This window comes from Acinetobacter rudis, assembly GCF_000829675.1.
Lineage (GTDB): Bacteria > Pseudomonadota > Gammaproteobacteria > Pseudomonadales > Moraxellaceae > Acinetobacter > Acinetobacter rudis.
Map to the genome: position 1 here is coordinate 1 of NZ_BBRX01000038.1, position 41,287 is coordinate 41,287.

Consider the following 41,287-nt stretch of genomic DNA (forward strand, 5'->3'; position numbering starts at 1 on the left):
CCCCCATACGCCATTAGGCACATCATCTTTAGCTTTGGCATAGTCAACGCCATATTCAAACAATTTACTCGGTTCAAAGACATCCAATTGATAGCGCTTACATAGCTCGATCATAATATTGGCAGGAATAATCGGATACAGCATAGATAATTGTTCTCTATTAATAATCAGTCGCTGGTATTGACTATCTGTAGCAAATAACCCAAATTTCTTAATAGGTTTTTCAGTATGTTCAATCCAAATTTGAGAAGAGTTATCGAATGTTTCTTTAAAAAAACCTTTATTGACCAAATTGGATTTTAATTGTTCAAAGTCCACCCGCTCCATCTGTGCCAAGGCACTGTCTTTGCTACCAAATACTGTTGGTTTTTTTTGATTATATTCATCGTAACTCAATATATCTTCATTTTTAAAATCATATTTGGTCTTATGCGTGTTTTGACGATATTTATTGTCATCCTGAGTATAGTCGGCATCTTTGGGGTCAGTACTCGAATAAGCAACTTTTTTCTGTGCAATAGTTACCTTAGCTTCATCACGTGCCGAAACATACCATGTCTTTTTACTTGGATCAGGCTTTCCATCTACGCCCTTAGGAATATCCACCTTCCCCTTCGTCCCGAGGCCATCACCCAAATCGGTATGACAACCTGGAATGCGAATTTCGACACCAAAACCTCGCTCTACAGCTGAGCGAATGTCATACAAGGAAAATTTATCTCGATATTCATTGAGTGCAGACAAATGAACAATACGACACACCTCATGCTGCTTTAGATTAAATCCCATAGCACTTGGTGGCATATCATCTTCATTCCCCCGATAAAGATGATCTGCAAAGTCCAGCCCCTCATCATCTCCATGTGTAAATCCAATCGAAGAAACACAATCAAAGATCCCCATAAATTTTAACTGTATTTGCATTGGATTATCGGAAGGCATCACAATTTTTCGTTGAAATTCAGAAACATCTATTAGTTCTTGTTTCTTTAAAATGTGGTTAGCAAATATACGTGCTGTGGCAGAACCTCGACTAAAACCAAAGAGATTGATCACTAAAACCTGATAGGTTTGTGTCTTGGTTTTATCACGGATCATTTTATTGAGTTGTTTAAAGGCTTTTTTAATCTTAGCCTTCACCCCAGTTGATCCCCAGCCCAAGCCAGCACCAATTGGATTATCAGCAAAATAAAGTTTCCTGTCCTCCCCTAATTCTGCCGCCTCTCCAGTACCACAACCATCAATATATAAGCTGTAGTGATGTGGTAATCCATCTTTGTACGCACGATGCATGCGATCTACCGTAGTTGGCAAACGTGCATAACTGATATTGTCGCTCACGAGTAGATCTGGGTTATATTTGTAATCATTCATGTTATCCATTGGACGGGGTAAAGATGAAGGATCACCATCATAACGTTTCGCACCATTGTAGAGGTTCGAATTGGTTCTGTTATTCCATGTACCATCAAAAAATACACTAATTTCTAAGCGATTAATTTTTTGCTCTGACTGCGAGTTTTCAGTGGGATTCGTTTTATCCGCGCTACTATTAATCGGCTTAACTGGGGAGTTCTGTGTGCTTTGCATTTTACTAGCATCACTGTGTTGATTTGTATTTGAACTCGTTGTTACATCTTTATCTTGCATCATTTTCTATCTCTATTTTGGAGTCCAATTACTCATCATCAACCATGCCTCGATCATCTGGATATATCTTTAATGCAGTATTTTTTGCTCCACTAAAGATCCGATCCGTTTGCCCCTTCGCATCTGTCACGCCATAAAACACCTGCCCAAGATCATCGACGACTTTATAACGAAAGCCTGTTACTGGATCACCATTAGGATCTTTAAGCACAAACATTTCATCATTAAATAATGGACTTTCATGATTAAGTGGATTGCTTTTAGGACCATCAAGATGATGGTCACTTGCATGTGCCTTCCACTGACCATTGGTTCCATGTTCAATACCATCTGCAGTGATTTTGATATAACTACCACCTGAGTTAATCATAATCCCTTCTTTGGCCGTGATTTCTACCCAATCACCATGTGAATGCACCTGGATTTTTTCTTGCGCCAAGATATCAATACCCGCTGTTTGTGCGTTTAACTCAATCTTTTCTTTCGCTGCAAATAAACGTATGCCTTTTAATTGTGAAAACATGCGAATCGCACCACGGACACTGGCTAACAAGCTTTTACCCGCACTCATACTGACATGTTGCCCCGCAGTCAGTGCTAGATGCTCACCATTAGATAAATGTGTGCTTTTCTCTGTTGCAATCTCAACACCTGTTGGACTGTGCAATAATAATTGCGGGTCTGTCAGTTGAGCCTGTTTTTTTGGATTTGCTGTACCACCTGTGACTGCATCATTTTGTAGTCTAATCTCATCAACTGAGAGCAGCTGATCTTCAGCGTCTTGGTTTTTATGTTCTACAGCCGAGTTCGCTAAGTTCTTGTGCTGTTGATAAGCAGTATCCAATACCTGAGCAGCTTCTTCTAACTCCTTAATATGTCCACTGGCTTCACTTCGCCCTTGGCTGGTTAGAAACAAACCTTTTTGCGCACGAATAACCCCATGCCCATCAGTACGAAGCTCAAAACCTTCACCACGTGCATCTGTACGCCCCTTTGAATCTGGGATACGCGTGATATACCCCAAATTGAGTTCACTGGCTTGATGATCACTCTTGAGATGTACTTGCACCTGACCTTGGGTATCATCCATCACCAATTGGTTGGCTTGGCTCCCCCCTAGTTCTTTCGACTTAATCCCAGAAAGTGCTTTTTGCTCAGGTAGATCCCACACTGGCATTTGCTCAGGATTGGTTAATCGGCCAGCAACGAATGGCATATCGGGATCAGCATTAAAGAAATCAACGATTACCTCTTGACCAATACGAGGTAAATGAATCGTACCAAAGTTATGCCCCGCCCAAGCCGTCGATACTCGGAGCCAACAGGTACTATTTTCATCTTTAACACCAAATTTATCCCAATGAAACTGCACCTTCACACGACCATAACGATCTGTATAAACTTCTTCTCCCGCAGGCCCTACTACAGTTGCTGTTTGTGGACGCCCTTGCGGTTTAGTTCGCGTCAAATCAGGTCTAAGAATTTGTTCATCAGGTTGAGCTAGAAACTTGATATTTGAATCATAAAATTGATTATCTGCGCGCTCTTCACTAATGTCTTGGATCACAGTCTGTGTACCCAATACCAACCAACCACGGTTTGATTCACTATTTGGGTGATTTTCTAAGTTAAATCGATAGCCTGTTTGCAAGCCTTTTAAACGTGCTTGCCCTTCTGCACGATAGCCATGTTGATATAATCCCTCAACACGATTCTTCGCTCTAATTTGACCACCATCTTCAGCAGTTAAAAAGTCACCTTGCTGCCATTCATAGATTTCTTGTTCAGCATGACCATGTTCCCAAAGAAACTGTTCTTGGGCAGTCTGTACTAAACTAGGTTGTTTAAATAAATAATCACTGAGTTGAACTTTACCACTCACCAACTGCTGAACAGGTTCAAATTGCTCGATATATTCAGAGCGATCTGGAAAACGTTGATTTGGAGGATAGATACTTAAGTTGCGATAACCAGATGCCTCCATCTCTTTATATGCAGCATTATGGTCTGAAAGTACCAATGTTAAATGATTTTGACTATGTTCAAAGTGGAAGTTAATGCCGTGTTCCTGTATGAGCCTACAGATAAAATCATAGTCTGACTCCCCGTACTGTGCTTGAAAATCAAGTACGGGATAATCTGCACTACAACGATAATCCACTGGGTAAGGATAAGCTGTTAGGATCTCTTCAATGATTTGCAAAACAGTAAGTTGTTGAAATATTTTATAATTAGAATTTTTAGTCAGTAACCAAAGCCAAGGTACCAACGTAATCTTATACATTGCATGACGGTTACGTACACTTAAAGCTTCAACTCGACTGACCATACCTCGATAAAAACGAGCACCATTAAAACTACTTTGATAATTTTCCTCAGCGGTAATGTTATTGATACCATCTAAATTACCATACTCAACTTTAATACCATCTAAACGTAATCGGACTGCTATTTCAGTTCCAATCAAACTTTGTAAATTTAAATCTGAGGCGGGGCTACCACCGGACTGTGCAAGTTGTTTGGGCACATAACCTTCAAGTCCTTGATAACCATGTGCTGGTTGATGATATTCATCACGAACTTTTACCACCAAATGATATTCAAATAACTCATTAATTTTTTCAGAGCCTGACAAAGAGTCAAACCAAAAATAAGCAGTTCCATATTCACTTTCTGGCAGCGCTTTGCCGAATAACTTTATTTGATGATTCATTTCTACTTTATGTTAATTAATTTACTTAGACCAAGATTGTAGTAATAAAGAGGGTGTGTTTTATTAATTTTTTGTAAAAAATTATACTAGGTCACTATTTTTAACACATTACACTATTGGATAAAACAAGCTATCCGGGTCATCTATGAATCGTGGTGCCCTTTTAGCTTTTTTTCAATGGACTGCTTTCACAGAGTGACCTTCATCTAAATCATCTTTAAAATGCAGAATCTCTCGACTATATTTTAAGAGAAAATTCTGCTTTTAATTCCTTTTACTATTGGGCGGTATTTACCGCACTAAGATTTGGTAGATCGACTTAAAACTAAATCGAATTTAAAAATCAATTACCATGTCTTTAAACTCAATATAGCCAAAAGGGTTAAAAACCCAAATAACAACGTAAAGCTAATTATTCCAGCGCCTGCAATGAATATAATTTGCATCGTTGTGAATTTTAGTGGTGCCAAATAACGTTGTTTTCCTGTCGAATCATAGGGGTCATTTTTTTCAATTTGGCATTCCTGCTCAATATCAGCTGGCCATTGTGGAATTTTTGAAAAGATTAATGCAAAACGCTTGGTGACAAACTGTGACATCCAAAGCAACGAACCCAAAGCAACAAAAATAATCTTAGGACGTTCTGGGCGCTCCGAACTGGTCAACTCTTGAATATCGTATTGCATATATAAGCGCTCAAAGCTTTCCTTCATACTTTCTTTGCGATTATAGATATCATGAAACGCTGTGATTGATTGATCTACTCTCTCGAGGTCATCAGATTCCATATATGCTTTAAAAAAAGCAAGATGTTGTTCAACTAATTCAGGTTTAGACTTGAGAATTTGATACGGCAATATAATTTCATCTTCAACCAGATTGTCCTGATTTAATTTACTTGCACGTAGTTCAATCTCAGATTTTTTGCTGACAACTGAAAAACGCAAGTCGGCCCAGTTTAATTTTATAATTTTATTTTGCTGCGGCGAAAATGCATAAACTTTTTGTGTTTTACGATTAAATCGTATTGGATAATGGGTATAACCAAATAGATCATACTTAGAAATACGATAATAAATATAAATCATATAACTAAACCCAATACTAAGCGCGAAAAAAAATAAAGTAAGTAAAAAATTTTCCTTAAGCAACACTAAACCAGAAGCATAAAGACAAAATATTGAGCCAGCCAAACACACTGCCCACATTGGTATAGCTAAGCCTGTCGCTCGACCACGAATCGACTCCCAACTATCCATGGTTTCAACATACGTAGAATTAAAACGAATGACCAACCGATGTGGAAATATCTGTTCTGTTTTTAAGGTCTTGAGATTAATTTCATATAAACGAGTCAACGAATGTTTATTTGGGCAATCTGTTACGAATGGTTGATTTAAAGTGGTGAACTTTGTTTCATAGTCTTCTCTTAACATACGACTGATTATGCTCCCTCATAAACATCTTTAAACTTTTGCTGTTCAACCTCTTGAGTCCAACCCAAGGGTTTAACCCCCCATGCTGAATTTTCTAAGAAAGCGCGGAGAGCACTGCGCTCAGCCGAAGATATGCCATAACTAATCACCATCATCCCGATCACCAAGATAATTCCCCAATAACTCGCACGTAAACCCAATGCCCAGATGGCTGTTCCTTCTATAAATGCATGTGTACTTAATACAATTAAAAAGGCATTACCCGCATATAACCCAGCTAAAACATAATGATCTTTACCTAATGCACCATAGGCTTTTTTCAATTCGACACCAGCTAAAATCAATGCACCAGCATAGAGTGCATATCGTGCGGTGTATTTCGTGATTTTTTGAGCAATTTCAATCTCGACAGAGCTACTTAACAATCCCATCCGCATTTTTAATTGTCGATCCAATACATCTGCGACACCACCAAGTGCACTGACAATCATGCCAATAAAAACCACACCCGTTTGGCTATTGAATCCAGAAGTCATCACACCACGCCCAGCATCCATTAACGCGATGGACTGTAAAGCAAATGAAAATACACCGAAGTTCTTTCCTGTATTTGCACGTTGTAACAAGTTGATTTTCTGCCGATTAAAAGGACCCAATTTGGCACTTTCTTCTATAGCTCCGACTTGGCTTGGAAACCCATCTGCTGTATGAATTAAACCTTGATTAAATTTTTGATTAATTTCAGCGGGAGACATGTTGCCATTTATTTTAGACATCCCCTCAAAATCAACTAAAGTGACCAGATTGACTTTGGTACGTAGACCCTGAACTTTTTTTAACTCCACATCTGAATTGAAGTTTTCCATCAGTCCTTTATACAAATTAACTTTAACTGCATTTTTAGCATTTTTAGCTTGTTGACGTGAACCCGCAGCATCGAAATCGATGTTGGATCGTTTAATAATCCCATCAATCACATCGGTCAATTTCCCTGAAACTTCAACTCTTGAGATTACTTTCCCTGAGAAAGTTTCAAAACTTTTCATTGAAATAGTTTTGACTGAACTAGGAGATTGGTTGATGCGACCATGGAACACCCTCGCCATACTGCCACCAATTTGCTCAGACAATATTTCAACTTGAGCTTGGATAGTTTTAACGATATTTGCGGATCGATCGTTTAATATCTGGGTCTTATTTAAGGTGTTTTCATCAAAAACCTGTGTAAACGCAAAACCAAATGTAGGGGCTTGGGAACTTTGTACAAAACTACTGCTTAATCCAAGTAAATCTTGTTGAACTTGATGAGAGTCAAAAGTCATTGAACGTAGTAAATAGTTTTTACGGTTACTATAATTCTCTTCATTAAATAGCTGGATAAAATACTGAGAACATTTTTCCATCGTATCAGCATTAGAAATTAACCGAGTACTGATACTCAAAAAACTTGCCGCGGAATGCGCTGTTTTATGATCAAAAAAGTGATCCATATAACTTAGCAATGCATCTGACTTAAGCCATAACAAATAACCATCAAGTATTGGATTAATTACATTCGCTGTATATTGTTCTATTTTCTGCTTCTGTTGCTGTAACCACTGCAACATATTATGTTCTTTAACACTTTCCGCTAAACTTGCACTGGTACGAAAAAAACCTGTAGCACTTTTCCATTCTGAGTTGAATTCTTTTTCAATCGTTTGAGTCAGTCGTTGCACATCTTCCAATTTAAAATCATGAAAATTTTCTAGCTCCTCTCTTGTCAGACTATCCATTTTCTGTGTCGCAGCTTCATAATCTTTTTCATATTTATTGGCATCGAGATTTGATAAATCTGAAGCATGCTGCATAATATTTTTAAATTCATCTGACTGAGCCATTCTCTGCACTGATTTAGTTAATGCATAACTAGATCTCAATTTAGAATACTCTTCAGCATGAATTTTTGCTTTCACCCAGCTCTGCAGCTTCACGATATTCATTGCACTTTGATATAAACGCTCTTCTTCACCAGTACGAATGTTAGCGGCCAAATAGTTGGCTATTTCAAGCAAATCGATCGTGATCCCAACGGGATCTTGCAAAACAATAATCCGTTTATCTTCTGATACCTTATAAGGCATGTCTTTACCATGCCATTGGATACTTTTCTCACCTTTCTCATTCTTTACAATATCAAAAGTATCAAAAACCGGATCATCTTCTGCAGTAAAATATGCTGGAGGCTGAAATGGAGCCATTTGCATATTTTTAGCAAGATCATCTTGCCACGGAATAGTTACTACTGCAGGTGTAACATCAGTATAATTTTCTAAAACTGCGGTATATTTATTTTTTGAGATAACAAAATCTGCACCATTTTTAACATCGAAACTCGGCATGACTTGTGTTCTTTTACTGACATCTTTCGCCATGATATTACAGGTGTCGATGCTCCATTGATGACGAGAATAGGCAATGTGAACACGACTACTTTCTTCTTGTCTAACGACGCAGTCAAGTAAAAATGCATTACTGATACTTTGACCTTTGGACGTTTTCTGCGCTTGAAAACAAGTATAATTTTTCTCTTTAAAACCCACTTGCATTTGATCTTTATCAATTGCGGTCAAATAACCTAACTCATTGACTTGATAAGCCCGAATACCTTGATCATTAAAATGTGTTGTTTTCCAAGCAGGAGAATAGCAATAAAGATATCCCGTATCTAAACGACGTAATATATAGATCAAACTGTCTGGTAAAGTAGGTAGACCTGCAGTTAATTCAGCTGGGGCTGCAAAACCTTGACCACCATTTGCAAAACCCACTGCTATTCTTACTGGCAAAAACTGTCCTAAGCGCTCGCACGTGGCGCATCTCACCTCGTCTAGAGCATTTTTAGCATAATCATCAGCAACACTATTATCTTCTTGCATATTAATGTTAGACATAAGCAACCTCTTGCTGTTGATTCAATTTTTGCATATTTTTTATAATATCTGATACCGTTTCAATTTCTTTACTCAATATCATTTCTTTGATTTTTTTATTGCATTGATCAAAATGTTGAATAGCAATCGTACTTTTTAACTTTGGATGATTAAACTTTGAAAAATTATCTTGTGTTAGTGAGTAACGGTTATTCCAAATATAAATATCCCAAACTTTAAATGTAGACTGATGCTGAGTCATCCATTGTTTCAGCGTGGTATTATTTAAGTCATATTGATTATAGTTCAATAAAAAAACATGAATCATGATTCGAGGATCAAAAAACCTGAATATATATTTATCCTCAATCAGCATCAATTTGCTCATTTTGTTTGAAAATTCATCCAAGGATAAATCACTTTGAATTAAGTTTTGAACCAACAACATATTGTCAAAAAAATTAATATAATGACTCATTTCTTGTAAATAAATATGCTCATAGAAATCTTGTTTCATCTCCTCATTCATTGACTTTAAATCAACAACAATAGGAGCATCTTGTGCTTTACCAAACACATCAATGAGCAGTATTTTATATTTTACTTTTTGCTCACCATAGATAGACAGTAAGTTTCTAAAAAGATACTGATCATACAAAGCATAATTGTATTCATCAAATTGTTGGTAGCTGAGTAATGGACTATTCACGAGATACTCACCAGTGCCTTACCTGATACAGATGCATCTTTCATTTTATACTCGCAGTCCTTAACTTGAGGTAACTCAGTAATCGTTTCATTGACTTTATGCCCAGGTTTAAACTCATGCGTTTTTGCTCTTACTTCAAACACTTTATCTGTTCTAATGATTACCCCTGCACTACCAATTTCCAATTGTGAACCGTCCGCCGTAATCAATATCTTTTTCTTGGCTGTAAGCTCAATATTTTCTTCAGTCGAAATCATTTGAATATTTTGATGAGCAATGAGGTCCATCACAGCACTTTGTGCGATCAACTCAACCTTCTCTTTAGCGGAAATTAGGCTAATACCTTGCTGTACTGCAAGTAAACTGATTTTATCTAAGACCTGAGCAATCAGATTTTTCTGTGTACTGATATTAATACTATCGCCAGCTGTCTGATTAATCTGGCCTTCCGCAGAAAGATGAATATCTTCATTGCTACTCAGTGCAATAGATTGTGGTGCAGCTAATAGCATTACCGCTGTTTTAAACGTAGCAGCTCTGGCTGGATCTTCCTGACTGAGTTGATCAATAAATGCTTTTAAATTCTCCAAAGCTTCCAATGGATCAGTTTGCTGTTTTTTAGCAACGTCACTTAGTGCTTGGGCCTGATTTAGATTTGACTCAAGTTGTTGCTTTGCAGCAATTGCATCTAAATGCATACCCTTGGCTTGATCTTGAGCATGTGTTGAAACCAATAAGCCTTTTCCTGCTCTAACCGCACCCCATTGATCTGTCCTTAACTCAAAACCCTCTCCACGAAACTCCTGACGACCTTTTGCATCAGGGATTCGCTTGACATACCCCAAATTCAGTTCACTGGCTTGATGGTCACTTCTCAAATGTACCTGCATCTGCCCTTGAGTATCATCCATGACCAACTGGTTGGCCTGACTGCCTCCTAATTCTTTGGACTTAATCCCAGAGAGCGCTTTCTGACTCGGTAACTCCCATATCGGCATCTGCTCGGGATTGGTTAAACGTCCTGCCACAAAGGGCATATCTGGATCAGCATTAAAGAAGTCCACGATGACTTCCTGACCAATCCTTGGCAAATGAATAGTACCGAAGTTATGACCTGCCCAAGCAGTTGATACCCGCAACCAACAGCAGTTGGTGCCATCTGTTTCCATAAAGTCATCATCTTGACCTTGGGAACCGATACGATCCCAATGAAATTTGACTTTTACTCGTCCGTATTGATCGGTATAGATTTCCTCACCAGCCGGTCCCACCACTGTTGCAGTTTGCGGTCGACCTTGTGGTTTAGACAATGTGCGATCTGGGCGTAGGATTTGTTCATCGGGCTGTACCAAGAATTTAACTTGCGAATCATAAAACTGATTATCTGCCCGCTCACCACTGATATCTTGAATCAAAGTTTGTGTGCCCAGTACTAACCAACCCCGGTTAGAGTCACTGTTGGGATGATTTTCCAGTTCAAAACGATGGCCTGTTTGAAGTCCTTTTAAACGCGCCTGACCTTCAGCCCGATAACCATGTTGATATAAGCCTTCAACACGTTGTTGAGCACGACTTTGACCACCCTCTTCTGCACTTATGAAATCACCTTGTTGCCATTCATAAACTTCCTGTTCAGCATGTTGATTGTCCCATAGGAACTGATCCTGAGCTGTTTGTACTAAAGTGGGTTGTTTAAACTGATAGTCACTGAGCTGGATCTTACCACTGACCAACTGTTGGACTGGCTCAAAATGCTCAATATACTCTGCACCCTCTGGGAAACGTTGATTGGGAGGATAGATGCTTAAGCTTCGATAGCCTTCGGCTTCCATACTTTTAAATGCAGCGTTATGGTCTGACAGCACCCAAGTTAAATTATTCTGGCTATGCTCAAAATGAAAGTTGATGCCGTGTTCTTGTAATAAACGGCAGATAAAATCGTAGTCAGTTTCACCATACTGTGCCTGAAAGTCCAGTATTGGATAGTCATCACTACAACGGTAATCGACTGGATAGGCATATGGTTCAAGTACTTGTTCGACAATTTGTAATACTGTTTTTTGTTGAAAAATACGATAATTAGAGCTTTTAGTTAATAGCCAAAGCCAAGGAACTAGCGTGATTTTATACATAGCATGGCGGTTACGCACGCCGAGCACTTCCACTCGACTCACAAGCCCACGATAAAAACGTGCCCCATTTAAACTACTCTGATAATTCTCTTCTGAGGTAATATTGTTGATGCCATCAAAATTACCATAAGCCACTTTAGTGCCATCAAGACGTAGTCTTATCGCTAGTTCTGTACCAATTAGCGTTTGTAAGTTTAAATCTGAAGCTGGACTGCCACCACTTTGTGCAACCTGTTTAGATACATAACCTTCGAGTCCTTGATAGCCATGCGCAGGTTGATAAAACTCATCCCGAACTTTAACTACAAGTTGGTATTCAAACAGCTCATTGATTTTTTCATGACCTGACAAAGAATCAAACCAAAAAAAACTCGTACCGTATTCACTTTGTGGCAAGGCTGCGCCAAATAACTTTACTTGGTGATTCATTTGTTAAGATTAGGTTGTAATGACTGAACAATATACGATTTATACCATTTTGTGGACCTACGCTACTTATAAATTTTCAATATAATATGTAGTGTATTGTAAATGAAATAAAATATTCAAAATCGTCTTTTACAACAGCGCATGACAACTAAAATTTATTTCACCTAATCCAGGTTCAGGAGATCGACATTTTGATACCATCAAAATTTTATTTAATGGGTTAACGATGATATCCCTAAAGAATTTAGGCAGCATCAGATCACTCTAGAAAGTCACTACAACAACTTGGGAATTGTATAATGAACTATTTTAAATACTTAAAAAATAAAACTTGCAACACATCAGCTCAATTTTTTTAGAAACCATAGAGGCTACTCACTATAAAGTAGAGTTTAAAATCATTATTCGTTCTTTATGCTAAAAAACTAACTAATTTTACTCATAGCAACTTAAACTTTTGTGTCATAAAACATTCTCAATGCTCACTGAGATAAATACCTAGCACATATCATATCCTATGAAGTTCTCTTGGAAAACTAATGTTTGATCACCCTCAAAGACCCGAGGTAACAAAAGGATATTCTAATGAAAGTACATAAAAGAACGTTTATTAAAAAAATTCCGCAATTTTTTCTTCTCATATTTTGTTTAATGATGAGATCTACAATGGCAAATGAATACCAAGTTGATATTGGTTGGGTTCCTGGATTTATTTCTGAATTCAATAATGCTCAAACATATATTAATGATTCATCAGGAAAAGTAATTACCCATTTTGGAGGAAGAAACACTGCAGGTGGAGCTTTAGGCACAGGCGTGCAGAACTCTCCTAAAGCGGAATTTCAAACACCAAGTACAATGCTTGTAACATGGTTATCTTTTAAAGATGGTTATTTCTGGCAAGCTAAAATAGATTTACCAGAAAAAGATATATCACGATTGTTTGATGAGAAAATTCAAGGCATTTTTGTCTCTCAACCATACCAAAAGGTTCAACGGTATAATAAGCTTGTTGTTAATGTAGGTCCTCAAGGTAAAGTTTATATTTTTCTTGGTGGTGTAGACATTAAATTAATTGGAAAATATCAAGGTTATAAAATAGATATTCCTTGGGAAACACATGTTAAAGATACTTGGTCAAGTTCACCAGCTCAACCTATTACTAAACATCAATACATAACAAAAGTTCAGGAATCACGTAAAGATACAATTAAACAGGCTGAACAATTTGATGAAAAAATATTTAATCCTATCAAGTGGAAATTAACTTTAAATCAACCTAACCAATTGATTGCCTATACGTCTAAAATGATTAATGGTGAAGATCAAACTATTTTAGATAATGTTGGACAAACGACATTAAACTCTGTTCCCAAGATTTTTATTTTTGATGTAAAAAATGGATCAAAAATATCACGTTACCGTGTAAAATTAGATCCTATAATTTATGCATTCTTTCATGACAATTTTAATTCTAATAATGTTGTGAACTTTAATATAAATTTCCCTAATGCCAATGAAGCAAATTTATATTTAGAACAAGGGGCCAAAAAAGTTGAATTTAAAAAAATAGATATTGAGGAAATAAAACGCTAATTTAAAGATCTTCCTTGTCCTGACTCTAATAGTTGTAAATCAGAATAAGGCCCTAATCAATTCACTGTCGTTTTTGGAAAAGGTCTAAACTCAATATGGTTTTAATCACTCAATGATCATCCTTTAAATACCAGTTTCTCCATGAGCTACTACCACGCACTTCGATTGGCACAGCGTCAATCAACTGGTCTTTGAGTACATCAGTTTGCTCTACTGCTTTGGCAAGCCTTACTTTAACTGAGTGAATACATTCACGATCACCAAATTCACAGCGATCCAAAGTTGTCCCACCACAAGGACCATTAGCCAAACCTTTTGGACAAGTTTCAGGACAGATGTACAAGGTGTCAGCTAAGCGACATTGACCACAATTATCACACCCCACTACACTGTGTTTACTGAGTAATTCTGTTTTTAATAAAGCTTTGGCAGCGGGTTTCTTGTTCCAAAAACCTTGATTAAAAATCATATGTCCTAGGCCAAGCCCTAATTTTGAGTTAAAGACCGCATCATGCATCAAATGCAATTGTTGATACTTTACAATCTGCCCTAGACTGACCTTTTTGCTATAGGTATTTACGTTGGGTCTAAAAACTTCGTCAGACTGATCTTCCCATAAGTCATGCCACATTTGTTCACAATCTGCCAAATCCAAATGGCGATATCGCTCAATATAACTTTGTAATAACTGCTGTTCTTCTGGTTTGTGACAAGCGGATAAATGCACTCCCGCAAAACCGAGATGCTGATAAATTAAAATCTGTAAGGCGCAGCGTTCATAAACACGTTCTGTTAAACCTAAAGATTTTTCTTGCTCTAATACCTCAACCATACGCGGTGTAATGACTATACCCGCAACCTGTTGTTTAAGCATAAAATTAGCACGAGCTAAAGTTAAGGGCATTACACAAGCCAGTAATTTTTGCGCATAGCTATGCCGTTTTAAAAAGCGTTGTAGTTGTTTTAAAGCGGCAATATCATATCCCAACTGGGTGATTATAAAGTCTGCACCCGCTTTAACTTTTTTATGTAGCTTTAAATACTGCGCATCGATTTCAGCTTCTGTATATTTAAATGGATTAAATGCAACACCGATACAGAAACCACCATGTTGCTTCGCCGCCATCACGGCGTTGACTGACTCCAAATAACGCGTACGCGCACCATGCTCACCACTTTCATGGTGTTTAAGTTTATCGCCTGTTAACAGCAGTAAATTATGCTGACCAGCCGTTTGTGCTTGCTGCAAAAACTGTTTAAATTCAGCAATATCACGCCCCTTACCTGCATAGTGCAAAACTTTATCAACCTCAGCAGGAAACTGTTGAGCAGCAACAAGAGGTGCTACATCATCATCACTATGTACCCGATCTGCCAAAGTCATTAGCGCAGGAAAGCCTGCAAATTCGGTAACCACTGGAAATAGCTCTTTGAGTGAAGTTAAATACTCCACGAGTACACAAAATTGATTTTCAGCAAAAATATTTGATAACTGCGACATAAATCAGAGCAAAACCCAAATGGGTTAAAAAGGATAGCGCGTTATTGTACCCAAATCCTAGCCAATAAAAAACCAGCTGTTCTACAACTGGCTCTTATGTTCGATATGTTTCAGCTTTTTTTACAGTTATAGCCTAATTCAAACAAGAAAAGAATTAAAAATCAAATGTAGCAGAAAGCATATAGGTTCTTGGTGCCCCCAAAGCTAAGTTTGACAACTGAGGCATCCCCCAATACGCCTTATTGCTTAGGTTGTGTATGCCTGCACGTAGAGTCATTGGAACTTTCACAGCATCTACACGGTAACGTGCACCAATATCATAAACTGTATGACCTGGTGCATATAAAGTGTTCTCTGCATTAATATATTGTTTTGAAACAGCAGTCATATTTGCTGTGAGCGTTAAACCTGCTGCAAATGCAGTATCCCATTCTACCCCAAGCTTAGCTTGATGTTTTGCAAAACCAATTGGCACATTGCCTTGATTTTCTCCTGCTTTAGTCTTGGCTAATTCTGGATCAAGAAGCGTCACACCTCCGAGTACACGAACGTCATTGATGATATTGCCTGCAAATGACCATTCAATCCCACGGTTACGTTGCTCACCATCAGACTTGTAATAGTTATCTGCGTTGTCTAGGTAGTTATTGGGTTGACTAATATCAAACCATGACAAACTATGTTGAAAACGATCTAACTCAAGTTTAATCCCGAGCTCTTTTTGTTTGGTCTTTTGTGGCGCAAATACCGTATCACTATTCTCAGCAGTAGCTGGTGCCTGTCCACCTTTGCTTAGACCCTCGATATAATTGGCATAAACAGAAAGATAATCCGTCGCTTTATAAACAATTGCAGCTCCCGGAGTCACAGCACTCTCATCATAATTGCCCGTTTTCACCTGCTGATAGCGTAGACCTAAAGTCAACTGCAAACGCTCCCGCATCATCGACACGGTATCAGCCACACCATAACTGCGGGTCTCTAAGCTTGAGCTAAACAAAAAAGGCAAATAAAGATCTGCGGGTTTTCCCCATACAGGATTATAGATATTGGTGGTGTTTTGTGCACCATTAACATCTCTTTGCCCATAATCATTTTGATTATGTTTATAGTAGGTCGCATTCATGACCAGATCATGCCCCAATGCACCTGTATTCAACTTGGCTTTTAAACCAACATCCGCTGACTTTTTTTCTTGATCGAAGGCCAATTGACCAATTCTATTATTAAGTGTGCCCTTTTCATCAACAACTGTAGAAAGCATAGTACCGTTATATTGATAATCGGTTTTACTCTGACCATAAGCTGCATATGCCATCACCTGCTCAGTCACATCGTATTCAGCACGTAGCATTGCACCCTTATCTTTGCTGTGTACAAATGACCAATCTGGATTAAGTAAAGTATTTGGCTTTGGCGGTTTTGGAATCGCAATCCCAGGCGCAAGATTAATCCCACGCGTTACCCCATCGATCCGATCCTCAGCCGTATACAAGTCAGCTGAAACACGCGTTCGCTCACCCCGCCAATCCAAGCCTAATGACAACAGTTCAGTCTTTTTATCTTGATGTTGAACAGCGCCTTGTCCATCACGATAGACGCCATTTAAACGAACACCAAATGCTTTGTCTTGACCAAATCTTCTGGCAATATCGATGTGACCACCAAACTGTGAGTCAGACATATAACTTGCAGTAAATCTATTTAGTGGTTCATCACCTGCACGCTTGGTGGCTAAATTTACTGTGCCACCAATTGAACCCGCAGGCGGCATACCATTTAATAATGCACTTGGCCCTTTTAATACACTGACCTGTTCAAACATTTCAGGTGAAGTCCGATAAAAAGGTGTGATCCCAAACATACCATTCATGGACATATCACCAGCACTTGAAGCGAAACCACGGATATAATAATTTTCTCCCCAAGCTCCTGTAACACCATTACTAAATACTGCTGCGTCAGTTTTAGCAATCACATCTGTAATGTCTTTCGCCTGATGATCAGCAATATATTGATCAGTATATGCTTGAGTTTGAAAAGGCGTCTCTAAAAACTTCTTCTCTCCTAAAAACCCCACATGACTGGTCTGTGCCAATTGCCCTGCCAATCGACTATTCGCCTCGGCATTTAACGAAATTGTAGGCAGAACAACAGGTTGCTCATCTGTCTGTGTTAAGATCTGAGCCGTATTAGCGAAACTCGTCGAAATCGGTAACAATAAACCTAAACCGAGTAACATCTGTGCTCGAATTAAGCGATTGAGTTTAAAACTTTTTCCTGCCATTTTCCCACTTAAGATCAATGGCTGATTTAAAGATGTATGACGATCTTGCATAGCACTATTCCATAGAATTTTGGCACACGTTTGCCCTGCATGCGATGTGTTAAAACAAAGCATGTGCACATAAAAATCAATTAATTTAGAGTTCTGGCTGGATAAAATCTGGCTACTAACTAATTACAATACAAACAATTAAGTTGCCTATTTAATTCATAGCTGATACCCCTTAATCACATCGTCAATCACGATACGCATAGCACTTGGGCTTGCAGCCGTGGTATACCAAGCATCAGCATCGACAAAAACAACTTTGCCATTTTTCCAAGCTTTGGTCTGACGCAGTAATGGATTGCTCACTTGTTCAGCATTAATTGTTGCACGGCGCTCCATCACCGCAGTACGATCAACGATATATAAAATGTCTGGATCAGCTTTTTGTATAAATTCACTTGAAATTGGCTGGCCATGTAAACTTGTATCAATAGCGGTACTGGCAGGTTTTACTCCTAATGAGTTAAAGACAAAACCATAACGAGACTGCACGCCAAAGTTACTAAATGCCCCATTGTTATGAAGTACGACCAAAGCTTTTTCAGTACGATTTGCAGTGATTTGTTTGGCTTGATTAATTTTTTGATCTAATTCAGCCGCTTTCTCTGCTGCAATTTGCTTACGATCAAAAATTTCTCCAAGACTGAATAAATGTGACTTAATGCTTTCAAAGTGCTGTTGCTGACTATTGTTGAAATTAATGTCGTAATGAACAGTCGGTGCAATTTCAGTTAAAGTTTGATATTGATTGGCTTGTAACGGAGTAATTAACAATAAATCAGGTTTAAGTGCATAGATCCGTTCCATATTCGGTTGTACGATTGCACCCAAATCAGCAACACTCTCATCATTTTTATACTGACTTAAAAAATGCGGGACATAGTCTTTAGGCATTCCTACGAATTTAACGCCCAACTGGTCAAGAAAGTCTGCTTCATTCATATCTAACACAGCAACACGTTGCGGACGCTGCTGAATAACAGTAGTGCCTAGTTGATGCTGTATGGTGATGGGATTTTCAAGCAACTCCGCGTTGTGTACTTGTGCTGTAGGCTTTTTTTCACACCCAGACAAAACTACTGCCGTAGTTGCAGCAAAAATCACAGCTGCAGATTTAAGTTTCCAATTCATTTGTTCAACTCCGATCAATTAAAATAGCTACAGACATAACCGTGTTCACTGTGGTTAATCACAAAATCTAGCTCATATAAATCACCTAAAAGTTCTGCGGTAATCACCTGTTGAGTTGGCCCGCTAAAACATAACTTGCCCTGTTTAAGTGCCACGATATGATCTGAATAATTCGCTGCGAAATTAATATCATGTATTACCAATATCACTGTACGGCCTTGTTCATCACAGAGCCTGCGCAGTGCGCGCATCAACTGCACTGCATGTTTCATATCAAGGTTGTTTAAAGGTTCATCAAGCAACAGTAAATCTGTTTGTTGAGCAATGGTCATCGCCAGATATGCCATTTGACGCTGCCCACCACTGAGTTCATCGACATAGGCATGGCGTAGTGCTTGTAAGTCCAGAAAATCTAAAGACTCATCAATAATCTGTTGATCTTTTTGGTTTAAGTGACCACGACTATGTGGAAAACGACCAAAAGCGACTAACTCTTCTACGGTCATACGAAGATTCAATCCTGGTGATTGACGTAAAGTTGCCACTTTTTTAGCATACTCAGCTTTACTGATTTGGGTAATACTGCGTTGATCCAACACAACTTCCCCCTGATCAGGCTCAGATAGATGTGCCAACATCATCAGCAACGTTGACTTTCCCGCACCATTAGGGCCGATTAAAGAAGTGACTTGCTGAGAAGGAAATTCAATATCAATTTGATCGAGTACGGTTTTACCTCGATATGCTTTATGAATATTACGTGCAGTAATCATGTCACTCCCCTCAAACGCACTGTCAGTAGCAAGAAATACACCCCACAGATCAGATTAATTAAAATACTGACCGTGGTTTTATAGTTAAAAATATGCTCAACCAATAACTGAGCAATTAAAAAAACTGCGATAGCAACAATACTTCCCATCGTTAAAGTACAGCGATGCTGATAACTTCCTGCAAGTGCATAGGCAATATTGGCAATAAAAACTCCCATAAATGCAGTTGGACCAATCAAGCTGGTGGAGATCGCAACCAATACAGCGATCACAGCGAAATACACTTTAACTAAATGTTGATGATCAAGCCCTAAAGTACTTGCTTGCTCACGCCCTAAGACCAATACATCAAGTAAAGGCAGACTTTTACGTCCCCAATAGCCCAAGGCAACGACAGCAACACTGGCATAAAGTAATGTTTCAGGCTGTGACCGATTAAAAGAGGCATAACTGAGCCCCTGAAAAATAGAGAATTCTCCAGGACTAATTTTGAGTTGAATAAATTGGGTTAGCGTGGTGAATAACATGGTCAAGACCAAACCACACAACAACAGTTGAAATACATCCTGTTTAGCATGCCGAAGTAACCAATGTTGCACCGCCCATGAGTAGAGCAACATTAAAAATACGGATAAGAAAAAGTTGCCATTTAACCCAAGCCATAGCAGTGCTTGAGTACCAAACACAAATAACAACAGGACTTGCCACAGTAAGTAAATTGCCTCATAGCCCATGACAGCAGGTGTTAAAATTCGGTTACCCACTAAGGTCTGAAAAATAATGGCAGAGAATGCGACACAGATTCCTGCAAGTACAATGGTTGCTAGCCTGAGTAAACGCCGTGGAATAACGTAGTCAAAATCCATGTTCGATTGAAAGAATATGAAAAACACGGACAACAAAAAAACCAGAGCAATCATGATGATATATTTAGCTTTAAAGTTGTTTATGCTCAAAAACGCTCCCTTTAAATGAGTTGTTTTATTCATGTACGCATCCTTTTAAAAATCAGGATCAAAAATAACAATCCCCCAACACCACCTGCCGTTAGCGCAATAGGCACCTCAAAGGGATACAGAATAAAACGACCAATAATGTCACAGAGCAGCAATAAACTGGCCCCGCCAAAAGCAACAATCGGCAAAGTCTTTTTCAGGTTCTCACCATATTTCAGCGCGACTAAGTTGGGCACAACCAAGCCAACAAAAGGAATTGCGCCTACAGTAATCACACTTGCCGAGACTGTTGTTGCCACAATCAACAGACCGATCGCAGCCATCGCGTTATAGTTCAAACCTAAACTTGAGGCTGTATCCGCGCCCATGCCAAGTACAGTAAAGCGCTGTGCAAATACATAACTGAGGATAACCATCGGTACAATGATGTACATCAATTCATAATGCCCTTGGACTACCCGAGAAAAGTCTCCAAGTAACCAGCCCTGCATGCTCTGCAACATATTGTTTTGATAAGCATAAAACTCAGCTAAAGCAGCCAATATACTGCCGTACATCAAACCAATGACTGGAATTAAAAGACTATTACGAAATTGAATTCGACGAACTATCGCGATAAAAATCAAACTGGCAATAAGGCAAAATATCAATGCAAATAGCATCTTACTGATCATATTGGCATTTGGTAGCACGGTTAATGCCACCAAAATACCGAGCTTCGCTGCATCTAAACCACCCGTTGTACCTGCTTCCACAAAACGGTTGCGTACAATGTGTTGTAAAATTACTCCACAAACCGCAAGTCCAATCCCCGTTAAAATAATGGCAAATAAGCGAGGTAGACGACTTGCTGTTAGGGTTAACCAAGTATCACTCGAAAAGTTAAGTAAATCTGACCACTGTAGCTGCTGTGCCCCCAAAAATAATGACAACAGACATAACACGCTAAACAGCAGAAAAAGTGCTCGTGGCATAGGTGTTAAACCTCTGCCTGCATAGAACCAGTAATTTTCCAGCCTTGCACATGATGGCTTTTTTCTACAAAATGCTGGTAATGCCCATTTAGCTGACTTAACTCTGTCACTGTGCCTTGTTCAACCACGCTACCCTGATGTAATACTGCGATATGATCAGCAGCTCTGATGGTTGAAAGCTGATGTGCTATCACTAAAATGGTTTTCTTACCACGTAAACGATTAAGCACCTCACAAATAATCGCTTGGTTTTGTGTATCTAAGGCAGCAGTCGCCTCATCAACCAATAAAATGGGTGCATCTTTGATCAGCGCACGGGCGATTGCCATACGCTGGCGTTCACCACCTGACAAACGAGCACCAGCTTCACCCACTAAGGTGTTCAGTCCATCCGGTAGATCAGCGATCATCTCACCGAGCCCAACCTGCGTGAGTACTGCTAACATTTCTGCTTCATTTGCGTCAGATCGACCTATTCGCATATTGTCGGCAATACTGCCTGCAAACAAATAGTTGTCCTGAAAAATCTGACTAATCTGTGTGGTGAGCTGTGCATAAGGAAGTTGTTTAACATCCACACCTCCCAAGGTGACCTGACCTTGATCTGCATCGTAAAAACGCGCTGCTAACTTAGCAACCGTACTTTTACCTGAACCAGAAGCACCAATCAGAGCAGTCATACTGCCAGAGGCGATATTTAAATTAAGCCCTTGTAATACCTGTGTGCTCTCTTGGTCATAACTAAAGTAAACATCTTTAAAGCAAATTGAATGATCCACTAAAGTCTGCGTTACACTGACTTCTGCTAATGCTTTTTCATCAAAAATAGCTTGGATTGCAGCAAGCTGCGCTGTAGCTCCTCGGAGTACCTCGCTATAGCTTGCCACCTCAGTGATCGCTTCAATAAACCGGCAAAGTAAAACTAGCAATACGACTGTAGCAATTAACTCACTCAGTAAAATTTGGTCAAAAGGCGTAACGGTTAATCCAAACAAAGTGAGTATCAATAAAAGTGCAGATACAATTTGAATTACCCATGTATTGAGTACTGCTGCACTTGAAGACAACATTATCAATTTAAAGGCTGAACGACGCTGCCGATCAAACGCTTGATCTAGAAAACGTCGGCTATTGCCCTCACCGTTAAAGGCACGAAAAACTGATTGTGCTTGAGCAAATTCAACAATCCGTTGACTCGTCTGTGCAAAGTTTTCTTGATAAGTTGCATCAGTATAGCGAGCAATTTTCGCACTTAACCAAAATATAAAAGCAAAAATCGGTAAAGCAATCAAAGCCATCAGACCCAGTATTGGAGACCAGAAAAACAGCGCAACAACAATAACGATGGGGGTAATTAAACTGGTGATGAGCGGTGTAAAGACATGTGCAGGTAATTGTGCAACGGCCATCATGCCTTGGCTGACAATATGGTTAAACTGTGCACTATTTTTTTGGTTGAACCAGCCTACTGGTAGGCTTGCAACATGCTCACCCAAACGCAATCGAGCACCCGATAAAACAGTAATCCCCACTTGGATACCCTTTTGTTCAACCACACGACGTAGTCCCCAACACACCGCGATACAAAGTATCATCAACAATAAAAATGTTATGATCTGATCATGTTTTCCGTGTAAAACCTGTGCCAATAACATGGCAAGTAAAACCATACTTAGGCCACAAAGCACGGCATAGAGCACTGTTAAACCTATATAACGATAGAAAATAAAACGATCTTCACCCAATAATTGAGAAAAAGTTCTTAACATGTGGCTTCTCCTTCAGATCTTGGCTGGTGAGTTGCATGTGACCATAGCTGTGCGTACAGTCCCTGTTGCTCTAATAGCGCATGATGTTTGCCTTGCTCTGCAATACGACCTTGATCAAGCACCACGATATGATCAGCATGCATAATGCTGTCCAAACGATGCGCAATGACCAATAAAGTACGACCTTGAGCAAACTGAGCTAAGGCCTGTTGAATCGCAATTTCATTGTCAATGTCAGCCGCTGCAGTCGCTTCATCGAGGACTAACACAGGTGGATCAAGTAAAATTGCACGTGCAATACTGATTCGTTGACGTTCACCACCAGAGAGCTGTAAATCCTCTCCAATCACGGACTGATATTGTTTTGGTAAAGCCATGATACGTTCATGAATATTGGCAGCCTTTGCAGCTGTCTCAATCTCATCTTGGGTTGCTAAGGCACGCCCCAATGCAATATTTTCTGCAATCGTTGCATGGATCAGTCGTGTTTCTTGTAATACAAAACCTATATGTTGATACAAACTACAGCTATCCATCTGCCGAATATCGACCCCACCTAGACGTATTACACCTGTAGTCGGATCAAAAAATCGCAATAAAAGCTGGGCAATGGTAGATTTACCAGCACCAGAAGGCCCAACAATCGCGGTGACTGTGCCAGGCTTCATTGTTAGATCAAATTCTGTTAGAACGTTCTGCTCTGCATAGGCATAGCTCACTTGCTCAAATTGAACGGTACTGTCTTGAATATGAGCGCCTTGATCAGCTGGCAACTCAACTAAAATAGGCGTTTCCAATAAATTTAAGATACGCTGTGCGGCTGCCTGACTACCCTGTAAATCATGCAGTAAGGTATGTAAGAGCAATACTGGTGCACAAATTGCAGGTGCAACCAAGACAAAAGGAAGTACTTCAACAGCTTCTATCCAGCCCATATAACTCATGACTGCAGCAGAAAAGATCACCACACCCAATACTGTAATTGGCGCAACCATCGCATGAGCATGTGCCATTGATTTCACTAATGGACGTGTAAACTCTCGAAATGCTTGTGCAAATGCATTTACAGCATGCTGATAACCACTTGAAGCCTGACCACTTTGTGCGAAGGTTTTGACCACAGGCATCGCTGCTGTAAATTCAACAGTTGCACTGTTCATTTGACCTAACTGTGATGCAAAATCAGGGATACGCGCTTCACTACTTTTCATGGCATGTCTTAAGAAAAGTAAAAAACCCAGAAAAGGTAAAAATGATATCAACGCTAAGCGCCAATCCATGATCAACAGATAGATCGCAGCACTGACCATTGCACCCACAGCTCGACCCACAGCTGGATAAAAGTGTGCAGTTAAACTATGCAATAAGCCGATATCATCCTGCATCGCTTGTTTAATTTCACCAGAGCTACGTTGACTAAACCACCCCAATGGGACTTGGGTGAGCTGCTTTGCTATTTGTTGCTGAAGCTGCCCTGTAATTTTATGATCAGCAATATGTGCAACGAATTCAGCCACAGTGATAGACAGCACGCCTAATAATAAGCTCCCCAAACCAACAATAGCTAAAGTGATCATATTCGTTGAGTCACTTAAAAAGTGTGTATGAGTCCCTAAGTAAATAGCTTGAACTAAGCCAGCAATTAACGCTAAAGGTAACAAACTCAACATTGCCCCAAGTGCAGACAATAATGCCGAAAAAATGAGTTGTACTCGTATCGGATCCAATATACGGCTCAATGCAGTGATTTGCTTGGGTCGCTGTTCTTTTGCATCACGTTCACTCATAACACTAGGCGTCCTGTGGTTGATCATTCAGGTTAGAACTCCTCCCTCACCGCCGAATTGAATCAAATAATTCACTTGACTAAACACAAACGGTAATGAGAATCTCTATCAATAGATTTAGTTGCATTGTAGTAAACTAATTAAATAAAGTAAACGGATTTGACCCATCTTCAATGACATGGCAACATGCAAAAATTAAATTTAGGAGTAAATATGCCCACGCTCACCAAGCAGGTTTCTCGCGGAAGACCTCGCACGATCACCCATGAACGCATCATGAATGCCGGTATCGAAATCGGTTTATTAAATATTACTTTTGTGGGCGTTGCAGCGGCACTTGGTGTCAGCCATATGGCTTTGTACAAGCATATTTCTAGCCTTGAAGAATTAAAGTATTTGATTGCTGAGGAAATTTTTTTACGTTGGCATATACCAGAACCAGAGAGTGTTCCATCTACTTCACTGCATGATTATATGATTGTGTTTATGCATTCACTTCGAGAACTGGTCAAATCCAATGCAGGACTGACCCCATATTTAATTCGCCGACTTGCAACGACACCATCGATGATCGCTAAAATTGAGCAACATCATAAAATTGTCGCAAATGCTTATAATTTAAGCATCGAACAGGCACGCTGGTTAGATTCAACAATTGCCTTTCATTGTATTGCGGTTGCAGATACGATTTATTCAGTTGCAGGTAAAGAGCCAATTAAAAACACTGAGCGTGCTGATGAAGAGGCTGAGATGGAATCTGAATTTATTCAAAGTATGCAAGCGCTTATTATAGGTGCGCTGAGCATGTTGAACGAAAAAAAATAGCCAGTTTAATGTTGTTCTGGACAATAAAAAAGAGTGCCTGCTGCCAAGTCGCAGGCACCCAAAAACTGATTAAATACTGTGATGAACTAAGTCGAGCTTAAGTCAAACTCGTCTGCGCTTCATACATACGAATTTGCTCGCCACTTTCTTCTTTGACCATCGTTAAAAATTGCCAGCCACATTTTTCATAAAAATGCTCATGGTCAGTGATCAAATATAACTTCTCAATATTCATCTTTGCAAAATCTTCACGTACAGCATCAAGCAATTGTTTTGCTATATTTTTTCCGCGATATTCATCTTCGACAAAAAGTGCGCATAAGTTTGGAGTCAAATCTGTTCTTTCATGAAAATCATTGTCGATTACGCCACATCCAGCAACAATTCTTTGTTCTGTATCAACCACAATATACCACTGTGGAATTCCGATTTTTTCTGCGATCGATTGTTGAATACTTTCTTGATAAATCTCTACAGGTAACTGCCATTTTTCAGCAAACCATGTAGCTGCTACCAATAAATACTGTGGAAAATCTGCTAATTTAACTATTTCCATGAACACCTAACTCTCTATGAACATCACATCATCTCAACTGATCACATAGTTTAATTAAGTTTTATGGAGATTTGATTTAATGATTGTGGAGCTTTGATGGAGTAGATACAAATACGAGGATTTCGTTGAACCTCAACAAAATGCTAAGAAATTCATTTTTAAATTATATTCATCGACCAATTGAATAAATGCATCTGTCACCATATAAATATATGGCTTTTCATCATCTTTAACGATATAGCTTAAGTGAATATCACTTTTGGGTCTCTCTTCTTGATCAAGTATAGACATCTTATTTTTAATTCTTAAGGCATAAATATCAGACTCAGCCCCATTTATTAAACACTTATAAAACTCACACTCTAATGCTAACTGCTGATTTAATTGTTCATAAAATCTTTTAGAGAATAATAAAACTCCTGAAGAAGAGTAGTAAAAATCATAACTTAGAGTATCTTCAAGAAAATCACTCAACTCTTCATCATATGTTAGGTTTATTGTTGGAAAGTTTAAAAAACCGTTATTTTCATCAAATTTAAAAAAATCGATTATTCGACGCTGATTGCCTTTTAAGTCAAAAGAAAAGTCCCGATTGACATCTTCACATGGATAAATTGTATAAAACTGCATCGCGTTAAACCTATTACTTTTTAAGATATCCATTACTGAGCTTTTAAAAGAGTTTTTTTCTATAAAGTACTTTTATCAACCTTTCTGCTGCTCATTATTGTTCTCTTCAATCCTTATTACATCGAGTCGCTAACACACCATGCCTAATTTAAACTGTCACCAATATCATCAAAAACTAGCTTTAAGATACTAAAAAACAATCAAAAACAAAATCATTTAAGCAATTGGATTTTGGCACACCACCATTATGACTCAGTCAAAAAACTCATATTCTCTTGCCGGCCTTATCTTTACTTTATGTTCGAAGTCTACAATTGCTTTTACACAACATTTTCTATGTGCGTTAAGAAAAATAAGCTCACGCACATTCAGTTTATTTAATTTCCCTGATATGTTTCAAAAACTTTAATTTCATACTCAATTTACCTCACTGAATCACTTTACGTCTGACTCATTTTTTTAATTCCCACATATTTCACTCAAATCATCATCATTGATTACCTCACCTAATTGATGTTGACCGACAAAGGATTCAAGCTTCTTCGCTATTTGAAGTGTATTGTTTTGAATATTTTCTTCTAAATCCAGTGAAGCAGCTAAAAATATATGATTCATGATCGTTACAACATCATCTATCTGCTTTACCAGGAACTCTATGCTTTCCAGTATCTTTGTCTTTTTTTCCATTTTAAAAAGATTAAATCCAAGCTCATATTCAAATCCCACATATGTTTCACCTAATAGCTTAGGCTTAATATATACATCAATCACTAATTTATATTTTTTAGAGCGGTATTCACATTCATAGCTTGCGTAAAAAATATTGGTATAGAAATATGCCTCAACTACATTAAATTTTTTGTCTTCATCCAAACTATTTAACCAATTTAGATCAACTTTAAAGAGATTATTTTTCACAAAAAACCAATTGTGGGTTGGTTTAAGTGCTACCAAAAAATGCTCATTTAAATATCGTTGAATATCACTCATCGTCAAGTTCATCACATGCATATGTTAAAAAGATTTCTAAATAATTAAGCATATTGAAATTTGCTTCAATAAAACAGCAAATTGACACTGCAACTTCACCTTCAATCCAAGTTAAAGAATTCCATATTTATTTAAAATACTTTTCTCTCTAGTTGTGAGTTCTAACCCTTCGATGAATACTGGACTAATTTTGCTAGAATGATGATCTGATAAACATCGTGAAAAACTCATTCTAAGTGAGGATAAAGAGAGAGAAATACGCTTAGGATCATGCCAAATTAATTCGCACATGATCCTGATGCAAAGTCTAGAGACTAAATCTGTACATCTAGGTCATCAAACTCTTTGAGTCCATTGCCCTGTTCAACCAACTTACTATAGTGTTCAACTCGAGCGTCATCGATCACGGAGCTACTCACACCCGCTTTCCAATATCCAAAAACACGAACATCTTCTTTTTCAAGCTTTAACTGTTTAAGACTATATTCACGGATTTGACGGGCCTGAAGTCGATCACATGCAGCCCATAAGGTCACTTGTGCTGGTTGCTCTATTTGTTTAAATGCTTCAAATAATTTTTGCTGCGCAGCTTCTGGCTGCACCAAATGATAATTTACACTGCTTAGCTGCGGTAATTCATTGAGAAGATCAGGTTCAGCTGTTGCTATAAAGATCTCAGCTTGAGCATGCTCAGGCCACTGCTGCAACATGGCATAGACCGCTGGCAATGCAGTATCATCAGCTAAAATAATACATTTTTTCTGTGCATCCCAACGGGGATTGACATGTACTCGCGGTCCTGTCAAAGCAATCGTTGAACCAACTTCAATACGATGTAACCACTTCATCGCTGGACTTTCACTCCCATGAAGCACCAGATCAACTTCAACTTCTTGTGTGTTCTGGTCGAAGTGACGGACAGTATAGATCCTTGAAATTGGGCGACCATTTTGCTGTTGCTCAACATCAATACGGATCGCCAAGTTCGGTAAACTCCAGAGTTCTAAATGCTCTGTCACCACTTTTGCGCGTAAGCGAACGATTGAACTATAGGGCTGTGTTAATGCAGTCACTGTCATTTGTGTATGTTGCATACCGCTCATATGATCTTCTTGTTGCAGTAGATCAGTTTGCTGTTCATTCATAAATTGCTCGCCTTTTACTCTGTTTTAACGCTATTGCCATGTAGATGACAATAATTTCAAGCATAACACATATTTTTAAAATGATTATCATTTACATTAACAATCAAAGACATTCTCAATGTCTCATAAAATACAGGCAGGTCTTGCACCAGTGCTTAAACTTTGATGATGTCGACTATGACTCAAACATAATGCTGCTAAACCTGCGGCATGCCCCGAATACCAAGCACCACCTGCAAGCATAATACGTTCACCATAATTTCTTAAATAGACTTGAGCTTGATCGTGTCCTGCTTGATTTGGAAATAATCCTAGGTATTTAAAAATCGGTGCAATGACTTGGCCAGTTGTACAAGTAATCTGTTGAAACTCCCCATCCATTAAACCAGACGGATGCCCCAGCTCACCCAATGGACCATTGTAATTGAGAATTTCATGACTCAGTATTGGTGTCCCAGCATTGCCCTGTAGATTTGCACTTGGCGCATCATACTTAGCACTCTTGTCCTGCCCAACTGATATTAATCGACCATCAAGTAAATTAAGCGCCTGCCATGCCGAAGAATCTTTCGCTAAATCTGCATGACTGGCATCGTTATTGGCAATAATCTGGATTTCACCATCAACTAAGCGTAAACCTGTTTGCCATTCCCACATATTTCCGCACAAATCTGCTATCCCATACGGACTATGATCATGTCGCCACTTATCTGGCCCACTCCCAGTATACGTTGCAGGGTTTCCTGCGGGATAATCTAAATCCCCATGATCCACACGCTGGCCTTGCTCAGTAGGATCAATAATACTATGGCCATTTTCTGTATTACCGTACTGGGCATAATGCTGTTTTTGACACCAAAGCATCAAAAATGCGCGCTCAGCATTGGTACTTAAATGCCAGCCCTGCCCATTTGCACGTGCCAATTGCACGGCGGTATCAAAATCCAAATGTGCTGCGGGCTTCATCTTTGGTAAACTAATCAACTCACCTTGTCTCACCACACCCGCATAAGTTCCATAAAAAAATTCAGAATGTACTTGAGTCTTAGTAATAAATGCTGGATGTGGGCCTTGACCAAACTCCTGACCAAGTTCTTCACAGTTCATGAGTGGGATGACGTTCATATAACTCGGCTGACCTTTGGCAGTATAAAGCACGGTCTGTTTACCTTGTGATTCAAGCTCAACTTTACGTCTTAAAGTATCACGCTCTAAAATCATCATAATAATACTCTTTTGTTCAGTTTTACCTTAAGCCAAGACGTGATGTTTTAAATACACGCCTGGGTTAAAGATAAAGTTGATGATTACCACTGATAACTAAAACTCGCTGTTACAACACGATCTTGCCCAATAAAGCAGTACATTTGTGAGGTACAACTAGCGACATATTTTTTATTGGTTAAATTGCTGGCATTGACTGACAAACGACTACCAGCCAGTGAGTTTGATAATTGTCCTAAGTCATAATGTGCTGCAACATCAAACAAGGTTGCATCTGGCACTTTAAAACTATTGACTGGATTACCCCAGGTTTCTCCCAGATAGCGTACCCCTAAGCCCAATTGCCAACCCTGCAATACGCTGTATTGGGGGCTGTAGTCAATCCAAGCTGAGGCGCTGTGTTTTGGTGTCTGAGCCAATGATTTACCTTGATAATTCGCATCTTGAGTTAGCTCGTTGTCGACATAGACATAACTGGTCATCAGATTGATCTGATCGAGTAATTGTGTTGTTGCTTGTAATTCTAGCCCGCGCGAACGAACTTTTCCTGACTGTGTCCAATAACCCAAATGCTGTGTATCTGAAGTTTTGACATTGTCTTGATCGAGTTGAAACAATGCAGCACTGAGTAATGTTGCGGTGTCCGTTGGTTGGTATTTCACCCCAAGTTCAATCTGTTTTGCTTCTGTAGGTGCAAAGGATTGCCCATAATAATCATTACCCAATACAGGATCGAATGAAGTCGCATAACTGATATAGGGTGCAATACCTTGATCGAAAATATAATTCAATCCGATACGCCCACTCCATTGTTGATCATGTTGTTTTCGACTCGTCCAAACAGGTGAATAACTACGTGATTCATCATTTAAAATAGACCAATCATGGCGCCCCCCCAAGGTTAAACGCCAATGATTCAATGCAATTTGATCCTGCACATATATCCCATAACGATTAAATTTTTGTCGTACGTTATACGGCCAATTGGTCATGCTGTCTGAGAAGTCAATCGGTTTGTGTGGGCGATAATCATTTGGATTAAAGGGATCAAAAGCAACGGGGTCCATACGATAAGAGTCATTATTGATCTTACCTGTTGCATAGTCGAATCCCAGCAAAATATGATGTTGCCAATCACCCCAGTTTATTTTTTTCGCAAGATTATTATCAAATTGCAAGGTGGTTGAATTGGAAGGAGCTAAGCCATAAGTACCCTCTAACCACAGCTCACCTTGACGATCTTGATAGCCGTATACTGTGGTTCTTTTGGTGTCTGAGTTAATATACATATAACGTAAGTTACTGTTTAAGACCCAATCATTATTAAACTGATGACTAAACAAAGAACTCAATGAATGTTGTTCACGTGATGATGCATTAAAATCGATATCAGAAAAATTACGTTTGCGATCCACTTGCGGATAGCGACTGCCATCTAGTCCTAAGGCAACTGCTGGTAGACTGTTATAGTCTGGGATCACAGGCTCATCCGAATAAGTCCCCAATACTGTCCACGAGGTTTGTTCTGATGGTTGCCAACGAATAGAAGGCGCTAAATAAATACGCTTATGCCGTGTATCCTCAACCTGAGTTTTAGTGTGAAGTGCTGTTGCAGTAAAACGATAGCTTAAACTTGCATCTTCATTCAACGCACCTGTGCTATCTACTCCTGCTTGATAACGATCAAAATTACCTACTTGAATAAACAACTCATGTGAACTTTCTGTTTCTGGTCGACGACTCACCTGATTAATAATGCCACCACCTGTACCTTGACCATACAGTGTAGAAGATGGGCCACGTAAAACCTCAACACGCTCTAAACTATAAGCATCGACTTGTGGCGACCAAGTCGAGACATTACTGATGACACGCATACCATCTAAATAATAATCCGCATCAATACCACGAATACGAGTGATATCTAACTGACTACCAAATCCACCAAAACGCTCACTATTCGCACCTGCTGTATAACGTAAAGCTTGACTGGTGGTTGTTGCAGGTTGCACATCCATTTGCTTACGTGTCACTACAGATACAGACTGTGGATTTTCAAGCACATCGGTCGGGGTTTTACTTCCAATGGTCGTATCCTTGGCAACATAACCACGCACTGGACCAATACTATTTTCTTTCTCCGCGGTGAGTTTAATCACAGGAAGTAAAACTCGCTCCTGTGGATCATGGTCTTGCCCTGCTACTTCTGCCCCTTGTTCAGCACTATGCACAGTGTTATTGCCAAGACATGCCAACATCATGGCCAGTGCTAAACGCTTTGGTGCAGTATTAAATTGATATGTTGTGTACAGCCGTTGATGCTGAAATCCAAATAAATTCATGGTCTAACCCATTAGTGAAGTAAATCAAAAGTCGAGTGAGTAGTACCGACTGACCGTCAGTCGGTTGTGTTTAAAAAAATAGCTTTTAATATGTAGTGCGAATCCACCACTACGAGGTATATGTTTAAATCATGTTGAGCTCTCGATAGCAGCGCTCTGCTTTAAACTAAAGTAAATAAAGAAAATAGCAGCTAAGAATAATCCACCCATGCAGACTACCGCGGCGTGAAATGCCATCAGCTCAGCTTGCGGCAAGCTCAAACCAGATTGCTGTGCAAATATCGTGATTAGGCTCATACCCGTTCCAAGTGCAGCAATCCCCATGGTCATGCCTAATTGTCTTAGCGTATTTAAAATCGCAGCTGCAAAATTGGCATCCTCATCTGCTACGCTACTCATAATTAAGGTACTTGAACCTGGCACAATGAGACCAATACCAACACCCATCCAAGCACTCAACGTCACAAAATACAGCATCGCAGAATCGACTTGGAAGCTATACATAGCCAACAATGCTGAGCCCGATATTGCCAATCCAACATAGAGCAAGTGAGTCAAGGCATAACGCTGCTGTAATTTTGAAAAAGCAATAGATACAATGGCTTGAGTAAGGAATTGTGGAGCGATCAACCACCCTGTTTGAGCCGCACTAAAGCCTGCTTGATTTTGATAAAACAGCGCAAAGACAAACAATGAGCTATAGCCTGCAAAACCCAAAATAAACGAAATGGCGTTGTAACTTAAAAACTGTCTGTTTCTAAAGAGATGATTCGGAATAAGTGGATCAGCAGCACGTTTTTGCTGCCAAACAAAAGCCATTGCAGCCATAACAAAACAGAGCATTGCCAACAATAACCAATATCCTAAATGCGCCTGTTGTAAAGCAATAATGCTATAGGTCAGACTGGCCACAGCAATCACGCTATACATTAAACCGAGAAAATCAAAAGAACTGCCTGTTAATGCCTGTTTCTCATCCGCCTCAATAGCGTAATAACCTAAATACAATGTCAGCACACCTACTGGTAGGTTGAGCCAGAAAATACTTTGCCAACCAAAGTGATGAACCATCAAACCACCAAGTAGTGGGCCCACAATCAAGGAAAAAGCACTAAAAGAACTCCACCTCCCAATCTCTCGTGCCCGATCATGAATCTGTTGAAAGTGATGCACAATAATCGCTAAAGCCAAGGGAATCAGTACAGCACCTGCAATCCCCTGAATTAGTCGGCCAATAATCAATACACTAAACTGCGATGCGACTGCACAGATCGCAGAGCCAATCATGAAAATACCCACACCCAGCAGCCACAATCTTTTACGGCCCAAACGCTGACTCAAGGCACCCACTGCCAACATCAAACTCGACAAACTCAGTGCATAGCTATCAATAACCCACTGCAAGTCAGCCATATCACTATGAAATTCATCTTGAATACTACCCAGTGCAAGATTGACACTACTTAAATCCACCAAACATAGAAAAGTACTGATATATAGCGCGGCAATCAGATACATCTGTTTATTCATCACTTTCATATATCAACCTGTCTCTTTCTCAAATGAGAATCATTATATTATACATTGACCGACGGTCGGTCAATATGTAATATACAATGCTTAATGCAAATTTCAGTCAGATTATTGCTGAAGTCTTGCATTGGCCCCGAATTAAAAATTGACACGACGATGAGTTATGAAGAAATCAGTATGCTTGTTTTATCTATTGAGTTTGTTTTTCAGTTTATGCTTTACAGTTCAAGCTGCTGTTCAGCCTTTACGTTTTCAGGATATTGCAAAACAACAGATTCAAATCAATCGTCCTGTACAGAAAGTGATTTTAGCCAATGGCAACCTTGCCTATGCGGTCGCTGTTATAAATCCGACTCAACAGCCTTTTCGTTTAATCCAAGCTTGGGGCGATGGATTTAAGGTTGCGGATTATACTGGATATCAAGCTTATCAACAGCGCTTCCCCACACTTGCCAATATCTATACGTTCAAAGATAACGATGTAAGCAATGTCAATTTAGAAAAAATTATTGCATTACACCCAGACGTGGTTATTTTTAATCTCAGCAGTAAGTCTACAGTTGATCAATCTAATTTCCCCAAGGCATTGGCTAAGCTGAATATTGCCATTGTCTATGTTGACTTTAGCTTAGACAATGCTCGCAACACCGCACCCAGTATTGAAATCCTAGGGAAAGTCTTTGATCAGCAACACAAAGCACAATTGTTTAATCAATTTCGCCAGAAACATTTAGATCTGATTGAAAAAAACTTAAGCAGCCTGCCTACACCACATCAGCGCCCCCAAGTATTTATAGAACGTGCAGCAGGTTTATACGAACAGTGCTGCCTGTCTTATGGACGACACAATCTTGGACAATTGGTCACGCAGCTTGGTGCAGAGAATATTGCTGAACGTTGGATCAAAGGATACGGCATCGTTCATCCTGAACAGCTGATGACCAGCCATCCAGATTTAATCATTATGACAGGTGCAGATTGGAAGTTTTATTCTCCACAAGGTCAATGGATTAACCTTGGGCCTGGGGTCAATATCGCACGCAGTCGACAAAATATGCAGGCTCTTTTGCAGCGCCCTGCTTATAAATATTTAACAGCAGTAAAACAAAAACGTGTCCATGCGCTCTGGCATCCCTTTTATGACAGTCCTTATCAATTTATTGCGATGCAACAAATTGCGAAATGGCTCTATCCAGAGGCTTTTCGCAATGTAAATCCTGAATTGCATTTCCAGCAATTACATCAACAATTTCTTCCCATCCCCTATCAAGCGGGATACTGGTTTAATTTGGATAAAAATTCATGAGTCATCATTATCAACGCTCAGTACAACGCCGTTTATGGATGATCGTTTTACTTGGACTGATTACTCTCGGTGCATTTTTTGCAGAGCTGAGTTTAGGTCCTGCAAATTATAGTTTACAGCAGGTGATCACTTCGCTATTTGGTTTATCTCATGATGATGCTGTCAATATGGTGCTTTGGGAAATACGTTTACCTGTAGCACTGACCGCAATATTGGTCGGTGCAAGTTTGTCAATCGCAGGTCTACAAATGCAAACTGTACTTAATAACCCTTTGGCTAGCCCTTTTACTTTAGGGCTTTCTTCTGCAGCAAGTTTTGGTGCAGCATTAACCATTGTTCTGGGGATTAATTTTTTACCAGAACAATGGTTAGCATATGCGATCCCTGTCAACGCATTTCTCATGAGTATGCTTGCGGCAAGTTTTATTTATTATTTTAGCCATCGGCATCAAGCCAGTACTGAAATGATTATTTTACTGGGAACAAGTTTGGTTTTTAGCTTTAGCGCACTGACTGATGCTTTACAGTACATCTCACCCGAACAAGCTATTTCAACGGTGGTATTTTGGAATATGGGCAGTTTGGCACGCAGTAACTGGATCAAACTGGCGATTATGGCTGTTTTCTTTATCGGATGTTTTCTTGTCTTTGCTCGACAATCTTGGATGTTAACAGCCTTAAAACTTGGCAATGCACGCGCTAAAAGCTTTGGTATATCAGTTGGTCGTTTACGTTTACAAGGTATTTTACTGAGTAGTATTTTAGCGGCTTGTTGCGTGGCATTTGTTGGTGTGATTGGTTTTGTAGGTCTAATTGGCCCACATATTGCTCGGCTCTTGGTTGGTGATGACCAACGTTTTTTACTACCAGCCTCAGCTTTATCTGGAGCATTATTATTATCTTGTGCTTCAGTTGCCAGTAAAACCTTAGTTCCAGGTCAAAGCATACCGATTGGTATCGTTACTGCACTGGTAGGTGTTCCCCTTTTTCTCATCCTCATTGTACGAGCTGTTAAATCATGAGTTATTTAAGCCTTAATGCAGTTGATGCACTGTATTCAAATAAAACTGTATTAAAAAATATTTGTCTAGGCCCTTTAGCCCAAGGTCACTTACATGTGTTATTAGGCGCAAATGCTGCAGGAAAATCCACACTATTAAAACGGATCTATGGTGAGATTCAAGGACAAGGTCAAATTTTTTGGGGGCAACAGCTGCTTTCAAAAATCAAAAGAGATGATCCGCTTTTTCCAAGATATGTCCCACAAGATACCCATATGGCTTCAACGATGACTGTGTTTGAAGCGATTTTAGTTCCCCTCAAACAATCAGGCCGTTGGCAAGTTTCTAAAGTAGATATTGAGCGAATCGAACATCTGTTGCAACGTCTTTCAATCGAGGCACTCGCCTCAAGAAAGCTACAGCATTTAAGTGGTGGGCAACGACAGTTAGTCGCTATTGCTCAGGCTTTAATTTGTCAGCCTAAAATTTTATTGCTCGATGAACCTACCAGTGCTTTAGATTTGCATCATCAATTTGAATTACTCAGTTTATTAAAAGACATAGCACGTGAACAAGATATTTGTATATTGACCATCTTGCACGATATTAATCTCTCTTTGAACTTTGCAGATACCATTAGTGTGCTGCATCATGGTCAGATCTATGCCAGTGGTCTCCCCAAACAAGTCATTACGCGTCAAATGCTTGCAGATGTTTATCGGGTTCAAGCCCAAATTATTCAAAACCCAGCACTCCCTGCTGTTGTTGTGGTTGAAGCAGCTTTATAACTCTGTCTCTCACAGAATTTACTTGTTTAATTCACCATGACCTAGCATTTTTAAATATTGCAAGGCAATTTGTTCAGAAAAATCAGCCGTATTTTCAAGTTGATTGGCAATAGCTTCATCGGCTACTCCATGAACACCGCAGTAAATTAACAGCGCGGTCAATCGAGCTTGTCCCAAAGACCAGATCCCTGCTTGCTCTCCACCAACGAGGATCTGCAACAACTGCTCAAGCATCATGTTCTTTTCGCTATTTTTACGTTCGTGGTGGTGGACACCAAACACAATATCATGCACAGGATAAGTCTCTAGATAGGTTTGGACATTTGTCGCAATCCAGACCTTAAACTGACTTACCCAATCATCTGCTGCACATTGCCTTACTGCGTTATCCAAGACCCCAATAAAAAACTCAATATATTGTTTCTTTAATGCTTCAATAATATGTTGCTTGGATTCGAAGTAATGATAAAAAGTACCTTTAGCCACACCTGCACGCGCAATAATCTCACTAATGGTCGTGGCTTCTACACCTTTTTCTAAGAATAAAGTTTGCGCTGCACTCATCAGCTCATCAATCCGGACTTCTGCGGGCTTAGTACGTCGTTTATTGATCTGAGATGAAGATGACATAAGGTTCCGAATATTTATAGACTGCCTACATTATAAGTGAGCCATCAGCAATCCACAATTTTACAAGGTGAGCTGTATCAATAATACAAGTTAAATAAACAATATCTCTGCAACAACAGCTTCAGATCACTCACAACACCCTGATAGATAGGTCAACATCGAGTCATTTAAGGACATCTCGCTCTTTCACGCTGCATTTTTCTTGAACTCAAATATTTTTTAGATAAATTAACTATTAAGTTCCTTTTTTAGATCTACTTATCAATATTACAAACGTAGAAATGAATCAATAAATTAGGTTTTCATCATACGTAAAGGAGTTATTCATGCAAACTGAACGTCATAAAATTCAAGGCAGAAAAGTAAAATTTGATTTCTCCGATTCTGATTTAATTTGGATTCCTAATGACCATTTTTCTTCACACATGATTAATGGTGTAAATCTATTATTACCTGCTGGCGAATTTTGGTTCTGTCGAGTGTACAACAAGGCCTTGCCTTATATTACTGACGAACAGTTAAAACAAGATGTGATTGGTTTTATTCGCCAAGAAGCAATCCATGCCAATGCACATATATTGGGTCAACAGTATTTAACCTCACATGATGTCGATATTGACCATATCAAAAAAATGGCTGACAAAATTTTTGGTTCTTTACTCTCAGAGCAACCACTTGGAATGAAAGCTCTCCAAAGAAAATCTATCGAACATCGTTGGTTGGTATTTCGTGTAGGGATTATTGCAGCCATTGAACATTTTACAGGTATTCTAGGCCAATGGTGTTTGGACAATAAATCTTGGGATGAATTTAACTCAGATCCAGTCATTGCTGATTTATTCCGCTGGCATTTGGCTGAAGAAGTTGAACATCGTACCGTTGCTTTCGACTTATTTGCTCATTTAGTTCCAAATAAAGCGACATTCTACGTCTATCGCCAAGCATTAATGGCGATTATCTTTCCACTGTTTATGTATTTACTCACTGAGTCGGCGCGCAGTATTGCCACAAATGATCTTGATCAAAATATACAAAAAATGGTGAAAAAAACCTTCATCCGCTGGTTAATAGAAATTGAAAGTGTGGGTCGTAAAACTCAAAATATCCCGACTTTTAGTTTTTTAACCAAATCAACAATTCGTTGGATGTCACCAGCTTTCCACCCTATTGATGAAGGAAATACTGAACAAGCCTTGGCCTATTTAAATCAATCCCCAGCAGTCAAGCTTGCTCAATTTTATGAAAATGAAAAAGCCAGCCAATTAAAAAATTAACCAGACGCAATCTATCAGCGAAAAAAAAAGCCACACTCTGGGAAGTGTGGCTCAAAACTTAGCTCTTCATGTTGAACATTGTAATGTATATAAACTGACTTATTTATTTAATTTTTAGAACACATTATCCTAAATATCAAACGATATCGTTTATCTTCATAACAATATAATGATTAATGGCCCTCATCTATACTTTCATAAAGTACATTGGAAAAACGATAACTGTGAGCAATCAAGCGATCCATCCAACGCTGTGCAGCCAATAATTCCAGTCCCTTCGCTGCACTTAGTTGATGTACTTCACTATATTCCATGAGTTTTAATCGAATCTCGGCACGATGATTACTGGTCCATTTTTTTAAATTGTTCAGCTCATCTCTTAAATGACTAATTAACTCTAGATCTGTAAGATTCATACCGTACTCCATATAGTTATCAATAATATGGACATAGTCTAAGGCCAACTGATATACCATAGGTTGAGTACGAAGTAAGCAGCCATATTCCATATGCTCTAAATCACTTCGTAGTACACGGACATAGATCATTACTCTTAATAAAGCTAAAAAACTCTTTTTTAATTCACTGTGTCCAACCAGTGCAATTTTCTCTAGATACTCTTCAACCTGTGCAATAACTTGGTCAAGTTCATCGAGCTGCTTTTGTTTAGGCAATATACCTTCTTTAATCAATAATCGTAAAATACTGAAAATCTCAAATAGACAATAATGAACCACCTGTCGAGCAGACTGTAATGCTGCACTTGGAACTTGCAAACTGGTCTCATCTAGACATGCCAAGATCGAAGGAGAATCATCAGGTAATATACGAATCACAAATGCCTCAAGTTGTTTAATCATCGGCATGAAAATAGCCGCACCCATTAAACTAAAGGCGGTATGAAATATCGCGAGTAAAATAACAGCATCAAAGTCTTGAAAATAAGCGACCTGTTGAGTTAAAGCAATAAAAGCAGGTGCCAACAGTATAAAAGCAACTGCTGCACTAACTAAGTTAAAAATCACATTGACAGCTACAGTGCGTTTTGCATTAATTGATGCGCCAATCACAGACAAAACTGTGATACTTACTGCGCCAACATTTTGCCCAATCACCATAAATAAGGCTTGAGGAAAATCTACTGCACCACTGGCTAATGCGGCCATGGTTGCGGTAATTGCGGCAGTCGACGACTGTAAAACCATCGCCATAACAACGCCAATCAATACCAGTAATATTTTTGACCAAAAGCCCGAATAAGCCAATAATGTAAAATCACTTTGTTCTGAAAAACCCGCCATTGCTGCTTGTAACACATCAATACCGTAAAAAATCAAACCAAAACCAGCAATCACTAAACCAAACAATGCTAAGCGATCTTTACACAGCAACTTGATAATCGCCCCAAGTGCAATTAAAGGTAAAGCAAACATTGAAATGGAGAACTTGAGTCCGACAAAAGCCACCAACCAACCGGTACTGGTTGTGCCGATATTGGCACCAATAATAATCCCAATTGCCTGTGCAAACGTGAGCGCACCTGCACTGACAAAACCTATCGTTGCTACAGTCGTCGCTGTAGATGAATTGACTAAAATAGTTAAGCCAATCCCTGACAGCATGGCTTTAAATTTATTTGCAGTAAACTTGGTTAATAGTGCTTTTAATGTATTACCAGCAATTGATTTAAGGCTATCGGTCAGTAAAGTCATACCGATGAGGAATAAACCAACACCCCCACATAGCTCTGCGATAATTTGCAGCATGCAATACCCTCTACATCATTCGACAACGTTGACGATTTACTTATGAATCTTTCAACATGCTCGATTCATTTTAATTTTTTATTTGAAAAAAAAGGCAAGCTGTAAATATAACAGCTTGCCCTTCAAACAGATTAAGCCATTGTGTGAATCGTGTCTTTGAATCGTTTCCAAGCCACATAGAAAAATACTGAGGCAATTGCAATTAAGCAGAGAAAAGATGGCCAGACCACATCAAAACCAGCATTACGATAAAGAATAGCTTGTGCCAAAGAAACGAAGTGTGTTGTTGGCGCAACTAACATCACTTGTTGCACGAACTCAGGCATACTTTCTCTTGGAGTCAAACCTCCAGATAGCATTTGCATCGGAATCAACACTAGCATCATCAACAAACCAAACTGCGGCATTGACTTCGATATGGTAGCCATATAGATCCCCATTGAAGTCGTCGCAAATAATGTGAGCAAAGCCCCC

30 protein-coding genes are annotated in these 41,287 nt (G+C 39.2%); 6 read left to right on the forward strand and 24 right to left on the reverse strand.

Annotation, left to right across the window (positions count from 1 at the left end):
* The 6 genes from Aru01_RS11120 to Aru01_RS11145 all read right to left on the reverse strand — a co-directional run.
* Positions 1-1,653: T6SS phospholipase effector Tle1-like catalytic domain-containing protein (locus Aru01_RS11120; protein ID WP_042111364.1), on the reverse strand; the 1,653-nt coding region annotated here is incomplete at its 3' end.
* Between the two features lie 25 nt (positions 1,654-1,678).
* Positions 1,679-4,363: a type VI secretion system Vgr family protein gene (locus tag Aru01_RS11125; protein WP_016655981.1), complete on the reverse strand. Its 2,685-nt coding sequence runs from the start codon at positions 4,361-4,363 to the stop codon at positions 1,679-1,681.
* Between the two features lie 347 nt (positions 4,364-4,710).
* Positions 4,711-5,799 carry a DUF6708 domain-containing protein gene (locus Aru01_RS11130; protein ID WP_016655980.1) on the reverse strand — a complete coding sequence of 363 codons (1,089 nt, stop codon included), beginning with the start codon at positions 5,797-5,799 and terminating at the stop codon, positions 4,711-4,713.
* 8 nt (positions 5,800-5,807) lie between these two features.
* Positions 5,808-8,732 (reverse strand): T6SS effector BTH_I2691 family protein, encoded by a 2,925-nt coding sequence (locus Aru01_RS11135; protein ID WP_016655979.1) that lies wholly within the window; start codon positions 8,730-8,732, stop codon positions 5,808-5,810.
* Positions 8,725-9,369 (reverse strand): hypothetical protein, encoded by a 645-nt coding sequence (locus Aru01_RS11140; RefSeq protein ID WP_155766234.1) that lies wholly within the window; start codon positions 9,367-9,369, stop codon positions 8,725-8,727. Before Aru01_RS11140 ends, Aru01_RS11135 begins: the two co-directional genes overlap by 8 nt.
* A 47-nt stretch (positions 9,370-9,416) precedes the next feature.
* The gene (locus Aru01_RS11145) at positions 9,417-11,981 is read right to left on the reverse strand and encodes a type VI secretion system Vgr family protein (protein ID WP_016655977.1); all 2,565 of its coding nucleotides are present in this window, start codon (positions 11,979-11,981) and stop codon (positions 9,417-9,419) included.
* A gap of 585 nt (positions 11,982-12,566) precedes the next feature.
* Here Aru01_RS11145 and Aru01_RS11150 point away from each other — a divergent pair.
* Positions 12,567-13,577 carry a DUF2931 family protein gene (locus Aru01_RS11150; RefSeq protein WP_016655976.1) on the forward strand — a complete coding sequence of 337 codons (1,011 nt, stop codon included), beginning with the start codon at positions 12,567-12,569 and terminating at the stop codon, positions 13,575-13,577.
* Positions 13,578-13,686: 109 nt separating this feature from the next.
* Here the strand turns inward: Aru01_RS11150 and Aru01_RS11155 are convergent, their stop codons facing one another.
* The 8 genes from Aru01_RS11155 to Aru01_RS11190 form a co-directional block, all read right to left on the reverse strand.
* Positions 13,687-15,078, reverse strand: coding sequence for a methylenetetrahydrofolate reductase C-terminal domain-containing protein (locus tag Aru01_RS11155; RefSeq protein ID WP_016655975.1), 1,392 nt, complete (start codon positions 15,076-15,078; stop codon positions 13,687-13,689).
* Between the two features lie 154 nt (positions 15,079-15,232).
* Complete coding sequence (locus Aru01_RS11160; RefSeq protein WP_042111370.1) at positions 15,233-17,365, reverse strand: TonB-dependent receptor; 2,133 nt, start codon at positions 17,363-17,365, stop codon at positions 15,233-15,235.
* Positions 17,366-17,572: 207 nt separating this feature from the next.
* The gene (locus Aru01_RS11165; protein ID WP_016655973.1) at positions 17,573-18,544 is read right to left on the reverse strand and encodes a siderophore ABC transporter substrate-binding protein; all 972 of its coding nucleotides are present in this window, start codon (positions 18,542-18,544) and stop codon (positions 17,573-17,575) included.
* 14 nt (positions 18,545-18,558) lie between these two features.
* Positions 18,559-19,317: an iron ABC transporter ATP-binding protein gene (locus Aru01_RS11170; RefSeq protein ID WP_016655972.1), complete on the reverse strand. Its 759-nt coding sequence runs from the start codon at positions 19,315-19,317 to the stop codon at positions 18,559-18,561.
* Positions 19,314-20,237, reverse strand: coding sequence for an iron chelate uptake ABC transporter family permease subunit (locus tag Aru01_RS11175; RefSeq protein ID WP_040331189.1), 924 nt, complete (start codon positions 20,235-20,237; stop codon positions 19,314-19,316). Before Aru01_RS11175 ends, Aru01_RS11170 begins: the two co-directional genes overlap by 4 nt.
* A gap of 65 nt (positions 20,238-20,302) precedes the next feature.
* Positions 20,303-21,247: an ABC transporter permease gene (locus Aru01_RS11180; RefSeq protein ID WP_016655970.1), complete on the reverse strand. Its 945-nt coding sequence runs from the start codon at positions 21,245-21,247 to the stop codon at positions 20,303-20,305.
* A gap of 5 nt (positions 21,248-21,252) precedes the next feature.
* A complete protein-coding gene (locus tag Aru01_RS11185) occupies positions 21,253-23,016 on the reverse strand; it encodes an ABC transporter ATP-binding protein (protein ID WP_016655969.1) in 1,764 nt (587 codons plus the stop codon).
* On the reverse strand, positions 23,010-24,803 hold the full coding sequence (locus Aru01_RS11190) for an ABC transporter ATP-binding protein (protein WP_016655968.1): 1,794 nt from the start codon (positions 24,801-24,803) through the stop codon (positions 23,010-23,012). The genes Aru01_RS11185 and Aru01_RS11190 overlap by 7 nt, the downstream gene beginning before the upstream one ends.
* A gap of 186 nt (positions 24,804-24,989) precedes the next feature.
* Here Aru01_RS11190 and Aru01_RS11195 point away from each other — a divergent pair, with 186 nt between their 5' ends.
* Positions 24,990-25,628 carry a TetR/AcrR family transcriptional regulator gene (locus Aru01_RS11195; protein ID WP_228128734.1) on the forward strand — a complete coding sequence of 213 codons (639 nt, stop codon included), beginning with the start codon at positions 24,990-24,992 and terminating at the stop codon, positions 25,626-25,628.
* Positions 25,629-25,725: 97 nt separating this feature from the next.
* Here the strand turns inward: Aru01_RS11195 and Aru01_RS11200 are convergent, their stop codons facing one another.
* The 7 genes from Aru01_RS11200 to Aru01_RS11230 form a co-directional block, all read right to left on the reverse strand.
* Positions 25,726-26,184 carry a GNAT family N-acetyltransferase gene (locus tag Aru01_RS11200; protein WP_016655966.1) on the reverse strand — a complete coding sequence of 153 codons (459 nt, stop codon included), beginning with the start codon at positions 26,182-26,184 and terminating at the stop codon, positions 25,726-25,728.
* Between the two features lie 132 nt (positions 26,185-26,316).
* On the reverse strand, positions 26,317-26,814 hold the full coding sequence (locus Aru01_RS11205) for a hypothetical protein (protein WP_016655965.1): 498 nt from the start codon (positions 26,812-26,814) through the stop codon (positions 26,317-26,319).
* 459 nt (positions 26,815-27,273) lie between these two features.
* Positions 27,274-27,804: a hypothetical protein gene (locus Aru01_RS11210; RefSeq protein ID WP_042111367.1), complete on the reverse strand. Its 531-nt coding sequence runs from the start codon at positions 27,802-27,804 to the stop codon at positions 27,274-27,276.
* A gap of 314 nt (positions 27,805-28,118) precedes the next feature.
* Positions 28,119-28,949 (reverse strand): siderophore-interacting protein, encoded by an 831-nt coding sequence (locus Aru01_RS11215; RefSeq protein WP_016655963.1) that lies wholly within the window; start codon positions 28,947-28,949, stop codon positions 28,119-28,121.
* A 123-nt stretch (positions 28,950-29,072) separates the two neighbouring features.
* Positions 29,073-30,173, reverse strand: a complete 1,101-nt coding sequence (locus Aru01_RS11220) for a formylglycine-generating enzyme family protein (RefSeq protein ID WP_016655962.1) — start codon at positions 30,171-30,173, stop codon at positions 29,073-29,075.
* An 83-nt stretch (positions 30,174-30,256) separates the two neighbouring features.
* Positions 30,257-32,515: a TonB-dependent siderophore receptor gene (locus Aru01_RS11225; RefSeq protein ID WP_016655961.1), complete on the reverse strand. Its 2,259-nt coding sequence runs from the start codon at positions 32,513-32,515 to the stop codon at positions 30,257-30,259.
* Positions 32,516-32,644: 129 nt separating this feature from the next.
* On the reverse strand, positions 32,645-34,054 hold the full coding sequence (locus Aru01_RS11230) for an MFS transporter (RefSeq protein ID WP_016655960.1): 1,410 nt from the start codon (positions 34,052-34,054) through the stop codon (positions 32,645-32,647).
* A gap of 157 nt (positions 34,055-34,211) precedes the next feature.
* Between Aru01_RS11230 and Aru01_RS11235 the strand changes: the two genes are divergently transcribed.
* The 3 genes from Aru01_RS11235 to Aru01_RS11245 are packed head-to-tail and all read left to right on the forward strand — an operon-like array spanning position 34,212 to position 37,143.
* Positions 34,212-35,354, forward strand: a complete 1,143-nt coding sequence (locus Aru01_RS11235; protein WP_016655959.1) for an ABC transporter substrate-binding protein — start codon at positions 34,212-34,214, stop codon at positions 35,352-35,354.
* Positions 35,351-36,376 (forward strand): FecCD family ABC transporter permease, encoded by a 1,026-nt coding sequence (locus tag Aru01_RS11240; RefSeq protein WP_016655958.1) that lies wholly within the window; start codon positions 35,351-35,353, stop codon positions 36,374-36,376. The genes Aru01_RS11235 and Aru01_RS11240 overlap by 4 nt, the downstream gene beginning before the upstream one ends.
* Complete coding sequence (locus Aru01_RS11245; RefSeq protein WP_016655957.1) at positions 36,373-37,143, forward strand: ABC transporter ATP-binding protein; 771 nt, start codon at positions 36,373-36,375, stop codon at positions 37,141-37,143. Before Aru01_RS11240 ends, Aru01_RS11245 begins: the two co-directional genes overlap by 4 nt.
* An 18-nt stretch (positions 37,144-37,161) precedes the next feature.
* Here Aru01_RS11245 and Aru01_RS11250 read toward each other — a convergent pair whose 3' ends face one another.
* A complete protein-coding gene (locus tag Aru01_RS11250) occupies positions 37,162-37,773 on the reverse strand; it encodes a TetR/AcrR family transcriptional regulator (RefSeq protein WP_016655956.1) in 612 nt (203 codons plus the stop codon).
* A 326-nt stretch (positions 37,774-38,099) separates the two neighbouring features.
* Between Aru01_RS11250 and Aru01_RS11255 the strand changes: the two genes are divergently transcribed.
* Positions 38,100-39,047: a metal-dependent hydrolase gene (locus Aru01_RS11255; protein WP_016655955.1), complete on the forward strand. Its 948-nt coding sequence runs from the start codon at positions 38,100-38,102 to the stop codon at positions 39,045-39,047.
* 173 nt (positions 39,048-39,220) lie between these two features.
* Here Aru01_RS11255 and Aru01_RS11260 read toward each other — a convergent pair whose 3' ends face one another.
* A complete protein-coding gene (locus Aru01_RS11260) occupies positions 39,221-40,813 on the reverse strand; it encodes a Na/Pi cotransporter family protein (RefSeq protein ID WP_016655954.1) in 1,593 nt (530 codons plus the stop codon).
* A gap of 131 nt (positions 40,814-40,944) precedes the next feature.
* Positions 40,945-41,287, reverse strand: a 343-nt coding sequence (locus Aru01_RS11265; protein ID WP_162183611.1) for an ABC transporter permease, incomplete at its 5' end; no start/stop codon positions are given.

Coding starts and splice junctions, on each gene's coding strand:
- Aru01_RS11125 (WP_016655981.1), bottom strand. CDS start 4,363: ATGAATCATCAAATAAAGTTATTCGGCAAAGCGCTGCCAGAAAGTGAA.
- Aru01_RS11130 (WP_016655980.1), bottom strand. CDS start 5,799: ATGTTAAGAGAAGACTATGAAACAAAGTTCACCACTTTAAATCAACCA.
- Aru01_RS11135 (WP_016655979.1), bottom strand. CDS start 8,732: ATGTCTAACATTAATATGCAAGAAGATAATAGTGTTGCTGATGATTAT.
- Aru01_RS11145 (WP_016655977.1), bottom strand. CDS start 11,981: ATGAATCACCAAGTAAAGTTATTTGGCGCAGCCTTGCCACAAAGTGAA.
- Aru01_RS11150 (WP_016655976.1), top strand. CDS start 12,567: ATGAAAGTACATAAAAGAACGTTTATTAAAAAAATTCCGCAATTTTTT.
- Aru01_RS11155 (WP_016655975.1), bottom strand. CDS start 15,078: ATGTCGCAGTTATCAAATATTTTTGCTGAAAATCAATTTTGTGTACTC.
- Aru01_RS11160 (WP_042111370.1), bottom strand. CDS start 17,365: ATGGCAGGAAAAAGTTTTAAACTCAATCGCTTAATTCGAGCACAGATG.
- Aru01_RS11165 (WP_016655973.1), bottom strand. CDS start 18,544: ATGAATTGGAAACTTAAATCTGCAGCTGTGATTTTTGCTGCAACTACG.
- Aru01_RS11170 (WP_016655972.1), bottom strand. CDS start 19,317: ATGATTACTGCACGTAATATTCATAAAGCATATCGAGGTAAAACCGTA.
- Aru01_RS11175 (WP_040331189.1), bottom strand. CDS start 20,237: ATGATTGCTCTGGTTTTTTTGTTGTCCGTGTTTTTCATATTCTTTCAA.
- Aru01_RS11180 (WP_016655970.1), bottom strand. CDS start 21,247: ATGCCACGAGCACTTTTTCTGCTGTTTAGCGTGTTATGTCTGTTGTCA.
- Aru01_RS11185 (WP_016655969.1), bottom strand. CDS start 23,016: ATGTTAAGAACTTTTTCTCAATTATTGGGTGAAGATCGTTTTATTTTC.
- Aru01_RS11190 (WP_016655968.1), bottom strand. CDS start 24,803: ATGAGTGAACGTGATGCAAAAGAACAGCGACCCAAGCAAATCACTGCA.
- Aru01_RS11195 (WP_228128734.1), top strand. CDS start 24,990: ATGCAAAAATTAAATTTAGGAGTAAATATGCCCACGCTCACCAAGCAG.
- Aru01_RS11200 (WP_016655966.1), bottom strand. CDS start 26,184: ATGGAAATAGTTAAATTAGCAGATTTTCCACAGTATTTATTGGTAGCA.
- Aru01_RS11205 (WP_016655965.1), bottom strand. CDS start 26,814: ATGCAGTTTTATACAATTTATCCATGTGAAGATGTCAATCGGGACTTT.
- Aru01_RS11210 (WP_042111367.1), bottom strand. CDS start 27,804: ATGAGTGATATTCAACGATATTTAAATGAGCATTTTTTGGTAGCACTT.
- Aru01_RS11215 (WP_016655963.1), bottom strand. CDS start 28,949: ATGAATGAACAGCAAACTGATCTACTGCAACAAGAAGATCATATGAGC.
- Aru01_RS11220 (WP_016655962.1), bottom strand. CDS start 30,173: ATGATGATTTTAGAGCGTGATACTTTAAGACGTAAAGTTGAGCTTGAA.
- Aru01_RS11225 (WP_016655961.1), bottom strand. CDS start 32,515: ATGAATTTATTTGGATTTCAGCATCAACGGCTGTACACAACATATCAA.
- Aru01_RS11230 (WP_016655960.1), bottom strand. CDS start 34,054: ATGAAAGTGATGAATAAACAGATGTATCTGATTGCCGCGCTATATATC.
- Aru01_RS11235 (WP_016655959.1), top strand. CDS start 34,212: ATGAAGAAATCAGTATGCTTGTTTTATCTATTGAGTTTGTTTTTCAGT.
- Aru01_RS11240 (WP_016655958.1), top strand. CDS start 35,351: ATGAGTCATCATTATCAACGCTCAGTACAACGCCGTTTATGGATGATC.
- Aru01_RS11245 (WP_016655957.1), top strand. CDS start 36,373: ATGAGTTATTTAAGCCTTAATGCAGTTGATGCACTGTATTCAAATAAA.
- Aru01_RS11250 (WP_016655956.1), bottom strand. CDS start 37,773: ATGTCATCTTCATCTCAGATCAATAAACGACGTACTAAGCCCGCAGAA.
- Aru01_RS11255 (WP_016655955.1), top strand. CDS start 38,100: ATGCAAACTGAACGTCATAAAATTCAAGGCAGAAAAGTAAAATTTGAT.
- Aru01_RS11260 (WP_016655954.1), bottom strand. CDS start 40,813: ATGCTGCAAATTATCGCAGAGCTATGTGGGGGTGTTGGTTTATTCCTC.